The sequence below is a fragment of the Rhizobium sp. 11_C7_N12_5 genome (assembly GCF_051811145.1).
Lineage (GTDB): Bacteria > Pseudomonadota > Alphaproteobacteria > Rhizobiales > Rhizobiaceae > Rhizobium > Rhizobium lusitanum.
This window is the reverse complement of the sequence record NZ_JBPWPY010000002.1, coordinates 1,666,518-1,722,878: the sequence shown is the minus strand read 5'-3', so window position 1 is coordinate 1,722,878 and position 56,361 is coordinate 1,666,518. Positions and strand designations below refer to the sequence as shown.

Genomic DNA, 56,361 nt, shown 5'->3' with positions numbered 1-56,361 from the left:
CCCGAATATCATCTGCGATCGGATGCAGGGATTTCGCATCAGTCGCACCCATGAGACTAAAACCCATCCCGCCATTAGCCCAAGTCCAACCGCTGACCTTTCCATCGGCATGCTCGACCATCGGTCGGTTCTGATCAACGATCATGTGCCTGGCCAACATTACCAGCCGGTCCCCCTTGTCGTCGTTATACATCAACATGAACCCAGGCCCGTGAACGGTGGAAACGATGCGTCCGCCCATGAGACGATAGCCTGACCGGGACAGATCCGGCAGCACCGTCTTGGTGCCCAGCGTTCTCGAAGCGATGTCCGCTAAGCCGGAAAGATCGTCTGCCTTGAATTCGACGGGCTGGACAGCGCTGCCGGCAAATGTCGTATAACTCGCAGACGCTTCCTGAGCGAGCGCTGCCACGCCTTCCGAGGGCGGCAGCGAATAGCCGCGAACCGCCCAGCCACCGGTTGCGCCGACAACGATGAGAACCATGGCCGCGGCGGCCATTCTCCAGGCAGGCAGCTTTTCGGACTGCCGTCGCGCAGCGATCTGCGCCAGGTTCAAACGCATTGGAATGGGCTCCTGGGCGACTGGATCCAGCGCGGCCCGCAGAGTTGCGGCATCTGCCTTGAGGGCGGCGGCTCGCGAAGCTTCATCCGGGTTTGCGGCCAGGTAGGCCTCGACTTCGTCGTGTCGCTCCGGCTGGAGCGCGCAGTCGACGTAACCCTGGATATCCTCTTCTGTAATTGGTCGTTTCATCACTTTACAATCCTGAGCTGGGGTTGCCCTGCTATGACATTTGCGCGTGGCGACTCAAGTATGGCCCGCAATTGTTCTCTTGCTCTCGAAAGCCTGGACATCACGGTTCCCGCCGGAATCCCAAGAACCTTTGCTGCCTCTGCGTAAGACAAGTCCTCAACGGAGATCAACAGGATAACGCTTCGATGATCGGGCGGCAGTCGCTCTATGGCCAGGAGAACCTCCTTGCCGTAGATGGTCTCTTCCTGTGTGGCCGCAGTTGCATTTGTTGCTTCAGGCATGTCCTCGATCGGTACGGCGTATCCGCGTCGTGTCTTCTGCCGCAACCTATTGATGGCAAGGTTATGAAGAATGGCGAACATCCATGTTCGGGGATCATCGTTGCGGCGACGGTGCCAGTTGGCGACAACTTTCTCCAGGCAATCCTGGACCGTATCATCTGCCGCTTCAACGTCACGCAGAAGGCCGCGTGCATAACGCCGCAGTGTCGGGATGAGCGGTTCCACAAGAGAAAGCATGTCGTCCACTGGTCACCTTTGTCGTTGAGGGGCCCGCCTCGACGAGGCGGACCTGCACGTTCAATCGGCTTGCACCTGGACAACACTATCCGGCTTACCATCCAGCGCGGTGGCGACGACCAGATAACGACGTTCATCCTTGTGCTTGGCCTCGACGATCTGTCGGATCGGGCCCACGGTGTTGACGATAGCGGAACCCGCCGGGTTCGTCATAAAAGATGCAAGGCCTTCGAGCGGGCCGCTGCCATTGGCGTTGTCAGACAGGGCGAGTACATACGGTTTTTTGGGATCCAGGCCGGTGACGGACGCCTGCAGAACCTGTGTCAGCCCCTGATTGAACAGCGTAACGCTCGTCGACTGCTTCTTGTCCTTGTCACCCTTGGTTGCAAGCTTCAGATGGGCAGCATCACCCGCAGCACCGAGCGGCACGAGATTCTGCATGCCATCCCCTTCGGGCACGGCGTTCGGAACATAGGCGACAGCCTGCGGCGCCTGGCCAATCGGGATGTTGGCGATAACCTTGTTAGTCAGGGTATCGATGACAGCGAACTGGTCGGCATTTTCAAGCCCGACATAGACCCGCGTGCCGTCTCCTGATGGCCAGATACCGTGCGGCAGGTTGCCCACTGGGATGGTGGCGACCTGCTCGAAGTTGTCGGTCCGGAACACCTTCACTTCGTTTAAGCCACCGACCGTCACATAAGCGAAACTGCCGTTCTTGTTAACGACGAGGTTGACGTGGTTGGTGATTGGTCCGGTGTCGAGCGTTTTGATGAGATCAAAGGGTGCCTCGGCATTGAAGACCTGCGTCTTGCCGACATCCTTCAGCGTGAACCAAACCTGCTTGCCATCGGCGGAAGCGGCAATGTTCGGGCAGAATGGGCTTGCCTGCTTCACATGACCGACAATCTGATGGTCTGCGACGGTGACGACGGCGACATCCGGGTTGAAGGATGAGCAGATATAGCCGTACTTGCCATCCGGCGAGAAGATCTGCATGCCGGGGCCAGGAGCAACCTTGATGCGGGTCTTTTCTTCGAAAGTGCTCGCATCGATGACGGAGATATAGTCTTCGCCCCGCACAGTCACCCAGACTTCCTTGCCGTCGGGCGTAAAGAAGGCCTCATGCGGGGAGCGGCCGACATAGGTCGTGTGCTTCACGGCATTGGTTGCTGTATCGATAAAGGTCACCGAATTAGAGCCGATCGAGACGACGGCGAGCGTCTTGTGATCCGGGGAAAACCCCATGCTGTGGACGAGGACCTGGCCCTTATAAAGGGGGCTCAGGTTGCCGGGCTGCGGATCGCCGAGCTTGATGACGCCAAGCAGTTTGTTGTCAACCGGATCGGAGACCGACACCGTATTGGAGAACTGCTCGGCCGCATAGACGCGGTCCTTGTGGCTGATCGGAATGTCCGGCGCGGATGCGGCGAATGGTGCCTGGCCCGCGAGGGCGGCAAGCGGAGATAACATGCTGCCGGCAAGCAGGATGGCGGCAAATGATGTGCGTAGCATTGGAAGACCTTTCATTACATTTTCATGCCCGGTGCCATGCCTTGCATAGTCCCGGAGGGGGCAGTCTCTGGCGCAGCCTGGGTGGGTGCGGAAGTCGGAGGCGGCAGGGGATCGCCGATCGCGAGCTTCATCGCGATGATTTCCTGCTGCTGTTCGACGATGATTTCCTGGGCGATCCTGCGGAGCTGCTCGTTTTTGCCGTATTTCAAAGCCGCGACCGCCATGTCGATTGCGCCTTGGTGGTGGGGCGTCATCATGGCTACGAAGTCGCGGTCGACGTCGCCGCTGGGCTTGACGGACATACCGTCCATCATTTTTGTCATAGCGGCGTCGTTTTCAGTGAGATAGGCGGCTTCAGCCGCATTTTGCGCTGACGCTACGACGGCGAAGTTGCTGCCGTTGTCCTGCGCCATCGCCTTGTAAGCTGAGAATGCCGCAGCAGAAGCAAGGCATAGGGTCATCAGGTATCGGGAAGAACCGTGCATGTTCATCTTCTTCTCTGTTGTTACGTTGGGGTAGACAGCGTGGCGCGGGATTTATTCCATCAGGCACGAAATTAATGTCAGGCGGGTTCCTGCAGGCCAAATGAAGCGACCAAACCGAGGGCTGCGGCCCCAAGCACGAGTTCGGCCGCGCAGCCGCACGCGAGCAGCGATCGGGCAAACGATCCGTCTCTCCGGATCATCGGCACGAAGGCATAACGGTTCACGATCGCAATCGCCGTCATAAGGCCGACGGCCAGAATTTTCAGATAAAGCTTTTGATCGTAGGGGGAAGAGAAATGAATCGGAAGTCGTCCAACCGTGAGCCAGAGGTTGACGATCCCGCTGGTCAGGACGAGAGCGACCGCCACATGTCCGGCCGTTGAAAAGCGCCGCATGGCCTTGATCGAAACCGATCGGAGCTCCGATATAGCTGCCATGCGCAAGATCAACATGAATGGGATGAGACCTCCCAACCAAGCGCAGCCCGACAGGACATGGACAGCGTCAACTGCCTGATGAGCAACACCGCCAAGGCCGCCGTCTTCGGCAGCATGTCCGCTCAGGGCAAGTTCGCACAGCATCAATCCTGCGATCAAGACGGATGTTCGATACGCGCGCAGAAGATTTGCCAAAAGCAGGATGATGGCAGTCGCAACCTGAAGTGCCAACGCCTCGCCCACGGCTGTTTCTGCAACGAGATGCAACGTGCTGACATCGTACACCGAGGCCCAATGTCCGGCGATGTCGGCAGTTTGCACAGGGAGTGCAGACACGCTCGTTGCGACCACAACACCGACAGCGACGCTAACCGCTGTCTCCAGAAGCCGCACGAGCGGCGTCACCAAAGTCCGACCGGCAAGGAAACAGGCAAAACCCAGACCGCCCCACAGCAGACAAAGGGCGCCGTCGTGTAAGAAACGAAGGCACGTCACAGCGCTTTCCGGCGTCATGGTGCGACAGAAAAGTCATATTTTCCCTCGGTCTTATGACCATCTTTCGAAAGCGCGTGCCATGCAACACTATAGCGGCCCGGCATGAGGGGTTTAATGAACGCGGCGGAGAGCTCGGTATCGTCTGGAGCGCCAAGCACTGGATCACTGAGCGAAACCGGTGCGCCCCTGTTGTCGGTGATGGAGATACCGGAAAATGCAAGCTCCAATCCCTCGGTGAAATCCATCGATATCCTGGTGGGAGATGCCTGGACTGTCGAGCCGGTCATCGGCATCGACGTTTTCAGATGGGCATGGGCCCAGGCGGGCGCGGCAAGACCGACGATGCAGGTGCCGGCCACGAGAATGCGTGCGAAGTAGGTTTTCATTTCGGAGCTGATTGCAATATTCATCGGAGCACCCTTCGAGTGGCTTTGATCTCGTTACGAATGGGTAGACATCCCGAAAGCCGACTTATTCCGTCGTGCCGCGAAATTCCTAAACCTGCGGGAAACACCGGAAAAGGTCGGGTTTTCACCGATAACGGCAGCTCCAGTCGTAAGAATGGAATCGCGGTTCCACCGGACCTTGCGAAGCGGCAACCTACGAAGAATCGGAGGGAGCCGACGCGTTACATCCGTCACGAAGAGGGCGATTTTGACACCGCCGCGAAACCAAACCGGTCTCTAATGACGATGGCGCCGGTGGTTGGGCGGACGACGACAGTCTGTCCGCCTGAGAATGCCAATGCCGCAAAGGACCTCATCATGACCAATATGGCCATTTCGACCACGTCCTCCACAGCCAAATGGATGGAGGCGCGCCCAGGAGAACACTCGTTTATCCGGGTTCCGGCAGGCGACATGGCGATCGTGCAACGACCGACAGATATCATCCTTGGTTCAAGTGCCGGCGATGCCCGAGCGACTGTCGTCACCGGCCTTTCGTTGCGTGCTGCCGTAGGACCAGTTGCAACTCAAGTGGGACTTCGAGCGCATTTGATGAGTGACGAAGCAAAGGCATTCGTTGCCGCAGGCGAAAGCTTTGTGGCACACGAGACACTCAACCACTCCAGCCGCGAATATGTCCGAGATGCCGTCCAAGTCAATTCAGCCGAGGGGTTCAATGCACGGGTCCGGCGGTCGGAATTATACCTAAGTATCCATAAATATTAGTCTTCAGTAAAAATTAAGCTTTATGCCCTATTAATAGGGTGTCCGGACATTAAGTCGAGACCGACATGAGGTCGGTACTTCCAGGAACTTCGACGTTGCTTTAGCGAGAGGTTTCTGGCATCGGGGCATCTGTTCAACTCTCCAAACTTTTTACAGCCCCTTGCCGGATTACATCCTGCCACGGAAGTCTGGAGAAATCGCCATGCTTGCAGATAGCGCGAGCAGAAGTGATTGCAGTTGCTGCTATCAGCTGGCTATCCCGCTCAATCGGTCCGGCTTGAATTAGACTACAAATACGATGAGGGGCAGTGCGCTTGCCTCTTTTACAGGGTCGCCAGAGGAGAGATCTGAAGATGTTCGGCAGTTCCAAAGTGTATCGCATGCAGACAAAGTCGTTGGATTCTATTACTGCCAACATCATGATCGCCGACGCCGATCTGAACATTCGATATATGAACCAGGCCGTCGCCGGGCTGCTCAAGGAAGCCGAAACGGAACTGAAGAAGGAACTCCCGCGGTTCGATTTCGACAGACTTGTCGGAAGCAACATCGACATCTTCCACAAAAACCCGTCGCATCAGCGAAACATGCTCGCGGCGCTAAAGACCCAGCACCGGGCCACGATCTGGGTCGGACATCGCGCCTTTGACTTGATTGTTACCCCGCTGCTCGAAGGAAACAAGACGACGGGCTTTGTCGTGGAGTGGGCAAACGCGAAAGAGCGACTGCAAAATGTCGACTTCCAGGGCCAGATGGTGGCGATCAGCCGTGTTCAGGGGATCATCGAGTTCACGACCGAAGGCGAGATTGTCACGGCAAACGACAACTTCCTGAAGGCGATCGGTTATCGCCTGGACGAGATCAAGGGTCGCAGCCACAGTATGCTTGTCGATCCGGAATACGCCAAGACACCGGCTTACAAGGAATTTTGGGAGGCGCTGCGCCGGGGCGAGTTTCAAGCGGCTGAGTTTACCCGCTATGGCAAGAACGGCAAAGTCGTTGTCATTAACGCATCCTATAACCCAATCTTGGATTCCAAGGGCAAAGTCACCAAGGTCGTGAAATTTGCAACCGACGTGACCGAGCGAGTTCATGCGGTTACGACCATCGGTGCGGCGCTGACCAAGCTTGCAAAGGGAGATCTCTCCTTCAGTCTCGACGAGCCCTTCGCACCGGATTTCGAAGGACTGCGAAACACAATGAACGAGGCGCTGAGCCAGATGCGCAACGCGCTCGGTGATGTCGCGCATTCAACCGATCGGATTGATACGGGCACGCGCGAGATCAGTCAAAGTGCCGAAGATTTGTCCAGGCGCACCGAACAGCAGGCAGCGTCACTCGAAGAGACCGCCGCAGCCCTTGATCAGATCACGGTCAACGTCAACAACGCAGCAAAGCGCGCCGAAGAGGCCCGTCATGCCGCAGCCACGGCAAGTGAAAATGCCGAGCGCTCCGGCAAGGTGGTCGCCGATGCGGTTGGAGCGATGTCGCGGATCGAGAGTTCGTCCAACCAGATCTCCAATATCATTGGCGTCATCGATGAGATCGCCTTCCAGACCAATCTCTTGGCTCTCAATGCCGGAGTTGAAGCAGCGCGCGCCGGCGAAGCAGGTAAGGGTTTTGCGGTGGTGGCCCAAGAAGTGCGAGAACTTGCGCAACGCTCCGCGCAAGCTGCCAAAGAAATCAAAGAACTGATACGCAATTCGTCCGAGGAAGTCAGCACCGGCGTGAAACTGGTCAGCGAAACCGGAGAGGCCCTGCAGACCATCCAGCACAACATTGTGGCAGTCAATAACCACATGGAGGCGATCACCAGTTCGGCAAAAGAGCAGGCGACCGGTCTATCGGAAGTCAATACTGCTGTTAACCAAATGGATCAGGTCACGCAGCAAAACGCCGCCATGGTTGAAGAAACCAATGCCGCTAGCGCCACGCTCGCCCAGGAGACGACGCGACTGCGTGAACTGATAGGAGAGTTCCAACTGGGTGGGCTAGGGCGGCCGAATTCAGCGGGCATCAGACAATCGGCAGATCATACATCAAACCGAAGGCTCGAGCTTGCGAAGCCAGGCCACCGACCGGTGCCCTCGCCGGCCAGGCACATGCTCACCAAAATAGCCGGTAAAGTCGATGGTGGAGCTGCTGCCGAAAGTTGGGAAGAGTTCTAAGACCGGCCTGATAGGCAGTTTGTTGTTCACCCTCAAAGCTGAAAGCACGCCTCATCACAAACGTTTTGTCTTTTCCAGTCGAATTAAGCAGCAAGGTCGCTCTGGCCGGGAGTCTCCACAAAACGATCATCGCTTTTGCTTGCTGAGGTCAATTGTTAATTCACAGGTCAATTGTTAATTCACGGTTAACCATTCGGCTACACAAATGGGGTACCTAATTCAACAATCGAGTCGAAGATGCCCGTTAGCGCTTTTTCCGTGCTCGCACCTGATGCGCTGGATCCTTACGTAGACCTTCGCTCGGTACCAAAATATCGGTATTTCGGTAAAAACAATCTCATTGATAGATTTCGCGAAGGTGTACCGTTCGACCACATCTCTATATCCGGGCTAGACGTCGATCACTATCGTTTTGGGGACGGGTTTTCGATCGACACAGACCTTCCTCCAGGATTTGTGGAGGCGTACATGGAAGACAAGCTTTTCAAGGTCGATCCGTTTATAGCAGCCACCAAGGCGTCGAAAACCGTAATGGTCGAAAGTGAAGTCTACCAGGACGTAGAAGTCCCGCAGCGGTTGCTGTATTTGCAGCGCATATTCGGGGTTCACAACAGAACCATGGTCCCGATCTTGCGTGAAAATACGGTTTACGGCGCGGTCGGCTTCACCCGCATGTCAGCGTTCACGGAAAGCGAGCTTACCTTTCTCACGCTCATCGCAGAACCCATCCATACCGCCGTAACCAAACCACTGATGGACCGCTTCGCCGTGCAACACCTACGTTTGTCAAAAGGCGAGATGGCGTGTCTTTCTCAGGCGAGCCTTGGGCTGACGAGTGAAGGCATTGGCAAAGCGATTGGTTACCAGGTTGACACCGTCAACAGCTACATCAAGTCTGCAGTGAAGAAGCTTGGGGCGTCGAACAGAACGCAAGCGATCGCAGAGGCAATACGCCGCCGACTGATTTCGTGACGGGGCGTTTTCATCCAAGTCATCAAATTGGGAACCTCAGGGACGATCGTTGATTACGGTCAAGCTCGCAATGTCGGATGCTAACGGCCCTTTTTGCCTCTTGCAAAGAACTGACTAGAGCGTTTTGTTTCTTTACGCATTCCAGATGGAAAACCGCTTCGCACTTTTCCTGGAAATGCTCTAATGATCAGCATCTTCAGGCGAGAGCTTAGCGACGAGCTCTTCCTTCTTCTTGAAAGCATCGGGTAATCTCGAGGTCTCGTCCCGTGCGAACTTCCGTTCTTGGCGCATTTTTGTCGCGCTAGAGCTTCGGATCTAAGGGCATGATTTTAAGATATTACCTTTAGAAGTTTGGCCGTCATGCCGCTGCATTGCTCCCAACCTTTTAGGATTCTGACATGAAGAAAATTATCGCTTTGGCCTTGCTTGTCTTAGCATCTCCCCTGGCCGCACACGCTGCGACCCTGAAGTTCCCCAGCGAAAAGCCCGTCGCAAGTATTACCATTCCGGATAGCTGGAAGCCGGAGGAAACAGAGAGCGGCGTCCAAGGAACATCGGCGGATTCGGCCATCTATCTTTCCGCCGACGTTGCCAGCAGCAAGTCAATGGACAAGGTCGTTACCGACGCCGTCGATTTTCTCGCGAAGAACAAAATCACGGTTGATCCCTCGACCCGGAAGGAGACACCCGTCACCGACGTCAACGGCATGCAGATGACGACCCTCGAGTGGGACGGCAACGATGAAGACGGCCCGGTCAGCGTTGGTCTGCTCTTCGTGCAGACATCCGGTGACAACGCTCTCGTCGTAACCTACTGGGGAACCAAGGGAGAGGAAGACAAGCACGGCGCCGAAGTTCAGGCAATCATCGCGTCGATCAAGCCGATTGAGTGATCGGTGAGGATGCTGTCGGTCCGGTCGCCACCGCCGCTGGCTGGAGGCCCGGATCGGCCGCAGGCTTGTCTCCAAGTTAGTTACCGTCGGAGCTCGAAGTCGCAGGCCTTGGAAAACTGGCTCGGCATCTCGGGATAAGTTCCGGACCTGCACATCGACACACTAAAGGTGAAATCCAGGAATTTTCATTGATCCGACTGCAATGTACGCAACGATTCAACCTGGGAAAATAGCGTATCTATAGGCGGATCCGCACAGCAATGCCGGCTACGTCAAATCGTTGGATACAGTTCTCATGATTAACCACAAGGCGACGGTCCCTCTAAAAGGTCCGTGTCGAAAGTGATGATACTGTCTTCGTCTCGGTCACGACTCTATGTTGCTATTCGCAAATCACCTTTTCCATCTGGATCGCTCCTTGGCCAAGACCCACTAATTCTGTTGGGTCCCAAAGCTTCTCAGACCACCCAGCCTTCAGATAAAAGCCTACCGCGTCAGGGGCAGCATTAACGCGGAGAATGCGGACCCCGCGTCTTTTGGCCTCTGCCTCAATGAAATTGTTTAGCCTGAGACCGTATCCCTTTCGCTGTTTGTGCTGAACGATAGCAACAAGTCTCACTATGCCAGTTTCGCCCCGTTCATCCAGCCGCGCCACCCCGAGCGGCTCTTCGTTCTCAAACAGAAGGAAGGGTGTATTTCCATCGGCGCGATCATCTGGGTGGTTCTCATTGTAAGAGATCGAATGCCGACCCGGCGCGAACAGCACCTTTTGCCGAATGTCGTGCATGGCGCGCCAGTCGTCCGGTGTCATAACGGCCCTCAATTCGTATGACATCGATCGTGCATCTCCTTCTTATATTTCTCAGAATATGGTGGTGCTTTGTTTCAAAAGGGCGCGCTATCTATGGCGTTCATGTTGACTCCCTATTGCGCTCAGCCCAAAAGAATTTTTGGCTACAGAAGGAGATAGTGATGGCTGACGAGAATAGCATGGCGCCTGTTACGGAGGCTGCGGATACGGTTGCGATAGTAGAAGCGGCGGCTGAGAAGAAGCAGCGCGCACCGCGGCGTCAAAAGGCAGCCGTCGAGGCGACGGTAGCAGCATCGACTGCGGAGGCTGTTAAGTCGGCGAAGGGTCGCAAGAAGCGTGACGAACAAGCCGGTGAACCGAAGCTGACGCCCGTCGAAACGCCAGTCGCCAAGCAGCGCAAGACAAGGGGCCCCAACAAGGCGGCTACAAAAATCGGGACGGCAAAGCAAACCCGGCAAGCGGCTGGCACGTCTGCTCCGGCAATCGACGAGATCGCGGATCTCATTCAGCTCGAAGAAGAGAATAAGAGGCTTCGCAAGACCCTGGCAGATAAGCTGCGCGCGGAAAATGCCGACCTGCGCAAGCGGCTCGGGCTCGCTTGATCACCCGGAACAGTAGAGCGGTTGCGGGATCGACCGTGGCCGCTACTGTCTCATTAGAAAAGAAATTCCGGGGCTCGCGTCGCTGTTCCGGATCTAAAGCTGCGGCAACGTCGTGGTGCGGTCTGCTCGAGGTTGAAGCGCTATGAAATCACCATGGAAATTTCTTGTTCAATTGACATCGCGGGCACGACCGGCGGAAACGCCAGCGGCTTCGATTGAGCATGATGCTAAAGCCGCGGCAATCGAAAGCGAAGCGCAACGGACGTCGGTGCTTCCGTCGAGCTCAACGGAAGCACCCGATGGGCCTCACCACCATGAGGCCCCAGCTATTGGTCCCGTGGCGACAACGACATCAATCGAAACTGGACGCGATCTCGATGCTACGCCGGCAGCCTCGCCGCCAGTCGATATTGACGAGGGCCAGGCAGAGACGCCAGCTGAGGCCAACCAGTCGAGTGCCGAAGCGCCTGCATTGGTACGGCAAAATGCGACAAGCAAAAAATCTCCACGAGCACCGCAGGCGAAGCGGGCGGCACGCGCCGGGAGAACCCGCATCGATAGTGATGCCGAGCGCACTGATCCTGCGAATGAGGATCAAACTGCACAATCCCCGTCGCCGCCGCCAACCTTCCTCGATGAAGTGGGGAGCTTGGACGACGAAGTCAGGCAGCTGAGACGTCAATTGGCGCATAAGCTGCATTTGCAGAATATTCAGCTCAAGAAGATGCTTGAGCGCTTCGACATCTCGTGAGCGAGCCTCACCTTCTCAAGGATTGGACACATATGAAGACACAGCAACGAACCTTCGTTGTCGAATTCAAATCGGCGCGCCGACGGTCATCGATGCGGCAAGACTCCATTTGGAGCGGCACCGATCTCAAGACCCTTGCGCGTGAGGCAGAAGCTGAAGCGCCGCATCTATTCGACCCCAACACGGTGGCAACGACTGCGAGCCAAGATGGCGTGATGCCAGCGGAGTCAGAACCGGCAGTTCATCTCGACAACAAGATCGAGACCGTCGACGACAAGCAGATTTCGGCGTCATTGGCCGAGGCGGAGCAAAGCACTCCATCGCAGCAAGACAATGCTCCAACGTTCAGCGCGGTTCCAGACGTGAAAGAAGTCCGTCCCGGACGAGCATCTCCAAGAGTGTCGCGGCGCCAACGCCAAGCGAGTGTGGTTCATCATGCCCAGAATGCGAAAGGCGCGGCCACCGCGCGGCTAACCACTGCTCAGGGCGAAATGACTTCCGATGAGTTGGTCCTGCTTGATGAGGAGAATCGACGGCTGAAGGGATTGCTGGCAAACCATCTTCGTCAACAGAACAAGCAACTGCGAGAGATGCTTGCGCGACTTGTCGGCATCTAAGGCATCTTGTGGATCGATCGCCCGGTTTGCAACGCTCCGCCACCATGGGATTTGGGACAAAGGCCTGTAGATTGGCGTGAAAAGAGTTGGCTACTTCCGTGGACTGCTTCAAGGCGCAGTGCGATCAGCTCGGATGCGTTGTGCGCAAACGGTCGCGCCATGGCAGCTGTTCGTTTTAACCGGAAAGATCCCACGCCACTCGCCGATCGCACCGACTGGACGAATAGCCGCAAAAAAGCGAACCCCGCAACAGAGCGTCCATTCCGTTTAGGCCTTTCCGTCGGCATTCTTGCCTACGCCTTTGTTTCGGGCAGTCAGCATCGCTCGCGCGCGCCAAATTGCCTCCAACGCAATCACCATCAACACCACCGCCGCGAGAATGAGAAGGTAGCCGCCGACGGCGCGATAAACGATGACGCCCAGGACGCCGCCGATCAAAAAGGCGGCGATCGTGTAAAAATGCAAACGGAGCTTGATCAGATTGTGGCGCGCCTCCGCCAGCGACTCGCGGCCGCACAAAATATCGAAGGCAATGCCGAGTTCGATTCCAAGGTCGGTGGCCATACCGGACACATGCGTGGTGCGCACTCGAGCATCGGAGATGCGGGTAACAACGGCATTCTGTAGGCCCATCAGGAAAGCGAGGCCGAGAATGAGAACTGGCACACGCCACTCCGTCAGCAACCAAAGATCGGCGCAGCCGAGAATGGCAAGCAACAACGCTTCAGTCAGAATGCTATAGGCGTAAATGGCATGGACGTTGCGCCGCCGCCCTTCGTTGACAATCAGCGTCGACACTGCCGCGCCAAACACGAAAGCCACCACGATCCCGCCATAGAACAGCGCAGACAGCCATTGGCCCACGGCGAGATGATCGGAGAGCGTGGAGACGTTGCCTGTCATGTTGGCAGAGAAGAAGCCTACAGCATAGAAGGCTGATGCGTTCAATGCGCCGGCGATCGCGGCAAGCGAAGCCGCCAAGCCACGGTCGATCTTTTCATTGCGGTGAGAACCCTGTCTTACGAGCATGTGCTGTGAGCTATTGGTGAGATGACATTAGGATTGGTGGGAAGGCTGGGCTGCAGGTACTTTAGGGCTTCTTCTTATCTTGGGGGAATATCTCATTGTTCGACTAGGCGCCTTCGGTTCTCCTGCCTGGGTTCTTGGGCATGCCAGCTCGCCATCCAGAGCGGTAACCGCTGACTATACATATCGGCGCTCGCCTGCCATGGCCGGCTCCTTTTGGTACCTGAAACAAGATCAACTTACTCCGAGGCATCGTGTCGTAACAAGCAGCTGTTCATGTCAAAAAGATGCTGACGCATCAGAATATTGATTCTAGACATCAATAGGCATATTGTAGACATCAATTATCAGAGCCTGCGCAAGTTAACCCGATGGTGAATCGTGATTACTGCCGCTCAGATGCGGGCCGCCCGGGCCCTTCTCGGTATCGACCAGCGCGCGCTGGCCGAACTGGCGGGAATTTCGGTTCCGACAATCCAGCGAATGGAGGCGAGTGCCGATGTGGTGCGCGGCAATGTCGACACCCTGATGCGTCTTTTGGCCGCGCTAGATGCTGCAGGCATCGAGGTGATCAATCAGGGGGCCGCTAGCACCGATGGCGGGCGCGGGGTCAGGCTCAAGTCGAATGTCCAGCCTTCAGAGAGTGGGACGGCGGAACCATCCGCGACCTTACCTTCAGCGAGGACGCCGCCATGACCCCGCTTGCCGGCTTGGTCGCATGCGTGGCCGCATTGCTTGGGACGGCGATTTTGGCGGTACTGACCGCCCGTTCGGGCCGATCCACGCCGGTCGTCTACTGCGCAAGCCTGGTTTTTTCCGGCATTGCCTTGATAACCGCGCTTGCATCTCTTGCCGCTGGTCTTCCTTCCACAGGCGCGTCGGCGCTTGTCCTTCCTGTTGGTCTGCCGTGGTTGGGAAGCCATTTCCGGCTCGATCCGCTCGCCGCCTTTTTCCTGACGGTTATCAATCTTGGCGGTGTCCTTTCGTCTCTCTATGCGCTTGGTTACGGCCGTCACGAACGCGCACCACATCGGGTTCTGCCGTTCTTTCCGGCATTCCTCGGCGGTATGAACCTGGTGATCCTGGCGGACGATGCCTTCACCTTCCTGATTTCCTGGGAGTTCATGTCGCTTGCTTCCTGGGCACTGGTGATGGCCCACCATCACGACGCCAGCAACCGAAAGGCCGGCTATATCTATATCGTCATGGCAAGTTTTGGCACGTTGGCTTTGTTTATCGCATTCGGCCTGCTTGCCGGTCCTGCTGGCGATTACGGCTTTGCGGCTATCCGGATATCAGAACATCCACCGCTGACAGCCGGTCTTGTGCTTGTCTTGCTACTGCTCGGCGCTGGGTCCAAGGCTGGTCTCGCACCGCTGCATGTCTGGTTGCCGTTGGCGCATCCGGCTGCCCCAAGTCACGTCTCCGCCTTGATGAGCGGTGTCATGACCAAGGTCGCGGTTTACGCTTTCATCCGCGTGGTCTTCGACCTGCTCGGCATGCAGGTATGGTGGTCTGGCATCATCATCCTGATCGTCGGCAGCGGCACCGCGGTTCTCGGCATATTGCAGGCGCTGATGGAGAGCGATCTCAAACGGCTCCTCGCCTATAGTACTATCGAAAATATCGGCCTTATCTTCGTCAGCCTCGGACTGGCACTTGCCTTCAAGGCGAACGGCATGGGGCTGGCGGCGGCGCTGGCAATGACGGCCGCGCTGTTTCATGTCCTCAACCATTCCTTCTTCAAGAGCCTGCTCTTCTTCGGCGCCGGCGCGGTGCTGACGGCGACAGGCGAGCGGGACATGGACAAGCTCGGCGGCCTCATCCATCGCATGCCTGTCACCAGTATCGTCTTCCTTGTCGGCAGCGTCGCGATCTCGGCCCTACCGCCGTTTAACGGCTTCGTGTCCGAGTGGCTGGCATTCCAGGCTATCCTGCAAAGCCCTGATTTGCCGCAATGGGGCTTGAAGATACTGGTGCCGGCCGTGGGCGGTTTACTCGCCTTGTCGGCGGCACTAGCGGCCGCCTGTTTCGTCAAGGCATTCGGCGTGACCTTCCTCGGTCGTCCTCGTACCATCGCAGCCGGACAAGCGCTGGAAGTCGACCGCCTCTCCCTCGCGGCAATGTCTATACTCGCGGCGCTGTGCCTTCTCGCCGGCATCCTGCCGGGAATCGTCATCGACGGGCTTGCGCCCGTAACGCTGTCGGTGATCGGGGACCGGATGCCGGTGCAGACGGATATTGCATGGCTGTCCATCGTGCCGATTGCCGAAAGCCGCAGTTCCTACAATGGCCTTCTGGTCTTCCTATTCACCCTGTTCTCAGCGTCGCTGACGGCCTATCTCATCCGCCGCTTTGCGTCACGGGCGCTGCGCCGGGCACCCGCCTGGGATTGCGGCTTTCCGGAGATGAGCCCGGCGACGCAATATACGGCGGGCAGTTTCGCCCAGCCCATCCGACGCGTTTTTGGAACGCTGGTTTTCCGCGTCCGAGAGAGCGTCGACATGCCCGCGCCCGGTGATCTCAGGCCAGCGCGTTTTGCCGTCGAGGCACATGATTTGATCTGGGAATGGCTCTATCTTCCGATCGCCGGCGCCGTCGGCTTTGCCGCCGAAAAGCTCAATTACCTGCAGTTTCTCACGATCCGACGCTATCTGAGCCTGGTTTTCCTGGCGCTCGTCTTCCTGCTGTTGGTGCTGGCGCTATGGTCGTAATCTCGGCTCTCCTTGTTCAGTCCTTGCAGATGGCACTCGTCGTGCTGCTCGCGCCGCTGCTGACCGGCTTCATTCGTCTGATCAAGGCGCGATTGCTGCGCCGGCGAGGGCCTTCCATGATCCAGCCCTACCGGGACATCTTGCGGCTTTTGCGCAAGGAAGTGGTGCTGGCTGAAAGTGCATCATGGCTGTTCAGGGTGACGCCCTATCTGATCTTCGCCATAACCTGGGTCGCGGCGGCGATCATTCCGACCTTCGCCACTGGCCTGATCTTCAGCTGGACGGCGGATCTGATTGCCATTACCGCGCTGCTCGGCAGTACGCGCTTCTTTCTGGCGCTTGCCGGTATGGACGTTGGTACCAGTTTCGGTGGTATCGGGTCGAGTAGAGAGGCGATGATCGCAACGCTCGCGGAACCGTCGATGCTGCTGGTCATCTTCACGCTTGCCCTGATCGCAGGCTCGACCCAGCTTTCGACCATCGCCGCCTTCATGACCTCTCCGCAGGTAGGACTGCGCGTTTCGCTGGCAATCGCCTTGATCGCCCTTATCATGGTCGCGGTCGCGGAAAATGGCCGTATCCCCATTGACAACCCCGCAACTCATCTGGAGTTGACGATGGTGCATGAAGCGATGGTGCTCGAATATTCCGGGCGGCATCTCGCGATGATTGAACTTGCGGCATCCCTCAAGCTCCTGCTCTACATTTCCCTGATCGCCTGCATCTTCGTTCCGTGGAAACTCGCCGCACTGGGGGAAGGGCCGTCGGCCTATCTGGTGGGTCTGCTCGCCTATCTCATCAAGCTCGCGGCGGGCGGGGCCCTCCTTGCCCTGTTCGAGACCGCGACCGCCAAGATGCGGGTCTTCCGGGTGCCCGAATTCCTGGGCGCGGCCCTTATGCTCGGTCTGCTCGCCACTCTACTACGGTTCGTCTCGAGGAGCTTGTGATGAGCGGGCCGGTCTTGGATATAGCCCATATGTTCGCCGGCGGCCTCGTGCTGGTCAGCATGATGATGCTCTATCAAGACCGCCTCTATGCACTGCTCAACGTGTTCGCGCTACACTCACTGATATTGACCCTGTCGGTGGCCTGGCAAGCTTTCGTCCAGGACGCCCCACATCTTTATGTCACGGCGGCGATCGCACTGCTCTTCAAGGTGATCGTCATTCCCGTGGTGCTGCATCGCATGATCCGCCAGCTCGGCATCCATCGCGAGATCGAGACCGTCGTCGGTATTGGCCTCACAATGCTCGCTGGCATCGGTCTCGTCGCTCTCGCGACCGCGGTGATGTTGCGGGTGACGCCGCAGGCGGATCCTCTGGCGCGGGAGGATCTCGCCTTCGCATTGTCGGTGCTGCTGCTCGGCCTGTTGATCATGGTCACGCGGCGTAACGCCGTCAGCCAGGTTGTCGGATTCATGTCGCTCGAGAACGGACTGGTGCTTGCCGCGACCGGCGCCAAGGGTATGCCGTTGGTCGTTGAGATCAGCGTCGCCTTCTCGATCCTGATCGCCTTCATCGTTATCGGTGTTTTTCTGTTTCGTATCCGCGAGAGGTTCGACACGGTCGACGTTCGGGCGCTCGATGATTTCAAAGGGAGGAGACGGAAATGAGCGTGTTCTCCTCTGTATTTACCTCGGATGCGGTGACAGCCGTTCTTGTGATACCGATCGTGGCCGCCGCCCTCCTAGCGCTTTTGCCTGGCTATCGAATGCCGGCACGGCTGAACGTGTTCGCAAGCCTGCTGACCTTCCTCGCCGCTCTGTCCCTGTTCGTCACCGGGCAGCCGGCACCCGGGCAATATCTGCTCGTCGACGATCTCAATATCGCCTTCATCGTCCTCAATGCCTTCGTGGGCTTCACCACCAGCATATTCAGCGCCAGCTACATCGCCCATGAATTGGAGATCGGCCGGCTGACCCCTGCAAACCTCCGTTTCTACCACGCCATGTATCAGATCATGATGTTCGGCATGAATCTCGCATTTGTGTCCAACAACATTGGTCTGATGTGGGTCGCAGTCGAGCTCGCGACGCTCACCACCGTGCTGATGGTCGGCCTCTACCGCACCCACGAGGCGCTCGAAGCCGCCTGGAAATACTTCATTCTGGGAAGCGTCGGCATAGCCTTTGCGCTCTTTGGCACCATCCTCGTCTATCTGGCGGCGCAGCCGGTCGTCGGCGAAGGTTACGATGCCATGGTTTGGACCATCCTGATCGAGCACGCCGCCGCCTTCGATCCGGCGCTTCTGAACGTCGCTTTCGTCTTCCTGTTGCTTGGCTATGGCACCAAGGTCGGACTTGCGCCACTGCATGCCTGGCTACCGGACGCGCATGCCGAGGGACCGACGCCGATCTCGGCAGTTCTATCCGGGCTGCTCCTGAATGTTGCACTCTATGCGGTCTTGCGTTTCAAGATGCTGCTGTCGGCCAATCCCGACGCACTTGCTCCTGGACCGCTGATGATGACAATGGGGCTAGTCTCGCTGATTTTCGCAGCTTTCATGCTCTATCGCCGCCGCGACATCAAGCGCCTGTTCGCCTATTCCTCGATCGAGCATATGGGCATCATCGTCTTTGCCTTCGGCCTGGGCGGCCCCATCGCCAATTTCGCCGGACTATTGCATATGGCCATGCACTCGCTGACCAAATCGGCGATTTTCTTCGCGGTCGGCCACATCGCCCAGATCAAAGGAACGCAAAGACTTTCTGCCATTCGCGGCTTGACCGAAACACATCCGGGGCTTGGCTGGGGCTTGGTCACCGGTGTCGTCGCCATCGCCGGCCTGCCACCGGCGGGGATATTCATGAGCGAGTTCCTGATCGTCAGCTCGGCTTTTGCGAAGCAGCCGCTGCTCGCCATTCCGCTCGTCTTTGGATTGCTGATCGCTTTCGGCGCGCTGCTGCTACGACTGACAGGGGCCGCCTTCGGACAGCCGCGCGGCAGCATGATGCCAGCAGACGCTTCCTATATACCGATGTATGCCCATCTCGCGCTGGTGCTCATCGCTGGCGTCTATCTACCGTCGCCGCTGGTCGCCTGGTTCCAGCATATTGCCAACCTTCTTCGATGATGGGGAGGGAAGATGTCGACGCTCAACGATATGATCGAGAAGGGGCGCCTCGTACCTCATCACGCACCCCGGCCGCGCGCGATCGTTGATCCGATTGTATGGACATCGGCGGCTCAAGCGTTGTCCGAGGGGCATCTGATCCTGCTTGGTCTGTGGGGCGAGGGGAATGCGGTTCACATGGCTCTGCTCGATGAACTGGCCGGCACGATCGGCGTTCTCAGTCTGGAAGGGCTGGAGGGCGGAGGGTATCCTTCCGTCGGGCGATCGCATCCACCTGCGCTCCGTCCGGAGCGGGCGCTTCGTGATTTGACCGGGCTCGAACCGTGGGATCTGCCGGACAACCGGTCGTGGCTCGATCACAACCGCTGGGATTTGCGCTATCCTCTCGGAAAGCGGGGCGTTTCATTTGAGGAGACCACGCCCTATACCTTTCTGCGTACCGAGGGCGAAAGCCTGCATCAGATCCCTGTCGGCCCGGTACATGCCGGCATCATCGAGCCGGGGCATTTCCGCTTCACGGCTAACGGCGAAACGGTGGTGCGGCTCGAAGAGCGGCTGGGCTATACCCATAAAGGCATCGAGGCGTTGATGGCCGGCGCGGACTTGATCCGCGGAGCGCAACTGGCCGGGCGAACATCCGGTGACAGCACCGTTGCTTATTCCTATGCTTTTTCGCGGGCCGTGGAAGCCGCACTGAGGCTCGTCGTTCCGCCCCGGGCGGTTTGGCTGCGCGCGCTGATGGCCGAACTGGAACGGCTCGCCAACCACCTCGGCGATATCGGCGCCATCTGCAACGACGCCGCCTTTTCGTTGATGCTGGCCCATTGCGGCGTGTTGCGTGAGCACGTGTTGCGCGCCGCCAATACCGCTTTCGGTCACCGCCTGATGCGCGACCGTATCATACCCGGCGGCGTCACCACCGATCTGAATAGTGACGGGGCAGCGGGCGTGCGAAGCCTGCTTGCCGAAATCCGCCGCCGATTTCCAGCCCTGGTGGAACTCTACGACAACACCGCCTCGTTGCAGGACCGCACGGTCGGCACAGGTAAGCTGCGCATCGATCTGGCGCGCGAATATGGAGCTGGCGGTTATATCGGGCGGGCGTCTGGGCGCGGTTTCGACGCCCGGAAGGTCTTGCGCTATGCGCCCTATGACAGCCTGGTCTTCGACGTTCCGGTGCTCAACGACGGTGATGTCAACGCCCGCGTCTGGATCCGCATTCGCGAGGTCGAACAGAGCCTACTACTCATCGAAGGTATCCTTGACGGCCTTCCGGAGGGTCCGGTCCTCGATGTGATTTCTCCGGTCAACGAAAGTCGGGAAGGTCTGGCGCTCGTTGAGGGCTTTCGCGGTGACGTGTTGGTCTGGCTGCGTCTCACACCGGAGGGCATGATCGAACGCTGCCATCTGCGCGACCCGTCCTGGTTTCAGTGGCCGCTGCTGGAAGCGGCAATCGAAGGCAATATCGTCGCCGACTTTCCGCTCTGCAACAAGTCGTTCAACTGTTCCTATTCTGGCCACGATCTCTGAAGGCAAGGATCCATGCGAAAGCTGCTCTTCGAAAACCTGATCCACCTGCCGCTGACGGAACCGGCGCCAAGTCCCTCCGATGCGGCGATGGAGGAGCTCGCCACGTCTGTTGACGAAGCCGCTCGCCAGCGCCTCGGGCGCAGTTTGTCGATCCGCGCCGTCGATGCGGGATCCTGTAACGGTTGCGAGTTGGAGATGCATGCGCTGAGCAACCCTTTCTACGATATTGAGCGTTTCGGCATTCGTTTTGTCGCCTCGCCGCGCCATGCCGACGTGCTGCTCGTAACCGGCCCCGTAACCAAGAACATGCGCGAGGCTCTGGAGCGGACATACAACGCCATGCCGGCCCCGAAATGGGTGATCGCGCTCGGCGACTGCGCCCGCGACGGCGGGTGTTTTGCCGGTAGCTATGCCATTATCGGCGGGGTTTCGAAGGTCGTACCTGTCGATCTCCATATTCCGGGCTGCCCGCCGTCGCCGACGGACATTCTCCGCGGTCTTCTTGCTTTACTGGAACATGTGAGCACGGGAGGCCGCGCTTCTTGACGGCGAGCTTCAATGGAACCAAGATCGCTTCTCGCTCTGTGGCGAGGTCGCAGCGAAGTCTTCGCTCGAAAACTTCGGCGACAGCCATGCCATCAGCGGAACCGCTGGCCTCCAGGTCAAATGGTAGAGTCGGCTAGGGCACGAGCGATCCTTACGCAGCACTGCCCAGGCCAGCCGCCGCGGGAGGGATCAGGCGACCAGCATGGGATCTTGCAGGCTCTGGGCGCCAGCAAATTCGGCGCTCTCCAGGGTCGCATCCATCAGTTCCTTCACGTAGGCGAGAGCAGATTTTGAGTCGTCTGCGCTGAGATGAACGTCGTTGCATTTGGCACGCATCGCTTTGCGGATCGATGAGAGCGCATGTTTGGCGGCAATCTTGTCACCCTCCTTTAACAACAGTCGGAGAGATGTCGCAGCAAGGACTTCAAGAACCGTTATTCGGCCTTCTATAGCTCCCATGGATGGAATGGCATGTGAGGCTCCCCCACCTTCACTATCACGCTTCGCATTGTACATTCCGCATTCCTTTTCAAAGGCTTTGGCAGCGCCTGTCCGGCCAAGCTCGCACGCGACGATCACGGATCCGAAAGGTTCGAAGCGAAACGATGGCACGCAGCAAATTTCGGGTATCCCGGGTGTCCATCGAAAGGACCGTTGCAACAACTCCGGATCAGTCGATAAGTTCCATAGTAAGGCGTGGTGCTGGATGAGGATCGCGGGGTTCACGGTTCAATACTCTCGAGACCATCAATATAGCCGATTTTTTGTTCGGGACAGCGGCTATCCAGTCTCTTTCAATTGGACCTATCTCGGCTCAGAGGCCGGCAAGCCCGATATGAGCACGGTTCGCGTCCAGCAACACACTCTCCGGCGCGACCGCCGATGACCTGGTGCGGCGGGCTACGCCTGTCGTTTCCATCATCGAGAGGCTGCTCTGGCTCTTCCTTCTGCCATGCCTGCCCGGGATATTAGTCGTTTAATGAATGCGAGCAGGCTTAGCCGCGAGCTCGATCACGTATTCCTCCGCCGCATCCGCGAGTGCTAGCGCAACCGCCGCCTGGCTGAATCCTTTGGAGTGAAGTTGCTCAATCAGGTTGCGCATGGCCGCCTCGACGAGCTTACGGCAGTCAGCCTTTCGAGCCTCACGGCGGAGTTCTAATTCGCTCATAGTTATGTGCCCCTCGGTAGAGAAGGTAGCATGACACCGCTGATAAATTAGAAAATACGGCAAATGACTAGGGTCCTGTAGGAAAACGGCGATGGCAAACGCTCTCTACACGCGATTGCAGGCCACGGCGAAGCGCCAGATTGAGATTTCTGGCCAAAGCGGCACGTAAAAAGCATCGAGGAACAACCCCGTCGAGAGGCGCTTAAGCTTTGAAATAGAATTATTTTTACAAACTAACGGGGGATGACCGACGCCGGTCATCCCCCCGCGGATGATCTGATCTTGCTATTAATTTCAAATCCTTGTCGAGCCTTTCAGCGGGGTGAGCGTTCCGAGCCAGTTTACAGCGTCGGATCTGCTACCGAGGATTTTTCCGCTCTCCGTTATCTCCGACAAAAGCTCAGCGGGCTCCCGCTTTACGAGAAGCTTGATCTGGTTGCTGATCCCGATGAGCCGCGCGACCTCTTCGGAATGCTGCTCCGGGCAGGGTTGCAGGCCGCCTAAACCGGCTTCCGAGCCGACTACCATCACTGGAAATCACATAGAACGATCTTCCCAAACAGCCCGCCGGCTTCCATTCGGCGGTGGGCCTCGGCGGCTTCCTTGAGGGGGTAGACGGCGCCAATAACCGGCTTGAGCTCACGTCCCATCATCGGCAGCACCTGCTCCGTGAAGCGCCGGACCATTGCTCTCTTTTCCGTCCTCGACCTTGACTTCATGACCGTTCCGATTAACCGCAAATGGTTGTGAAGCACGAGATCAAGCGGAATGATGGCGTTGTCGTCGCGTCCTAGAAGGCCAACCTGGACGAGCCGTCCGCCGGGCGCCAGGCTGCGAATGTTGCGCGCGAGATAGGATCCGCCGACGAAGTCGATGATCAGATCGACCCCATGCGACGCCGTAGCATCGACGACCTCCGCCTCGAAGTCCGAACGCCGATAATCAAAGACGGCTTCGGCACCCAGCGAGAGCACATTCTCGATGTTCCCTGCCGAAGCGGTCGCCAGCACATGTGCTCCGGCCGCTTTTCCGAGCTGAACCGCAGCCGATCCGATGCCTCCGGCGGCAGCATGGACAAGGGCGGTTTCTCCTTTAGCAACCTGTCCGAGATGGGCGAGCGCTTCCCAGCCGGTGACGAAACTCTCCATGACCGCCGCCGCCTCGATGAAAGACATGCCGTCCGGAATGATCGCTGCCATTTCGCTATCGAGACGGGCGTACTGAGCATAAGCACCACCGCCAACGATACCCATGACACGGTCCCCAATCGCAAAACCGATGACTGCGGAGCCGGTCGCCACGACTTCGCCGGCGATTTCGAGGCCGAGGATCGGGCTGTCCCCGTAAGTTTGCGTGCCATAGACGCCTTCGCGCTGAAGAAGATCAGCGCGATTGACGCCTGCCGCCATGACCTTGACGAGAATATCGTCGGGCCGGATCTCAGGGGGCGGAGCTTCAGCGAGGTGCAGGACATCCGCGCTGCCGAAATCGGCGAACATGATCGCTTTCATCAGAGCTACCCTTACTTGGAGAGTGCGCGGCGAGCGATGCTTGCCGCAAAGAGCGGTGTCTCGCGGCTGTTGTGATCGCCACCTGCGGCCTGCCGGGCAGCGGCGGCATCCTCGAACCTGGTGCCATGCTCTTCGAGAAATGTCATGAAGACATCAGTTGGATGCGCAGTGACCCGGTTCGTGTAGCGGGTCCTGTTTTCGTCGATCTTTTCGGCGATCAGCTCCCAGACGACATTGACCTTGGTACGACCGCTGGACGTGAACACGTCGGAGATTGAGTTCATGCGGCAATAGGCGGCCTCTGCAACTTCGGCAATATAGTGTTGGACAACGAGACCGGAGCCGATCTGCTCGACATTGATTGACATCCGACGACCGTCGTCGGTCCACGTGACGCCGGCAGCGATGTGCTCCGGTGGGCAGCAGCGCAGGTATTCGGCTTCAGGCAGGTTGAAGAGCCAGTCGGCGATATCGATCTTTTCGAACGGGACGTCTACCTCCGCCGAATATGCTGACTGCGAGAGAATTGTGTCGAGGACCTTGACCATCATAGTATTCCTTCTGTTTGTTGGGCGATTGCCCGTTGACGAGAAGGAATGTGCGCCGGATGCCTGCTGATGATAACGAACTGATTGGTCGAAACGGTTTTGCGTCGTAGGCAAAGATGAAGGATCCACGGTTTGCCGAACATCTCGCGGTCTATGTCGATGTCGTCCGCGCGGGAAGCTTCTCCGCGGCGTCACGGCGTCGTGCCGTAACCCCATCCGCCGTCGTCCGGCAGATCGATGCGCTCGAACAGGACCTTTGCGTTCCGCTTCTGGTCCGATCGACGCGTGCTCTGTCGCTGACGGACGCGGGTCGCCATCTCTTCGATAGGGCCCAGCGGCTGCTGGATGACCTGGCCGACACCCATGCGGAAGTCGCGGCCTTCGACAGTGCGATCAGCGGCACCCTTCGCATCGCTTGCTTCCCGACCTTCGGAAAACGCTATGTCATCCCTGTTCTTGCATCTCTTGCGCAGCAGCACCCGAGCTTGCATGTCGAATTGGATCTCACCGAACGGCTGGCCGACCCCGTCGCCGAACGGCTCGACCTCGTGGTCAGAATGGGTGACCTGGCGGACAGCTCCTTGATCGCCACGAAGCTCGCCCCGCTTGACCGCGTTCTCGTGGCAAGCTGTGCCTATGTCGAGCAGTACGGCGAGCCGAAAGACGAAGAGGCGCTCCGCCATCATCGCCTTCTCGACAAGCTTCATGGCAACGATCTGCTCGGCTGGTCCGATATTCTCGGATGCCCGGCCGGTGAGGCATGCAAACAGGTCTCTTTCCGCTCCGATGATTTTGAAGCGTTGAACAGCGCCGCGATCTCAGGCATGGGCGTGGCCTTCCTGCCAAGTTGGGTTTCGGGCGCCTCCATCCAAGCGGGCGATCTGCTGCGCCTAAAGCTTGACGGGGAGCGATGGAACGAGCGATCGTCCGGCATTTACCTACTGCGCGCCCTGCAGGTGCCACCCGCCAAGGTCAGGGCGTTTACAGAAGCGCTCAGGGCACATATCGGCACGCCGCCGCGCTGGAGTTGAGGCGCGGTATCAACGACAGTGATTATATCAACGGCTTAAGCCACCTGCTGTTCAATAAATGCCAAGTTCTCCGTAAGATCCCATCAAGAGCAGAGATCTCCGTTTCGCGGTCAGAACGCATGGATTCCCATCACCGCTAGGCCTCCGCAAAACTCTTGTCCCATGGTGTGGGCGAGGGAAAGACCTCGCCGAGGAACGATACCAGCGCCTTGACGTTCCGATTGCCGCCGACTTTCCGGCCAGTGTGCGGTCATGTTGCTGCGGTCGATGAAGAATGCCTTCAAGACGGGCACCAGCGCGCGGCGACGCAGATAGGGAGCTGCGACATAGACCGTGCGGGCAGTAATCGCCTCGATCGAATTCACCTAAAAATCCTTCTCTGCGAGCCCAAACAGATCACCAGGCCAGTAAAACGCGACGACCTGCCGATCACCATGGTTCAGCATATGGCTCGCCACCAGGACCCCGCCGGACAAGAGATACAGAAACCTCGCTGGCTCTCCTTGGGTGACGACATGTGATCCCTTCGTTTCAAAGGTAATGACGTCCGCAAGGCGCGCGAGCTCGGATTGATCGGAAGACGATAGAACAATGTGGTCGGGCTCTACTCCATGTTCACCTGGCCAGGGATTTGCTGCAAGCGATGTTTGATCAGGATCAATGCATCTCCAAAGCTGGCACCTCTATTAGGGGGTAGATTTCACGGAATTGATTGCTTTCGGAGTGTTTGAATCGATGGTTATTCACGTTGCTGTTTTGAAAGAGAAAGCTTTAGGCGAAAAGCGTGTAGCAATCGTGCCAGCCCTTACTACCCGTCTCGAGCGGTTGGGTGCAGCCCTGACTCTGGAGGCGAACGCTGGACTGGCGGCCACGTTTGCCGATACCGCCTATCGAGACGCCAGGATCGAAAACGACCCGAAAACCGTCGTATCCGATGCCGATATCGTACTCGCAGTTCAGCCGCCGCCAGCAGATCTAGTCAAGGCAATGAAGTCAGGAAGCGTGCTGATCTCACTCCTTTACGGCAACAGCAATCTCGACACTGTGGCAGCCCTCAAGGACCGAAAGGTGACAGCCTTTGCGATGGAGCAGATCCCGCGCATCAGCAGGGCCCAGTCGATGGATGTCCTTTCCAGCCAGGCGGCTCTTGCTGGCTATTATGCGCCTCTGCTCGGTGCGGTTCACATGCCGCGCATCCTGCCGATGATGACAACTGCGGTAGGTTCGCTACGGGCCGCGAAGGTTCTGGTGATGGGACTTGGCGTCGCCGGGCTTTCGGCCCTCGCCACCGCCCACCGGCTGGGCGCAATCACGGAAGGCTATGATGTCCGTCCCGAGACACGCGAGCAGGCCGAGTCGCTGGGTGCCAAATTCGTCGATACCGGTGTCGACGCACGCGGCGAAGGCGGTTATGCGCGCGAACTGACGGCCGACGAAAAAGCCAAGGTCGAGCAGACACTCACCCGGCATATCGCCGAAGCGGACATGATCATTACGACTGCCTCCGTACCTGGCCGCCCAGCCCCGAAGCTGATCTCTTCAGCCCAAGTCGCGGCCATGAAACCCGGCGCCGTGATTGTGGATCTCGGGGCCGAAAGCGGCGGCAATTGTGAGATGACCAAGCCCGGTGACACGGTGAATGTCGGAGCGGTTACCATCCTTGGCCCGCTCAATGTACCTTCGGCACTCGCCCAGCACGCCAGCGACCTCTATGCAAAAAACATCCTCAATCTTCTTGACCTCCTCATCAAGGATGGCGCGATCCATCTCGATTTCGAGGACGAAGTCGTCGCCGGTACGGTGGCTACGCACGACGGAAAGATCCGAAACGAAGCGCTTCGCCAGATCATCGAGACCGCATTTCACTCAAACCATGAGGCCGCATGATGACGCTCGACACATCCATGACGTGGCTTATCGCCCTGTATATTTTCATGCTGGCAGCCTTCACCGGCTATGAGGTCATCAGTCGGGTGCCCTCGATCCTGCACACGCCACTGATGTCAGGCTCGAACTTCATCCACGGCATCGTGGTCGTCGGCGCTCTCCACACGCTGCTGAACGCCACCACACTGTTCGCCCAGATCGTCGGCTTCGTCGCCGTGGCGCTCGGGGCCGCAAACGCCTCCGGGGGCTACGTGGTGACCGACCGGATGCTCGCAATGTTCAAGTCGAGCGGCGGTAAGGAGAAGTAGGATGATCGCACAGCATTTCGTCGGCCTGAGCGGTCTTTTCGCCGCCGCGCTCTTCATCTTCGGGTTGAAGCGGATGGCCTCGCCGGTTACGGCTCTGTCGGGCATCATGACTGCCGGTGCCGGTATGATCGTTGCCGTCATCGCGAGCTTCCTGGTGCTCTTCGAGCTTGATGGAACTGTCCGGTCTCACCTGACGACCAATCTCGGTCTTGCGATCGTCGCGCTGCTTGCCGGTGGCGGATGGGCTTGGTGGCGCGGCGCGAGAGTCGAGATGACTGCCATGCCGCAGATGGTCGCATTGTATAACGGTATGGGTGGCGGGGCTGCAGCCGCGATCGCTGCTGTCGAACTTTCTGGTGGAAGAGGCTCAGGCACGTTGCTACTTGCCGTCACTATCATCGGTGCGCTGATCGGTTCGATTTCCCTGACGGGCTCCTTCATCGCGTGGGCGAAGCTCGACAGCAGGATCAAAAAACCGTGGCGTTTTTCCGGTCAGCGGCTCGTAAACGGTCTGATCTTTCTCGCAACGCTTTTCGTCGGATTGGGCGTCATTCTTCTCTATGGCTCTCCAGCGGACACCGTGCTGGCGGTTCTGTTCTTTGTCGGAGCCCTGGCCTTTGGCGTGTTGATGACGCTCCCGATCGGCGGGGCCGACATGCCCGTCGTCATCTCGCTCTACAATGCCTTCACCGGTCTTGCCGTCGGCTTGGAAGGGTTCGCGCTGCAAAACCCCGCCCTGATGATCGCGGGCATGGTCGTCGGCTCGGCGGGCACGCTTTTGACGTTGCTTATGGCGAAGGCGATGAACCGATCGCTGGCAAACGTGTTGTTTTCCAACTTTGGGGACACAACTGCTTCTGGCGGGGTCGAAGTCCACGGACAGATGAAATCCGCCGACGCGGCCGACGCGGCGATCAACATGCGCTACGCCTCAAGCGTCATCATTATCCCTGGCTACGGTCTCGCCGTCGCTCAAGCGCAACAGAAGCTCTACGAGTTCGTCAAAATCCTGCTGGCCGCCGGCGTCGAGGTCAAATTCGCCATCCATCCGGTGGCGGGCCGCATGCCAGGTCACATGAACGTGCTGCTCGCAGAAGCAGGCGTTCCCTACGACATCATCTTCGATATGGATGACATCAACGCAGACTTCCCAAACACCGATGTCGCCCTGGTAATCGGCGCCAATGACGTGGTGAACCCGGCGGCGCGCACCGATAAATCCTCGCCGATCTATGGCATGCCGATCCTGGACGCCGACAAAGCCCATCAAGTTTATGTGGTCAAGCGCGGACAGGGCAAAGGCTATTCCGGCGTCGAGAACCTGCTCTTCTTCGAAGACAACTGCTCGATGGTCTACGGCGACGCCCAAGCCGTGCTCAGCCAAATGGTTCAATCCGTGAAAGATCTGGCCGCCGCAGCCTGAAGTGGCCCAAGGCAATCTACATTCAAAGGAGAATGACAAATGGCTTACCAGACGATCAATCCCTATAGCAGCGAGACGCTCGCCAATTTTCCAGACGCAACCGACGCCGAAGTTCGTACGGCCATCGTCGGCGCACATGAGGCGTTTCTCGGGTGGCGCAACACTTCTTTCGCCGAACGTGGACAGATCCTACAGAAGGCGGCGGACATCCTGCGCCGTGATAGCGATGCCTATGCTAAGCTGCTGACGCTTGAAATGGGCAAGCTGTTCTCCGAGGCTAAGGCGGAAGTCGAGCTGTCGGCAAAAATCTTCGAATATTATGTCCGCCATGCCGAGGCGTTGCTCAAGCCCGAGAAGCTGCCGGTTCTGGATCCTGCCGAGGGCGACGCCGTGCTCGTTCACGAACCGCTCGGTGTCCTCCTGGCCATCGAACCTTGGAACTTCCCATACTACCAGATCGCACGTATCTTGGCGCCGCAGCTCGCTGCAGGCAATACGCTCCTCCTCAAACACGCATCGAACGTTCCGCAATGCGCCGCTGCGTTCGAGAAGCTGATGGCCGAATCTGGCCTGCCCAAAGGGGCGTTCAAGAACCTCTACGCAACGCGTTCGCAAATCGAGCTGATCCTCAACGACGACCGGGTCCATGGTGTCGCCCTGACTGGCTCGGAAAGCGCTGGCGCAGTTGTTGCGGCTCAGGCTGGCAAAGCGCTTAAAAAGTCCACAATGGAGCTCGGCGGTGCGGATGCCTTCGTTGTGCTGGCTGATGCAGACCTTGAAAAGACCACCAAATGGGCCGTGTTCGGGCGCCATTGGAACGGCGGTCAGGTCTGTGTTTCGTCAAAGCGGATGATCATCGTCGACCCTGTCTATGACGCATTTCTTGATGGCTATCGCAAGGGCGTGGCTGGTCTAGTCGCGGGCGATCCCTTTGATCCGAAGACCACGCTGGCGCCATTGTCTTCGAAGGGTGCGGCCGACGAGGTGAAGGACAAGATTCGCGAAGCGGTCAAGCTTGGAGCCAAAGCCGAGGAAGTCGGGCCGCCGGTGCCCAATCGCGGCGCCTTCGTCCAGCCGACGATCCTGACTGACGTCGGAGAAGACAATCCGGCGCGCTATTGGGAATTCTTCGGTCCGGTTTCGATGCTCTTTAGAGCAAAGGACGAGGAAGATGCTGTGCGCATCGCTAATGATTCCCCCTTCGGCCTGGGAGGCTCTGTCTTCACGTCGGATCCGACGCATGGCGCGGAAGTCGCGAAGCGCATCTCCACTGGGATGGTCTTTGTCAATCATCCGACCAAAGTCGAGGCAGACTTGCCGTTCGGCGGTATCCGCCGTTCAGGCTACGGTCGCGAGCTTCTTGGTCTAGGTCTCAAGGAATTCGTCAATCACAAACTCATCGATGTCGTCGACATCGATGCGCATTTCTGAACGCACAAGGGGACGCTTTGTCGAGCGTCCCCTCATGAACGAACGCCAAGCCAAGGAGCTTCACAATGGCCAAGACTATGAAAGCCGCAGTCGTCCGCGAATTCGGAAAGCCGCTAATTATCGAGGAGGCCGCCGTCCCGACACCTGGCGCCGGTCAGATCCTCGTCAAGATCGCCGCGACCGGCGTCTGCCACACCGATCTCCACGCCGCAGAAGGCGATTGGCCCGTGAAGCCCAAGCCGCCCTTCATTCCGGGCCATGAAGGCGTCGGCCACGTCGTGGCTGTCGGCTCTGGCGTGAAACATGTCAAGGAAGGCGACCGCGTCGGCGTGCCATGGCTTTATACCGCCTGCGGACATTGCAAGCATTGCTTGGGCGGGTGGGAAACACTGTGCGAGGAGCAGCAGAATACCGGCTATTCGGTCAACGGCAGCTTTGCGGAATATGTCGTTGCCGATCCGAACTATGTCGGTCATTTGCCCGATAACGTGTCGTTTATCGATATTGCTCCTATCCTATGCGCGGGTGTCACCGTCTATAAGGGTTTGAAAGTCACCGACACGAAGCCCGACGACTGGGTGGTAATTTCCGGTATTGGCGGTTTGGGGCATTTGGCAGTCCAATATGCCAAGGCGATGGGGCTCAACGTTATCGCCGTCGATATCGATGATGAAAAACTCGATCTTGCGAAATCTCTCGGTGCTTCGCTTGCCGTGAATGCCCGCAAGGACGACCCGATCGCCTTTGTGAAGAAGGAAGTTGGCGGCGCCCAGGGCGTGCTGGTTACGGCTGTCTCACCCAAAGCCTTTGAACAGGCCCTCGGCATGGTCGGCCGCGGCGGCACAGTGTCCCTCAATGGGCTTCCTCCAGGCGATTTCCCCCTGTCGATCTTCGACACAGTCCTGAACGGGGTTACCGTGCGCGGCTCGATCGTCGGCACGCGCCTCGACCTTCAGGAGGCGCTGAACTTCGCTGGCGAAGGCAAGGTCAAGGCGACGATTGCGACCGACAAGCTCGAAAATATCAACGATATCTTTGCTCGTATGCACAAGGGAGATATCCAGGGCCGGATCGTCATCGACTTTGCAAAATAAAACCAAATCAATGCCGTGATGCACGCGATGGTGCTTCACCAAATCGGCGAACCGCTTGTCTGGACCGAGCCGCCGCATCGAGAGCCAGATCCAGGCGAGCCGCGTCTGGGTTCCCGCCTTCTGCATCTGCCGGATGGATTTGCATCCGGTGGAGAGGGCGCCGACGCCGCGGCGACGCTACCTGATGCAGTCGCGGCCGCCAAAATGGTCGTCTAGGTTGAATGCGATTCGTCCCGGATGCATGCGTTTGCTGCAAGCGCATTCTGTCTGCCTGTTCCGCTTTCGCTCGTGGGTGATGTCTTCGTGTTCAAGACAAGCCTGACGATGAGCGGCTTGACGTGATATCCTTTTCGAAATAGCGACCAGTTAGCTGGTCGTCTGATTAGGTAATTGAAAGTTCTAAGTAATTTTCGTACGCGGCCCGATAGTACGCGGGTCGCCGGCTATGGAGAGACCGATTGGTTGTTTCACGAAAGACTTTGCTTGCGGGCGCAATCATTCTCGTTGTTGCAGCGGCTGGCTACTACGCATGGATCAAGATCCATGCTCCTAGCCTTCCCGACGGCTTTGCTGCAAGCAATGGTCGCATCGAGGCCGTTGAAATCGACATTTCGACCAAGACTGCCGGGCGACTACAGGACTTGCTGGTCCGCGAAGGCGATTTCGTCACCGCCGGCCAGACGCTCGCCCAAATGGATACGGTTCAGCTCGAGGCCCGCAAGCGACAGGCGGAAGCGCAGCTGCGTCGCGCCCAGATCTCGATCGACACGGCGCATAGCCTTGTTGCCCAACGCCAGGCCGAAAAGACTTCGGCGATGGCTGTGATCGAACAGCGCAAGGCCCAGCTCGATTCCGCAAGCAAGACCAATGCTCGCAACAGGCAGCTGCTGAGCAGCAACACGGTCTCACAGCAAATCGTCGATGACAGCGAAGCGAACGAGCAGGCAGCCAAGGCAACGCTTGCCTCGGCGCAGGCAGCTCTTGCAGCGTCGGATGCCGCCATCAATGCTGCCAAGGCGCAAGTGGTGGATGCGGAAGCGGCGGTCGATGCAGCAAAGGCCGAGATTGAGAGCATAGAAGCGGATATATCCGACAGCACGCTCAAGGCTCCGAGGGATGGCCGGATCCAGTATCGCATTGCCCAGCCTGGCGAAGTGTTGGCAGCCGGCGGCCGGGTATTGAATCTCGTCGACCTCGGCGATGTCTACATGACCTTTTTCCTTCCGACGGAACAGGCGGGCCGGACCTCGATGGGGTCGGACGTCCGTCTCGTGCTCGATGCGGCGCCGCAATACACCATCCCCGCCAAGGTCTCATTCGTTGCAGACGTTGCGCAATTCACGCCGAAAACAGTCGAAACCGAGGAAGAGCGGCAGAAGCTCACCTTCCGCGTTCGCGCCCAGATCCCTCAGGAGCTTCTGAAGAAATACATCCAATATGTCAAAACGGGCCTGCCAGGCATGGCCTATGTCCGCCTCGACCCGCAGGCGCAATGGCCTGACAATCTCGAACGCAACCTCGTCAAGTAGCGGCTGACAACATGGTGGAAACCATCGAAGGCACACCGAAAGACGACGAGAGCGGCGCCGCAGTTGCCAGGCTGAATGATGTCCGGCTCGTCTACAAGAATGCGATCGGGCTGGACAACGTCACGCTTGAGATTCTATCGGGGCGAATGACCGGCTTGATCGGCCCCGACGGTGTCGGCAAGTCAAGCCTCCTATCGCTGATTTCCGGTGCCCACGCGGTGCAGACGGGACGCGTGGAGGTGTTCGGCGGAGACATGCGTGATGCCCGGCATCGCGAGCGAACCTGCCCAAGGATTGCCTATATGCCGCAGGGGCTCGGCAAGAACCTTTATCCAACCCTGTCCGTCTTCGAGAATGTCGACTTCTTCGGGCGCCTCTTTGGGCAGGACAAACATGAACGGACGGCCAGGATCGCCGAATTGCTCGACAGCACCGGCCTCGGTCCTTTTGCAGACCGCCCCGCGGCGAAACTGTCGGGTGGCATGAAGCAGAAACTCGGATTGTGCTGCGCCCTCATTCATGATCCCGACCTGCTCATTCTCGACGAGCCGACCACAGGCGTCGATCCGCTGTCGCGCCGGCAATTCTGGGAACTGATTGGCAGCATTCGGGCAAGCCGGCCCGGTATGAGCGTCATCGTCGCGACCGCTTACATGGAAGAGGCGGCCGGCTTCGACTGGCTGATCGCGATGAATGCCGGCAAAGTCCTTGATACCGGCACTCCCAAGCAACTTCTCGAGCGCACGCAGACCAGCGATCTCGACGCTGCCTTCATCGCTCTGCTTCCCGAAGCCGATCGGCGCGATCATCACGAGATCATCATTCCGCCACGTCCGCAGACGGCTGATGGTGTCTACGCCATCGAGGCCAGTCATCTCAGCATGCGCTTTGGCGATTTCACCGCGGTCGACAATGTCAGCTTTCAGATCCCCAAGGGCGAGATATTTGGCTTTCTCGGTTCGAATGGATGCGGCAAGACCACGACGATGAAGATGCTGACGGGCCTGCTTGCCGCCAGCGAAGGCGAAGCCAAGCTTTTCGGCCGCAAGGTCGACGCCAGCGACATGGCGGTCAGGCGCCGCGTCGGCTACATGAGCCAGGCCTTCTCGCTCTATGGCGAGCTGACGGTCCGGCAAAACCTTGATCTCCATGCCCGTCTTTTCAAGCTGAAGGAAGACCGGATTCCCGCGCGCATCGCCGAAATGACCGATCGCTTCGGCCTGGGCGATGTGATGGATGCACTGCCGGACACACTGCCGCTCGGTATCCGCCAGCGGCTATCGCTTGCGGTCGCGATGATCCATGCGCCGGACATTCTCATTCTCGACGAGCCGACCTCGGGGGTCGATCCCGTTGCTCGCGATGCTTTCTGGCAGATCCTTGCCGACCTGTCGCGCAAAGACGATGTGACGATTTTCGTCTCGACCCATTTCATGAACGAGGCCGAGCGCTGCGATCGCATTTCGCTGATGCACGCAGGCAAGGTGTTGATAAGCGACACCCCTGCCGCCATTGCCAAAAGTCGCAATACGGAAACACTCGAGGACGCCTTTATCGCCTATCTCGAGGAGGCGTCCGGCATTGTCCGTGGCCAGGAGGCAAAGCCTGTCGTCATGGCAAACGCCCTTGAGGCAGCCGCAGCGCCGATACGCCGCCGCTTCTTCGATTTTCGCCGCATGTTCAGCTACACGCGCCGCGAAGCCTTGGAGTTGCAACGCGATCCCGTTCGCGGCACGCTTGCCGTTCTCGGGAGCGTTATCCTGATGTTCGTGATCGGTTATGGCATCAACCTCGATGTCGAGGATCTGACCTTTGCCGTGCTCGACCGCGATAGCTCGACCATCAGCCGCGATTACGTACTCGATATTGCCGGATCGAGGTACTTTATCGAGAAGGCGCCAATCAAGGATTATGCCGATATGGATCGGCGCATGCGGGACGGCGAACTTAGCCTCGCCATCGAGATACCGCCTGGCTTCGGCCGAAACGTGCTGCGCGGCGATGTCGTCGAAATCGGCGCATGGATCGACGGGGCGATGCCGCAACGGGCCGAAACGGTCAGGAGTTACGTTCAGGGCATGCATGCCAATTGGCTGGCACGCAAGGCAAAGGAACTCTATGGGGCGGCGGCCACGCAAGGCTCGTTCACCATTGAAACGCGCTTTCGCTATAATCCCGACGTCAAAAGCCTGGTGGCGATGGTCCCTGCCGTCATCCCGCTGCTGCTGATGCTCATCCCGGCAATGCTCGCAGCCCTAAGTGTCGTGCGCGAGAAAGAGCTCGGCTCGATCATCAACCTTTACGTCACGCCGGTCAGCAAGCTGGAGTTCCTGATCGGCAAACAATTGCCCTATGTCGCGCTCGGGCTATTGAACTTTGTTCTGCTGACGGCCTTTGCCACGCTGGTCTTCCGCGTGCCGTTCACCGGCAGCTATGTGACCTATCTGACGGCGGCGCTGCTCTATGTTATCATCGCAACCTCGATCGGTATCGTCATCTCGTCCTTCATGAAAAGCCAGATCGCGGCCATCTTCGGCACCGCGCTCCTGACCTTGATACCGGCGACACAATATTCCGGCATGATCGACCCGGTCTCATCGCTACGGGGCGCCGGCGCTCTCATCGGCGAGCTCTATCCGGCCACCTATTTCATGACGATTTCTCGCGGCACCTTCTCCAAGGCGCTCGACTTCGCAGGCCTCTACGGCTCCTTTATTCCGCTATTGATCGCGATCCCGATCCTTTCGATCCTGGGGACGCTGCTAATCAAGAAGCAGGAGGGATGACATGGCGTTGTCCAATATCCTGCAACTGGGGATCAAGGAGTTGCGTGGGCTTGCCCGCGATCCGATGCTCGTCCTGCTAGTCGTCTATGCATTCACGCTGCAGATCTATACTGGCTCCAGTGCCTTGCCGGAAACCTTGAACAACGCGGCTGTCGCCATCGTCGACGAGGATCAGTCGCCGCTGTCGGGGCGGATCAGCACTGCCTTCTATCCCCCTTACTTCGTGCCACCCAAGCAGATTTCCATCGCCGAGATGGATCAGCGGATGGATGCGGGCCTCGACACATTTGCGCTCAACATCCCCCCGGACTTTCAACGCAAGGTCATGGCGGGGCAACATCCGGCGATTCAGCTCAATGTCGACGCCACGCGGATGAGCCAGGCCTTCTCCGGGAGCGGCTATATCCAGACCATCGTCACAAGCGAGGTCGATGAATTCATGAAGCGCTATCGCGCTGAAAGCAACGTGCCGGTGAATCTGACCTTGCGGGCCAGATTCAATCCGCAGCTTAACAAATCCTGGTTCGGCTCGATCAATAACATCATCACCTCGATCACCATGCTTTCGATCGTGCTGACGGGTGCCGCCTTGATCCGCGAAAAGGAGCACGGCACGATCGAGCATTTGCTCGTCATGCCCGTGACCCCACTGGAGATCATGCTGAGCAAGATCTGGTCGATGGGGCTCGTGGTCCTGGTCGCCACGGCCGTCTCTGTCTTCATGGTGGTCAAAGGTCTGCTTGGCATACCGATCGAAGGCTCGATGGCGCTGTTTCTGCTTGGAACTGCGCTCCAGCTTTTTGCAACGACGGCAATGGGAATATTTTTGGCCACCGTCGCAGGCTCGATGCCGCAATTCGGCTTGCTCCTCATTCTTGTGCTTTTGCCGCTGCAGGTCCTGTCCGGCGCCATGACGCCACGCGAAAGCATGCCCGAAATCATTCAGAACATCATGCTTCTTGCGCCCAACACCCACTTCGTCATTCTGGCGCAAGCCGTGCTCTTTCGAGGCGCCGGCATAGATGTCGTCTGGCCGCAGCTTTTATCCTTGCTTGCTATCGGAATGGTCCTGTTTTTCTTTGCTCTCGGGCGGTTTCGGAAGTTCTTGAGATGACGGCGCTCGATTATCGCGCCGGTTCCGCGCCGCTCCCCACCATCGAAGAAAGGAAATCAGCGAAGGAAGGACTTTCGCCTGGTTCATCACGGCACAACTTCGCAGCCGCGCGCCATGCACCCTCTAATTGTAAATTGGGGTATGGGTAGATACGTTAATGGGCAACGAAGCAGCCGGAAACCGATCCTCATGGGCGCGAACGATGCTGCTGTCGATCATCAGATACTGGTTGTTGCGGTCTGCCGTCAGCGCCTCGAACACCCGCTCCCAGACGCCGGCATGGCACCAGCGGCTGAAACGCTTATACACGGTCTCGCTCACCTGCTTTACACATCGCGCGGTCGAACACCGGAAAGCCGCTTCTCCGTTTTTTGTTTGCGGCCGGATCCCAGCTCTCGCACATAGATCGTGAGGGGTCTTTCGACAACCCTGAAGAGCGCTAGCGCGAATATGATGGAACCGATGGTCGCATAGATGACGAACAGGCCAAGAGAGAGGTGGTCACCGATAGCCTTCGCCCAAATGGCCCGCATAGGGCGCACGATGAAGGGATGGGCGAGATAGAGGCTATAGGAAGCATCTCCAACGGCGACGCCCCACAGCACGATCCGTTTGAGAGGAAGGGCAGGACCGATTGCGGCGGCTAGGACAAACACGGCAGCGGGCACACCTCTGCGCAGGAATTGCGGAAGAGCCGCATCGTCCCAGGGAGTGAAGAAACGAGCGAATCCGATGAGCCCGATCGCCATCAGAGCAAGTGCCACCCCAGGACCGATCCGCAGGCCGCTGCGGAAAATCAACGCTACATATACACCCAACAGAAATTCCAGGATGATGGGGTTCGTCCAGAAAGCAATCTGGACATTCCGGGGTTCAATCGTGGTGCCAACGAGGGCCAGCGCAGCCATCAGTACCGACAGCCCAAAAATGCCCGGCCGGATCGGCATCATTAGCGCCAGCGCGAAGAGCACATAGAACAGCATCTCATAGTTCAAGGTCCAGCCAAGAGCGAGCACCGGCCGGATCTCGTTCGCGCCACGCATGTCAGGGATGAAGAGATAGGATGCGACGACATGAGAAATATCGCCAACTGGAACGTTGAGCAGTGAAGGCGCCACGGCCGCGCCGAGCAGCATGACGCTCGTTAGCAACCAGTAGAGCGGAACGACGCGTGCGCAGCGTCGCAGGAAGAAGCGCAAGGAAGCACCGCTTTTGCCGAACTCCGCCGCGGCGGTATGCATCATGATGAAGCCCGACAGGACGAAGAAGATATCGACACCGTAGCCGAGGTACCATGCCTTGGCGTCGACGGCTTGGCGTGCTGTCACGACAGCCAGATTTTCAGTTTCATGGATGGTATGTGCCACCACCACAGACAAGGCAGCGAGCGCTCGAAGCACTTGAAGATTTATGAGTTTGGCAGCGACATCCGCTTTCGTGGATTGCGGAATTCCAATCGATTGCCTCTGTTCTGCTCCGATCCGGTTCCAAGTCATGTCAGATTGTGCCTCAGTGGGCCTTGTTCATGCCGACGCCGATGGAGCCAACGGTCGCCTGGGTTGAGTTGCCATAATCCGTGTTAGCTCCGCCGCCCCGGGGCATCATGCTGGTAGCTGTTCCGTTAATCCGATCATCAAGTATCTTTTGATAAAAAGTCACCAGAAGCTCCAATCCGAAACTCGATTAATTTCTAACTGCCGCATTGGTCGATACAACAACGTATCACTGCGTAAGTTAATGAATTAATTCGCTGAACAGTTGATCCGCCGATACTTCCACTCAAGGGCGCCGCAGCCCCAGACGATGCCGATCAACATGTAAAGATGGCGCCAGTCGCGAGCGGCCGCTCCATGGACATCATGAAGCCGATGCCATGGCGTTCGAAACGGCCGAGCTTGTCGTCGCTGTCGATTTCGCCCCGGCAAACATTGTCCTCCCATCGGAAAGCGCCGCGGTCATGGCAGGCCATGAGGATGCCGAAGACAGCATATTTCATGCGACCCGTTGGATCTCTGGACGACCGAGTTCAGTCATCCGGTTGAGAATATGGACGCCGATCTTGGCCTCTGCTTTCTGGTTGTCAAAGTTCCTCGCTTTGAGATTCGGTCCATCTGAGTCTCCACCAGGCTGCGCTGAACAGCCGGAAGCCGTGTTGTCGTGTCAAGCTGCCGACTGGCCGCGGCGACGAGTTCGCCCATGGTGCGCCCGGCAGTCCGGATTCGAGAGAGCGAGTGGCGATGGAGATCCGTGAGATCGATGTGCCTGATTTGCACATCGATACGCTCAAGGTGAGGAGCCGGAATTTTCACTGAGTTTGCCCGCATTCGGTCCGACGCCGCAATATAGTTTGTGACATGCAGCGGACGATAGGGCGGCGAGGATGGGGATAATGTGAGGCCGGAGCACCGGTCACTGCTCATCACCCGGAAAACCGAATAGCCTCCAGTTTCCACCCGATGCGAAATCGAATAGCATCTCCCTTTATTTCAGATGGTCAAAGAGAGCATTGGGGATGTCTATGCAGCCGATCGACTACGGCCTCACGAGGGCGGTTGCCTTGGGTATTCTGATTATTTTTCCCGCCGTGTTCTTTGTCTCCTGCTCGACGATCGGCGGAACTCGCGGTCAACCTGGTCCCGTGACCGCGAGTTCCGCCAACGCCAAAGAAAAAGCGGCCGAGCGTCGGCGATGGTCTGAGCGAGTCGAACGAGATAATCAGCTAGATCCAAGCGGGTCGACACCGGGTTCCTATGGCTCTTTCGGTCCCCGTTTCACTTGGTGAGCGCTAGACTGCGTGGGTGATGATTTCGGCTGGAAAGCGATGACGGCGGTAGAGATGACGGCGGTAGATAGGCTCACGATCGGTCATGCCCCATCATCGCTCATCAAGTTCCAAACTCCGTTAAGTTGATGCCCTTTGAAGTCAGAACCAAAGGCCGATGCGACATTTCTCGCGGTGCGTAGCCTATTTCGGATCTTCAAAAGTGTAGAGTGCACACATCTCATTGCTGCTTCTCGGTGCCCTTTTGCCATTGAAGACGGCAATTGCCGTTGACTCCGATCCGTCGGCCCAAGACGCAACAAAGGTGACGTCGCCGGCACCGCAGAGTTGGTTGCCATTTTGCAGTTCGGGATCGCCAGGCTCTTTGACACGATAGACCGACGCCGGCACATTCCGACCATCTACGCTGAAGTGATCGGCAACGAGATCAGAGAATTCGAGCGACTCTCCGTTTTCAAACTTGATACTGAAATCGTCCAGCCAGACATCGCCGGTGACGCTCATGGCTGTATTGCTCATCGCTATATAGTGATCTGCCTGTTGGGCGAGCGCTCCAGACGTGGAGAGGATCGTCAGGAGGCTGGAAAGGATAAGGCTGCGCAATTTTAAATCTCGCGAAAATGACATGAGCGGGTTGGCCGACCCCATACATCGCATCTTTTCTCCGGAACGCACAGGCTCATTTTGAGGTGCTTTTAGCCATCGGTGCGCCATGTTCATGGCCCTGCGGCGGGTGTCTGAAGCGACTGTAGTATGAGGAGGCTGTGAGAGATTTCCAGATCGGATCGACTAAGATGCTATGTTTGTAGCGTCGAGAGTGAATTGACGCTTCCCCCTCCAGGCTACCTGCAATGGCTCTGATGGGGTGGACGCCCCCCGACGGCATCGATGTACCAGAATGGAGACGTTGATCACCATTTAAAGGAGGCGTCCACCCCATCAGAGCCTAGTCAAAGAGCAAAATCCATTCACGCCGGGAGCCATGTACCGAAGCCACTATGCTGGCTGGTCTCAGTACAGACAGTGCAATAGTAGCGGTATCGACTTTCGACCTGATTGAAACCGGTTTCCGGTTATTGCTCGGCAGCGCCATCTAGGATGCGAAATTCCGCCATCGCCGGTGATCGAGTAGAGCGGGCCAGTTTGATGCGGCCCTCGGTCAGATGCCCAGCTTCTTTTCACATCTTTGACTTGCATCAAGGATAGAGGCGAAGGGCCGGTTCAACATTGATCCGTCATCCCGGCTGTATCGACAGCCCGGCAGAGGATCGTTCAATGGCGAATATAACCCTGCAAGCCCTTTCCGCGAGATGTTCGGCGGCGCCGACGCGCGTCTCCTTCCCGGTGCTCGGCGTGACCCTCACCGCCCTCGTCTTCGGCGGCTATGCGGGAGCGTTGACCGCTGCTATCTTCAACGTCGTCAGCCCACGTTTCGGCTGATCAGGGGACGGAGCCGCGCACATGGCCGCCGACCGCCGCAGGTTCGCATGGACGAACGCAGTGCTGACCACGCTGGTCGCGCTCGCGCTTCTCATTGCGCCCGCCGCAGGCGTGCAGGCGATGCAGTGCCATGAACACGAGGCCCACGGTCACTCCGGCTCGGCGCAGTCCTCTGTACTCGCGAAGGACGTCCGCGTCCCGCTCCAAGGCGGTCTTCACACTTCTGATCACAAAGCCTGCTGCGCGGTGCAGTGCGGCTTCTGTATCGTGCTCGCCAGCGCGGACAGGATAGAGGCTCCCGCAGCCATAGGCTCCTTCCTTTGTTTTGCATGGGGCGACCAGACTGGTAGCGGTCTGGCCCTGCCACCCACGCTCGGTCCTCCTCGTCTTCCGGTCTGAGGATTTCGGAGGCCGCCTTATTGCTGCGTCCGGTCGATTCCACGGGCTTCTATCCAGATGCCCAAGATCAATGATCGGCTGAGCCGATCCGGAAACAGGACCAATACTATGAAACGCCGTGACTTTCTCAACGGCCTGATGGTGGGCGCAGCAGCGCTCGGCACATCGGCCGCCCTTCGTCCCATGCGCAGCTTGGCGCAGGATTCCGCTGTCAAAACATCTCCTGCGCCGCGCCGCTTATCTGTCGGCTACCGGACCATCGACATCAAGGGCAGATCCGCCCGCGTCTTCGGTCTCGTCCAACCCGACGGAACGTCGGGGCTGGCGTTGGATGCCGGCACCGAATTCGACGTCGCGCTGTCGAGCAGCATCGATGAACCGACTCTGATCCACTGGCACGGGCTGACGCCCCCCTGGGCGGCCGACGGCGTGCCGGACAATCCCGCAGCGCTCCTGCGACCGTCGGAAACCCGGCGCTACACCTTTCCGGTCGGCGCGGGCGGTACGCACTGGATGCATGCCCACACATTGCAGGAGCAGAACCTGCTTGCCGCCCCGCTGATCGTGCGAACCGCGGACGACCTGAAGCTGGACGAGCAGGAGGTCGTCGTCCTGCTGCACGACTTCTCCTTCCTGCCGGCCGAGGAACTGCTCGGGAAGCTGAAGAGGAATGCCGCACCCGGAGCCATGCCGATGGACCACGGCGCTATGCGGGGCATGGGCGGCATGCAGCACATGATGTCCGGCAACGACATGGCGGGCATGGCCATGCCGGGAGTGGCCGCCATGGACCTCAACGACATTGACTACGACGCCTATCTCGCCAACGACCGTACGCTCGACGACCCCGAAGTCGTCAAGGTCGAAAAGGGTGGTCGCGTCCGCCTTCGGATCATCAACGGAGCGACGGCGACCGCCTTCACCATCGACATCGGCGGCCTTTCCGGCGAGTTGATCGCCGTCGACGGGCAGGGCATCGAACGCATTGTAGGGACGTCGTTTCCGGTCGCCATGGGCCAGCGTCTCGACATCCGTGTGAGCCTACCTAGGGAAGGTGGCGCCTTTCCCATCCTCGCTCTTCGCGAAGGCGCCGTCGATCGTACGGGAATCGTCCTGGCCACGGCAGGTGCTGATGTCCGCAGGATTCCAGCCGCGGGTGATGCGAAGGGACCGGTCCTCGGTCTCGACGTTGAGCAGCGCCTGCGACCTATCGGCCCGTTTGCCTCCCGTGCGGCGGACCGCCGCTTCGAGCTTTCGCTGACGGGCGACATGGCCGCCTATACCTGGGGTATCGATGGAGCGGATGGTCTCGTCGTCAAGCGCGGCGAGCGGATCGAGGTGACGATCGCCAACGCCTCGATGATGGCGCATCCGATGCACCTGCACGGGCATCATTTCCAGGTGGTCGCCATCAATGGGACGCCTATAGCCGGCGCGGTCAGGGACACGGTCCTGCTGCCGCCGATGGCGAGCGTCGTCCTGGCCTTCGATGCCGACAATCCCGGCCGCTGGCCGCTTCACTGCCACCACCTCTATCATATGGCGACGGGCATGATGGCCTACGTCACCTACGACGGCATCGGCTGACGCGGTCCATCGGTTCGCGAAGCCTTTCCCCGAACTCCTTTGAACGAGACACCGTCATGAACGACAATCATTCCTCATCGGCCTGGAGCACCTATAGCAGGACCGTCTTCATCGCCTTCGCCTTGATCGCCCTCGGGCTCATCGCATACGAGCATCGCGTGCACGTCCTCGGCATCCTGCCCTGGCTCCTCATCCTCGCCTGCCCGCTGATGCATCTGTTCATGCATCACGGTCACGGCGGTCATTCCGGCCACGACCATGCCAGCCATTGGGCCGGCCCCGTCCAGCCGAAGAAGGAGGCAGACGATGTCTGACACCCCGGCCTACGGGCTCTGGAGCCTCGTGATCATCAATTCGGTGGTGTTCATCGTCTTCGCGGCGAGCTTCATCAAGCTCGAAACGAAGCAGGACTGGCGTTCGCTCGGCGCCTTCTCCGCCTTCATCGTCGCGCTCTTCACGGAGATGTATGGCTTCCCGCTGACCATATACCTGCTGTCCGGCTGGCTCGGGCGGGAGTTCCCCGGCGTCGACTTCTGGTCGCATGACGCCGGCCACCTGCTTGAGACAATGTTCGGCTGGAGGCTCGAGCCGCATTTCGGGCCGTTCCACCTCGCGAGCAACATCCTGATCATCGCCGGCTTCTGGCTGCTCGCCTCGAGCTGGCACGTGCTTTACGCCGCCCAGCGTGACCACCGTCTGGCGACCATCGGCCCCTATGCTCGCGTCCGCCATCCGCAATACGACGCCTTCGTCGTCATCATGTTCGGATTCCTGCTGCAATGGCCGACCTTGGTGACGCTCGCCATGTTCCCGGTTCTCGTCTGGATTTATGTGCGCCTTGCGAAGCGGGAGGAGGAGGCCTCGCGCGTCGAGTTCGGAACTGCGTGGGACGCCTATGCCAGGGCCGTTCCCCGCTTCATACCGCGGCTCGGCCGCGGAACAAAGGCCGCCGGAAGCCATCGTGGAGGAACTGTCCGTGACTGATCATCACATGCACGAAGGCCATGACCACGGTCACCGCCACCACAATGAGAAGAAACCCGACGCCCAGGTGAGCGTCAGGCCGGCGGCTCAGGAGGGCGTGATCTATACCTGCCCGATGCATCCCCAGATTAGGCAGCTCGGTCCCGGTACCTGCCCGATCTGCGGCATGACGCTGGAGCCGGAGGTCGCGACTGCGGCGACGGGGCCGAGCGCCGAGCTCGTCGACATGACCCGACGGTTCTGGATCGGCCTGGTCCTGACGATGCCCGTCCTTGCGTTGGAGATGGGTGGGCATCTCACCAATCTGCACATGCTGCTCGGCGCACAGGTCTCCAACTGGGTCCAGCTCGTGCTGGCGACGCCGGTGGTGCTGTGGGCGGGATGGCCGTTCTTCGAGCGGGCCTGGGCTTCGCTCGTCAACCGAAGCCTCAACATGTTCACTCTAATCGCGATGGGAACGGGCGTCGCCTGGGTCTACAGTGTCGTCGCCACGGCGGCGCCTGACACCTTTCGGGCCGCCGACGGTTCCGTCGCCATCTACTTCGAGGCGGCCTCCGTCATCGCCGTCCTCGTGCTGCTGGGACAGATTCTGGAACTAAGGGCGCGGGAGCAGACGGGCGGCGCTATCCGGGCGTTGCTCGACCTCGCGCCGAAGACGGCGCGCCGCATCCGGGAGGACGGTTCGGACGAAGACGTCGGGCTGGACGTCGTCGTTGTCGGGGACCGCCTGCGCGTCCGGCCGGGTGAGAAGGTGCCCGTCGACGGCGAACTGGTCGAGGGACGCAGCTCCATCGATGAATCCATGATTACCGGCGAATCCATGCCGGTCACCAAGGAAGTCGGCGCCAAGCTGATCGGCGGCACGCTCAACCAGAGCGGCGGCTTCGTCATGATGGCCGGCAAGGTCGGGCGCGATACCATGCTGGCGCAGATCGTGCGCATGGTCGCGGACGCCCAGCGTTCCCGGGCGCCGATCCAGCGTCTGGCCGATCGGGTCTCCGGCTGGTTCGTTCCCGTGGTGATCCTCATCGCGATCGTCGCCTTCGTCGTCTGGGGAATCTGGGGACCCGAGCCCCGCTTCGCCCATGGCCTCGTCGCCGCCGTCGCCGTGCTGATCATCGCCTGCCCCTGCGCCCTCGGGCTGGCGACGCCGATGTCGATCATGGTCGGCGTCGGACGGGGCGCCCGGATGGGCGTCCTCATCAAGAACGCCGAGGCGCTGGAACGCTTCGAGAAGATCGACACACTGGTCATCGACAAGACCGGCACGCTGACGGAAGGCCGGCCGAAGGTCACCGCACTGAAGGCCGTCGGCGGATTCGACGAGGCCGAACTTCTCAGGCTGGCAGCCACGCTCGAAAGGGCCAGCGAACATCCTCTGGCTGCCGCCATCGTCGCAGCAGCTCAGGAGAGGGGAATTGTCCTCGGCGAGGCCCGCGAGTTCGACAGTCCTGTCGGCAAGGGCGTCACCGGAACGGTCAACGACAGGAAGCTCGTGATCGGCAGCCATCGGATCATGGCGGAAGCAGGCGTCGACCTCTCGGCTCTCGTGGCCGAGTCCGAGGCGCTTCGCGGCGAGGGTGCGACGGTGATCTACGTCGCCGTCGACGGCAAGGTGGGCGGTCTTGTCGCCATCGCGGATCCGATCAAGGCGACGACGGCCGCGGCGCTGCGCTCGCTGAAGGAGGAGAAAATCCGCGTCGTGATGCTGACCGGCGACAACAGGACGACGGCTGAGGCCGTGGCGCGCAGGCTCGGCATTGACGAGGTGGAAGCGGAGATCCTGCCGGAGGACAAGGGCAAGGTGGTCGCCAGGCTTCGGAGCGAAGGTCGCGTCGTCGCCATGGCCGGAGACGGGGTCAACGATGCTCCGGCGCTTGCCGCCGCCGACGTCGGCATCGCCATGGGCACGGGAACGGACGTAGCGATCGAAAGCGCCGGCGTCACGCTGCTGAAGGGCGACCTGCAGGGCATCGCGAGAGCCCGCAAGCTCAGCCATGCGACGATGAGCAACATCCGCCAGAACCTGTTCCTCGCCTTCGTCTACAACGCCGCAGGCATCCCCATTGCGGCGGGCGTGCTCTATCCGGCCTTCGGGCTGCTGCTCTCGCCGATCATCGCGGCCGCCGCAATGGCGCTGTCCTCTGTGAGCGTCATCGGCAACTCGCTGCGGCTGCGGCGCGCGGCGGTCGACTAGGGGTCCGGCGGCGCGGTCGCCGGACACGACAATCGGGTACCGGCCCGTGCGGAACGCACGGGGCGGAGGAACGGACACCAACCGAAAGGAGAAACGACATGATTACGAGAAGATTGCCATACGCGACAGGTCTGGCCGCCTTGATCGCCATCGGCAGCGCAGGCCTGGCTCTCGCACAGGAGACCGGAACCGATCCGCATCATCCCGCGAACGCGGAGGCGGCCCCGCCGGCCGGGACCGACGACATGACGGGGCAAGGCCAGAATGGCAGGCCCGGCGCCGACGTGATGCAGGGTGGGATGATGGAAAGGGGCATGATGCAGCCCGGCATGCCGATGATGGGCATGCGCGGACACATGATGAAGATCATGTTCGCGATCGCCGACACGGACGGGGACGGCGCGCTGTCCTTCGAGGAGGTGACGGCCATCCACAAGCGTATCTTCGACGCTGTGGACGCGAACAAGGACGGCAAGGTCACGCCTGACGAGATGCAGGCGTTCATGCAGCAGTAGGTTCCGGAGATGACAAGGACCGATAGCAATTCCCTTCGTCCGCTGCCACCACGGTCGCTGGCCGCCTTGCTGCTGGCTATGTTCGCCATCGCCATCGCCCTCGGCTACGGATTCCTGCTGCCGATCCTTCCGTCCACGATTGCCAGGATTGCCGGGACGTCGGATCCGGCAATCCTGGCGCAGCATACCGGCGTCCTGACTGGAACCTACACCCTCGCGCTGTTCCTGTTTGCACCGCTGTGGGGGCGCTTCTCGGACCGATACGGGCGGCGTCCCGCGATCGTCGTTCTCGCCGCAGGCATCGGCCTCCCGCGCCTCCTGAAGCAGCCCGAGCGGGAGGGGCCGGACGCTCCGGCATCCACAGGAACGTCCAGAACAGCCGCCGAAGAAGGACGCCGCTCGTGAGAGGCGTCCTTCCAAGAAAGTTTCCCCTCTTCTCCGCCTGCCAGGAATCGATGCCAGCATTTCCGGATCTCAAATCGAGGCGCCATGTCACAGGACCAATCCTTTTTCTCTTCGGCTGCGAGCACAGCCGGAACGGCTCGACAGCTCCGCACCTATGGGGACGCCGTTAGCGGATCGCCGGGCCGTTACAAGCTCCTTCTGCTCGTGGTTGGCCTAGCCGTCGTCATCGCCGCGACGACGATCGGCCAGCTTCGGCTGAACGCCTGGTACGAACCGTTCTTCGATGCTGTGAAGAACAAGGATCTGGCCTCGTTCCTCCGGCAGCTCGTCGTGTTCACCATCGTCGCCATCGTCCTCATCTTCCTGAACATCGCGCAGACATGGCTCGACCAATGGACGAAGATCGCCTTGCGCGACTGCGTCACCCGCGATCTCCTTGTCCAGTGGTTCGCACCCCGGAGGGCATTTCTTCTCGCCGGCGCAGGGCCGGTCGGCAGCAATCCCGACCAGCGTGTCCAGGAGGACGCGAGACGGCTGACCGAGCTTACCGTGTCGCTGGCGATCGGATTCTTCCAGTCCACACTGCTGCTATTTAGCTTTGTCGGAGTGCTGTGGCTGCTCTCCCGCGGCTTCGTGTTCGAATTCGACGGCCGCAGCTTTCAGATCCCAGGATTCATGGTCTGGGTCGCGTTGATCTACGCGGCGTCCGGCTCGTCGCTGAGCTGGCGTCTGGGCCGTCCTCTGATCGAGCTCAACGCGGCACGGTACGCTCGAGAGGCCGAATTCCGCTTCGGCCTCATGCAAGCGAACGAAGCCAGTGACGGCATCGCACTCTCTGGAGGCGAGGAGGGCGAGCAGGCGCGGCTCGAACGCGAATTCGACGGCGTGATCGGGCTCATGCGGCGGATTGCCAACGTTGCCACGAGGCTGACGGGCGTCACAGCAGGATACGGGTGGTTCGCGACCGTGGCCCCGATCGTCGCCGCAGCTCCGGGATATTTTGGCGGGCAGCTCACATTCGGCGAGTTGATGGTTGTCGTCGGTGCCTTCAACCAGGTCCAGCAGGCACTGCGATGGTATGTCGACAACGCCGGCAACATTGCCGACTGGCGGGCCACGCTCCAACGCGTCATGGACCTGCGCCAGGCGCTTCTCGCCATGGACCAGGCCGCGCCGTCGCAAAGCCGCATCGCCATTCTCGAGGGCGAGCCGGTGCTGGCCCTCGACGACCTGACTGTGCACGTTGCGGACCGGGCAGTCTCCATCGACGAGCCGCACGTCGCCGTTCTGCCGGGCGAACATGTCCTCGTCATCGGCAAGCCGGGCACAGGCAAGAGCATGCTGTTTCGCGCGTTGGCCGGGCTCTGGCCCTGGGGAACCGGGCGGCTGCGCCTGCCGCCGAAAGCGGATACCATCTTCCTTCCGCAGCGGCCGTATGTCCCGAACGGTTCATTGCGCGAGGTGCTGTCCTACCCCTGCAAACCTTCCACCTTCCAGGAGGCGGCCTTCTCGCGCGCGTTGGAGCGCACGGACCTCCGCCACCTGATCCCGTCGCTCGACCGCGTGGCCCGCTGGGACAAGGAATTGACGGTTGACGAGCAGCAGCATCTGGCCTTCGCCCGGCTCCTGGTCCACAGGCCCGCTTGGGTCGTCAGCGACGAGGCCCTGTGCCATCTGAACGACGACGATCGCAAGATGCTGTTCTCGATCTTCGACGACGAACTGTCGAAGACCGCCGTCGTCAGCATCTCCAGCAACGACGCCCAGTACGGCTTCTATTCCAGAATACTTCATCTGAATGCACAGCCGCGTGCCGAAGCAAGCCCGACGCCGTCGTGATCGGGGGATCTTGAACGAAAGCTTCGACAGGAAAACCCTCCATGTCGAACGACTCTCTCCATGCTCTCGGTAGGTTCGGGAATACGACCACGAGATCAATGTCGGAGTAGTCATTGCCTTCGCTAAGGATAATTGATCCTGACGCAAAGGCGAAACTTGCCTCCGTAAAGCGGTTTGCTAGGCGGTCGCTCGCGACGTCAAGTGCCCATTCAGCCCGATGTCGTTGATTCACGTCTCACTCCAAAGTTAACGATCAGAGCGAGTGCAAAAGAAAACCCCGCTCGCGCCCGGCGGGGTTGATCCACTTTATCAAATGAACAGACTTAGTTCACGACAGGACCATCCACCGCACTCGGGCGGTCATGGTGGTCAATGAAATGAGATGCATCTTGCTCATGTTTCCAGGCTACGCGCACCATATTCTCCGCTCAAGCCGCCACTATGAACGTGATCACCTCTCCAACGCAGGTTTAGCACGAGGTTCATTGTGACAGTGATTCCGATCGGTTTCGGAGTTCGCCAGAACTGCGCACAACCGGAAAACCCGATGCGGTGGTCGCGCCAGCTTAACCCGGCTTGCTCACAGCCTCTCACGGCGTGCGATGCGCGTTGATCAATGCTAAGTGCCTCGTCGGGGCGGATATCGGCCGCCCTCCGATCAGATCATTGACACGCATCAATGATCTGACAGCCCTTGCATGATCTTTAAGATCCAAATCGGGAGCAAGGTGATGAAAAGGAATATGCGAAGCCTATCCCAGGGGGTGTCGTGCCGCCCTTCTAGCGTAGCCTCGGGCAATTTGATCTATTGGACGCGAGATTTCAGATTTACAACATAGTCCCAACTTGAGGTCTCTGATCTGTTCGCGAAAGGCCGTTTTTCCGGTCAATCTCAAAAGTGGTCCAGCAACTGTCATCGAGCGTGGTTTACGGACAAGGAGATGGCCGGGCTTTGTCGCGAGCTTTTGTCGAGGTCGCAGAAACGGCTATTGCTGGACACGATTCTGCAGCGAGGCCGCGAATTCCTGGAGTGAGGACCGCCTCAGACAAGCGAAAGACGGTATTGCCAGAAATTGCGGTTTTGAATAGCAGACTTTTCTTTTATGGAGGCTTCCACGAAACAGAGGTCAGTTGCAACTGCGGCTTGCAACCTGCAGCGGCGGGTAGTGCTTGCTGAAGAAGTGGCACGACGCCTCGTGTGATACAAGCGCCCGGCGATGCTAGGCTTTTGACTAGAGAGTATGAAAATGGATCAAGGTGTTGATGGTACCGAACTCGCCGGGGGCGCGGTGACCAACTCAAGTAACCAACCCGGAACAAAGGCTCGTTTCGGAAGCACTGATACGCTTGTAAAAATCCACCCTGATCTCAGAACGATCGCACGCTCTCAGATTCTGACGGGTGCCGACTTTTCCCAGGAAGGACGGCCCGATGAGCGGCTCGATATCGTCTTCGAGCAGCTTGCCGAGAGGTTTGGTTCGTTACCGGCCGTGATCGCCAATGGACGCGCCTGGACATATCAAGAGATAAACAAACGCGCGAATCAGTTTGCCCGCCTCCTCATGGACAAGGGCGTGCGGCCGGGCCAGCGGGTAGGTTTGCTTGTCGATCGATCCGCCGAGACCTACATTGCGCTGCTCGGTGTCATGAGGGCAGGGGCGGCGTTCGTTCCTCTCGCTGCCGCTTTTCCCGAAGAGCGGATGGCGCTCATCATCGAAGACGCCGATGTGGAGCTGGTCGTCACCATCGACGCCTATTCCTCTCGCGCCAAACAACTCTCCGTTCCCTTCGTCCTGATCGATGCCGCCGACGCCGAAATCAGGGCTAGGTCCGATGCATCGCTGCAACCGAACGCTGTGCCTTCTGCATCCGACGACACCTGCTACATTCTCTATACATCCGGTACGACAGGCAAGCCTAAGGGCGTGGTCATAAAGCACCAAAGCATTTGCAACTTTGTGCGGGTCGCTGCCGCAGCCTATGGGTACCGGCCGGGTGATCGCGTCTATCAGGGCATGACCATCGCCTTTGACTTTTCTGCCGAAGAGATTTGGGTGCCATTTGCCGCTGGCGCCACAATCGTGCCAGCGCCGGGTCAGCTTACTCTGGTGGGCGAGGAGCTCGCTGATTTCCTGCGGATGAATGACGTTACTTGCATGGCCTGTAGCCCGACATTATTATCCTCCATAGAAAGTGACGTGCCTGGCCTCCGATTGCTGCTGGTCGGCGGCGAGGCTTGTCCTCATAATCTCGTCATGCGCTGGACGAAGCGGGGGCGGCAAATTCTCAACACATATGGCCCGACCGAGGCCACGGTGACCGCAACGATGGGTGTGCTGGTGCCTGAGAGGTCGGTGACCATCGGTGCACCACTGCCCACTTACTCCATCGTCATTCTCGATCCTTTGGTATCGGAACTTGCCGAGCCAGGTGAGTCGGGTGAAATCGGCATTGCCGGCATCGGACTGGCGGCAGGCTACCTCAATAGGCCGGATCTAACCGAACAGAAGTTTATTGCAGATTTCATCGGCCTGCCGAACAATCCGTCGAAGCGCATTTACCGGACGGGGGATCTCGGCCGGATCAACGACGACGGCGAGATCGAATATCAGGGTCGCATCGACACCCAGGTTAAAATCCGCGGATACCGCATCGAGCTCGGAGAGATCGAGGCGGTGCTTCTGGACCAGCCCGCGATCGCGCAGGCTGTTGTCACGACCTGGGAGATCGAGCCCGGCCGTATGGAACTCGTTGCCTATTACGCATCGAAGACCGGCCTGCCACCGATCTCGCGTGCCGATATTGCGCGCGCGCTGAAACAACGCCTGCCGGACTACATGGTGCCTTCTTATCTGGAGGAATTGCCCGCGATCCCGATGACGGTCTCGAACAAGGCGGATCTTCGTCAGCTCCCGAAGCCGACAGGCGTTCGGCTCGCGGCAGAACGAACGGTGGTGCCGCCCCGCAATGACGATGAACGCTTCCTGGCGGAGACGCTTTCGAACGTTCTGAAGTTTGATGATGTCTCTGTGGAAGACCATTTTTTCGACGATCTCGGTGCCAACTCCCTGCTCATGGCTCGCTTTTGCGCCCGCGTGCGCACCCGAAAGGAATGGGCGACGGCGTCCATTCGGGACATCTACCTGCACCCGACTGTGGCGCTTCTCGCACAGCACCTCCGTATCCCGGAGGAGAGGACGACGGCCATCAATGAGCCATGTCTAACCCACCGGGCATCCAATCTTGCCTACTGGACCTGTGGAGCAGCACAACTCCTATTTTATGGCCTCTACAGCTATTTTGGACTGCTGCTTTTCAACTACGGTCTTAACTGGGTATATGACAAGCTCGATGAGCCGCTGTCGCTCTATCTGCGCTGCGCGCTACTGTCTGGCGGTGTTTTCTTCGGTATGTCGGGGGCCGCGATCATCGCGAAGTGGCTGCTGGTCGGCCGCTGGAAGCCAGAAGCGTTCCCCATCTGGGGCCTGCGCTACTATCGTTTCTGGGTAGTTCAGACCATGATCCGGACCGCACCCGTGGTGCTCTTCCGCGGCAGCCCGCTCTACAGTCTCTATCTGCGGCTTCTGGGTGCCAAGCTCGGACGGAATACCGTTATCGAATGCCGATCCGTGCCGGTCTGCACCGATCTTATATCGATCGGCGACAACACGATTCTGCGCAAAGAATCGATGATACTCGGCTATCGGGCGCAGTCCGGCTATATTCACACGGGTCGGCTGACCATTGGCCGCGATGCCTTCGTGGGTGTCGGTAGCACACTCGATATCGATACCCGGATCGGCGATGGCGCCCAGCTCGGCCACTCTTCGTCGCTCCAGCGCGGACAGAGCATTCCGGATGGTGAGCACTGGCATGGATCGCCGGCGGTGCCGACAACGGCGGACTACTGCAAGGTTCGCAATGTCAGCCTTTCCAAGGCCCGGCGCATCCTTTACGAAGCGGCTCAGCTCGTTGCCCTATTTACGGTCGTGACGCCTCTGCCACTTCTCTTCCACAGCTATTGGGAAAATGTGAGCGATGACTATCAGGAGACCATCGGCATTGTCGCGATCGGCACCACGGTCACGCTGTTCGGTTACATCGCTGTGTCCCTGCTTGCTGCGACATTGCTGCCACGTCTCTTCAGGTTCTTCTTAAAGCCGGGTCGTACTTATTCTCTCTACGGCTTTCACCACTGGCTGCAAGCCACGATCGAGCTTTCCAGCAACTCTCGTATCCTCAACCTGATATTCGGCGATAGCTCGGCGATTGTGCATTATATGCGCAGCATCGGCTGGAAGCTTAACAAGGTGACCCAGACAGGTTCCAATTTCGGAACGAATCAGCAGCACGACAACCCGCTTCTGTGCGAGATCGGCACCGACACCATGGTGTCGGACGGGCTTTTCATGATCAACATGCACAAGTCCGCCACCGCATTCAGGCTGGATCACACCAGGATCGGCGAGCGCAACTATCTGGGCAACAACATCTACTATCCGCCGGATGGGCGGACAGGTGAAAACTGCCTGCTCGGCACCAAGGTGATGGTTCCCATCGACGGGCCGATCCGGGAGAATGTTGGCCTGCTGGGCTCGCCGTCCTTCGAAATTCCGCGCATGGTGAACCGCGACAAGGAGCTTATCGCCGGCGTCGACGAAGATGCCCGACGCAGCCGCCTGAAGCGCAAGAATCTCTATAACACCATGACGGCGGTCCTCTTCCTGGCAACGCAGTGGGTCATGTTGTTCGCCACGCTGGCGATCTGGGATCGGGCGCTCAACTACTACACAGAATGGGCCGAGATCGCGCTCTTCGCCGCTGTGGTCCTGACATCGGCGATCACCATACCATTTTACATTTTTGTGGAGCGCGCCAGCCTGGGCTTCGGCAAGCTGAAGCCGCAGATGACGACGATCTATGATGTCACATTCTGGCACCATGAACTTCATTGGAAGCTGTCGGACTCGCCGATCACCGGCCTGTTCAGCGGCACGCCGTTCCGACCCATGATCCTGCGCATGCTCGGCGTGAAGGTTGGACGGCGCGTCTATGACGGCGGCAGCAATCTGACTGAGCGTTCCCTGGTGGAGATCGGCGACGATGCCACCCTGAACGAAGGATGCGTCATTCAGGCCCATTCGCTGGAAGAGGGCGTGTTCAAGTCCGATTTCATCCGGGTTGGCAAGGGCGTCACACTTGGACCTGCTGCCTTTGTCCACTATGGCGTTGTGATGGGGGACGGGTCGGTGGTCGACGTCGACTCGTTCGTGATGAAGGGGGAGGTGCTGGAGCCTAACTCCATCTGGCGCGGCAACCCGGCGAAGCTGAGTCGCTTCGTGACGCCGGTTCTAAGGGACGGCGCCAGGAAATCCGCCTGAATATCCCGCTGCCATCCGGTGTGTCGAGCCCGAGGACGCAGTGGAGGCAGCTGCATCTTGAAGATTGCCCAGGAGGTAACGCCTTGACTGATCGATCCCCGCAGACGGTGGAAATCCGTCTCGCTCCGATGACCGAGGCAAACCGGGCGTTGGTGATGTCCTTGGAGCTTGCTCAAGAGCAGGTGGATTTCGTCGCGAGCAATTCGGACTCTCTGGAAGAAGCCGATGACGATGTGGACGCGCAGCCGCGCGCTATCATGTTGGGGGATCGTATTGTCGGGTTTCTGATGTACGAGGCGCCGGCGGACGATTACGAGGCGCGAATCTACCGCTTCATGATCGACCGCGTCTACCAGGGTAGAGGTTACGGCAAGGCCGCGTTGCGCGAAGTGCTGGCGGAAATCGGGAGGCTCGGCCACATCAGGCACGTTTCGATCTGCTATGACCCTGAGAATAAAGGCGCGCGACACCTCTATCGCGCTGCCGGCTTCGTTGAAGAGGGACTCGACGAGGACGGGGAAATGATCGCCGACCTGGTCCTACCTGCACGGGCGGACAATCCATGACACGCCCGCCCTACGCTCCGCCAACCTTGCCCGAGGAAATAGCACTTTTGGAGGCGATGGCTGCCATTGCACCGAAAGGCGTTCGGATTGGATGCCGGAAGATACGCGATGAGGATGAGGCCCACTTGCTGCCGGAGGAAGCACGTGCCATCCCGGCACGCCACCCGGCCATCCGGCGGGCCAGCGGCGCGGCCCGGTGGATCGCACACGGTCTGCTGTGGGACATTGGCTTAAACGACTTCGCTGTCCTGCGTACGTCATCGGGCGCGCCGGTCTGGCCCGACGGGATGACGGGTTCGTTGGCTCACGACAACGAAATGGCCGTAGCGGCGGTGGCGCCTGTTTCCCACATCGGCTCTCTCGGTATCGATGTCGAGCCCGCCCAACCCCTCCCACACGACATTTTCGCGTTAGTTACAACCCCTGCAGATACGACAGAAGCACTAAATCAAGACCTTACCGGTCGTATTCTCTTTTCAGCCAAGGAAGCAGTCTATAAGGCGGTGTATCCGCTTGATCGCGAGATATTGGGCTATGAGGATATCGCGGTGGACCTCAACGCAGGTCTTGCAGTGACGACGACGGGCCATCGGGTCAAGCTCTTATACTGTGTTGCTCCACGCGTGGTCGTTGTGGCGTTTGTTCGCGGCAATTAGTTCCGGCATTCTGCGGGCACAAGTATCAGGAGCGCAACGATGCCGACCACTGCGAAAACTGCTCCATAGATGAACACGGCCTGACGGCCAAGGTGATCCCAAAGCAGACCGGCGATGACCTGGCAATGAGTTGAGTGAGCCCAACCAGGGAATTGTACCAACCGATGCCGCCGGCGCGCAGTTCCCGGGGCACGAGGCTAGAAGCGAGCGCCTTTCCAGCGGCACGGAAGGTACCCCGATAGGCGCCATAGCAGACGAACACTACGGCCACGATGACGACATTGACCGTGAGCGCAAACCCCGCATAAGCGACAAAGAACACGGCGAACGCCGCGAGCAGAACATCACGGCGGCTGATCCGATCAGACAAAAAGCCCATGGGATAGGAGACTAGGGCAGCGACGAGATCGAACTGTCCTCGATCGAGGCACCTGCGGCTCGCGTTTCGAGGATCAGAAATGCGAGATTATGGTAATGGAGTTGGGGAGTGTCTGCCGAGCAACACCCATGCCGCAAGTATGATAAGCAGCAGGCCGGAGATAAGAGCATTCCATGTAAAGAGGGGATTCTCAGTATATCGAAGAGCCCAGGGGGAGACGATAAGCCAGCCGCCAAGCAGGATATCGGCTCGATCCTCCCAAAGATGGTATGACGCGTAGGCCGCTCCTCCCAGAGCTGCGACGACGAGGCCGCAGACAAGAAAAT

General features: G+C 59.0%; 54 protein-coding genes and 3 pseudogenes (2 of these 57 running past the window's edge). 37 read left to right on the top strand and 20 right to left on the bottom strand.

Translation table 11 applies throughout. The features are described 5' to 3' along the window. The 6 genes from AB8B29_RS27110 to copC form a co-directional block, all read right to left on the bottom strand. On the bottom strand, positions 1 to 751 hold the 5' portion of the coding sequence (locus tag AB8B29_RS27110; RefSeq protein WP_037191322.1) for an anti-sigma factor family protein. It extends 20 nt beyond the left edge of the window; 751 of the gene's 771 nt are visible here — the first part of the coding sequence; the start codon lies at positions 749 to 751; its stop codon lies beyond the left edge, outside the window. Further along, positions 751 to 1,278 (bottom strand): RNA polymerase sigma factor, encoded by a 528-nt coding sequence (locus AB8B29_RS27105; RefSeq protein ID WP_037191320.1) that lies wholly within the window; start codon positions 1,276 to 1,278, stop codon positions 751 to 753. Before AB8B29_RS27105 ends, AB8B29_RS27110 begins: the two co-directional genes overlap by 1 nt. 51 nt (positions 1,279 to 1,329) lie before the next feature. Beyond that, positions 1,330 to 2,799, bottom strand: a complete 1,470-nt coding sequence (locus AB8B29_RS27100; RefSeq protein ID WP_439006882.1) for a YncE family protein — start codon at positions 2,797 to 2,799, stop codon at positions 1,330 to 1,332. Continuing rightward, the gene (locus AB8B29_RS27095) at positions 2,799 to 3,197 is read right to left on the bottom strand and encodes a DUF305 domain-containing protein (protein ID WP_234903875.1); all 399 of its coding nucleotides are present in this window, start codon (positions 3,195 to 3,197) and stop codon (positions 2,799 to 2,801) included. Before AB8B29_RS27095 ends, AB8B29_RS27100 begins: the two co-directional genes overlap by 1 nt. A gap of 149 nt (positions 3,198 to 3,346) precedes the next feature. Beyond that, positions 3,347 to 4,201 (bottom strand): copper homeostasis membrane protein CopD, encoded by an 855-nt coding sequence (copD, locus tag AB8B29_RS27090; protein ID WP_439006880.1) that lies wholly within the window; start codon positions 4,199 to 4,201, stop codon positions 3,347 to 3,349. A gap of 14 nt (positions 4,202 to 4,215) precedes the next feature. Beyond that, positions 4,216 to 4,611: a copper homeostasis periplasmic binding protein CopC gene (copC, locus tag AB8B29_RS27085; protein WP_051963227.1), complete on the bottom strand. Its 396-nt coding sequence runs from the start codon at positions 4,609 to 4,611 to the stop codon at positions 4,216 to 4,218. A gap of 450 nt (positions 4,612 to 5,061) precedes the next feature. Here copC and AB8B29_RS27080 point away from each other — a divergent pair. The 4 genes and pseudogenes from AB8B29_RS27080 to AB8B29_RS27065 form a co-directional block, all read left to right on the top strand. Then, positions 5,062 to 5,343: pseudogene (locus tag AB8B29_RS27080) on the top strand (transposase); the annotation flags it as partial. A gap of 383 nt (positions 5,344 to 5,726) precedes the next feature. Further along, a complete protein-coding gene (locus tag AB8B29_RS27075; RefSeq protein ID WP_439006879.1) occupies positions 5,727 to 7,541 on the top strand; it encodes a methyl-accepting chemotaxis protein in 1,815 nt (604 codons plus the stop codon). Positions 7,542 to 7,778: 237 nt separating this feature from the next. Beyond that, entirely contained in the window at positions 7,779 to 8,513 is a 735-nt protein-coding gene (locus tag AB8B29_RS27070; protein WP_037191306.1) for a helix-turn-helix transcriptional regulator, read from the top strand. Between the two features lie 398 nt (positions 8,514 to 8,911). Next, positions 8,912 to 9,406, top strand: a complete 495-nt coding sequence (locus AB8B29_RS27065; RefSeq protein ID WP_037191304.1) for a hypothetical protein — start codon at positions 8,912 to 8,914, stop codon at positions 9,404 to 9,406. A gap of 382 nt (positions 9,407 to 9,788) precedes the next feature. Here the strand turns inward: AB8B29_RS27065 and AB8B29_RS27060 are convergent, their stop codons facing one another. After that, on the bottom strand, positions 9,789 to 10,241 hold the full coding sequence (locus AB8B29_RS27060; protein WP_244655294.1) for a GNAT family N-acetyltransferase: 453 nt from the start codon (positions 10,239 to 10,241) through the stop codon (positions 9,789 to 9,791). A gap of 137 nt (positions 10,242 to 10,378) precedes the next feature. Here AB8B29_RS27060 and AB8B29_RS27055 point away from each other — a divergent pair, with 137 nt between their 5' ends. The 3 genes from AB8B29_RS27055 (at position 10,379) to AB8B29_RS27045 (ending at position 12,187) form a co-directional block, all read left to right on the top strand. Further along, positions 10,379 to 10,819 carry a SyrB-like regulator gene (locus AB8B29_RS27055; RefSeq protein WP_037191301.1) on the top strand — a complete coding sequence of 147 codons (441 nt, stop codon included), beginning with the start codon at positions 10,379 to 10,381 and terminating at the stop codon, positions 10,817 to 10,819. A 142-nt stretch (positions 10,820 to 10,961) separates the two neighbouring features. Further along, positions 10,962 to 11,570: a hypothetical protein gene (locus tag AB8B29_RS27050; protein ID WP_037191298.1), complete on the top strand. Its 609-nt coding sequence runs from the start codon at positions 10,962 to 10,964 to the stop codon at positions 11,568 to 11,570. A 32-nt stretch (positions 11,571 to 11,602) separates the two neighbouring features. Beyond that, positions 11,603 to 12,187 carry a hypothetical protein gene (locus AB8B29_RS27045; RefSeq protein WP_037191296.1) on the top strand — a complete coding sequence of 195 codons (585 nt, stop codon included), beginning with the start codon at positions 11,603 to 11,605 and terminating at the stop codon, positions 12,185 to 12,187. A gap of 267 nt (positions 12,188 to 12,454) precedes the next feature. On the opposite strand, the gene AB8B29_RS27040 is transcribed toward AB8B29_RS27045, so the two are convergent. Continuing rightward, the gene (locus AB8B29_RS27040; RefSeq protein WP_051963223.1) at positions 12,455 to 13,216 is read right to left on the bottom strand and encodes a YoaK family protein; all 762 of its coding nucleotides are present in this window, start codon (positions 13,214 to 13,216) and stop codon (positions 12,455 to 12,457) included. A 396-nt stretch (positions 13,217 to 13,612) separates the two neighbouring features. Between AB8B29_RS27040 and AB8B29_RS27035 the strand changes: the two genes are divergently transcribed. From AB8B29_RS27035 to AB8B29_RS27005, 7 genes are read left to right on the top strand one after another with little or no spacing between them, the layout of a single operon-like run. Continuing rightward, positions 13,613 to 13,909 (top strand): helix-turn-helix domain-containing protein, encoded by a 297-nt coding sequence (locus AB8B29_RS27035; RefSeq protein WP_037191292.1) that lies wholly within the window; start codon positions 13,613 to 13,615, stop codon positions 13,907 to 13,909. After that, the gene (gene hyfB, locus AB8B29_RS27030) at positions 13,906 to 15,927 is read left to right on the top strand and encodes a hydrogenase 4 subunit B (RefSeq protein ID WP_037191289.1); all 2,022 of its coding nucleotides are present in this window, start codon (positions 13,906 to 13,908) and stop codon (positions 15,925 to 15,927) included. Before AB8B29_RS27035 ends, hyfB begins: the two co-directional genes overlap by 4 nt. After that, complete coding sequence (locus tag AB8B29_RS27025; RefSeq protein WP_037191287.1) at positions 15,918 to 16,874, top strand: respiratory chain complex I subunit 1 family protein; 957 nt, start codon at positions 15,918 to 15,920, stop codon at positions 16,872 to 16,874. The genes hyfB and AB8B29_RS27025 overlap by 10 nt, the downstream gene beginning before the upstream one ends. Further along, entirely contained in the window at positions 16,874 to 17,539 is a 666-nt protein-coding gene (locus AB8B29_RS27020) for a hydrogenase-4 component E (protein ID WP_439006874.1), read from the top strand. Before AB8B29_RS27025 ends, AB8B29_RS27020 begins: the two co-directional genes overlap by 1 nt. After that, a complete protein-coding gene (locus AB8B29_RS27015) occupies positions 17,536 to 18,999 on the top strand; it encodes a hydrogenase 4 subunit F (RefSeq protein WP_439006872.1) in 1,464 nt (487 codons plus the stop codon). The genes AB8B29_RS27020 and AB8B29_RS27015 overlap by 4 nt, the downstream gene beginning before the upstream one ends. A gap of 12 nt (positions 19,000 to 19,011) precedes the next feature. Next, entirely contained in the window at positions 19,012 to 20,529 is a 1,518-nt protein-coding gene (locus tag AB8B29_RS27010) for a hydrogenase expression protein HypE (protein WP_112441906.1), read from the top strand. 12 nt (positions 20,530 to 20,541) lie between these two features. Next, the gene (locus AB8B29_RS27005; RefSeq protein ID WP_037191276.1) at positions 20,542 to 21,075 is read left to right on the top strand and encodes an NADH-quinone oxidoreductase subunit B family protein; all 534 of its coding nucleotides are present in this window, start codon (positions 20,542 to 20,544) and stop codon (positions 21,073 to 21,075) included. A 189-nt stretch (positions 21,076 to 21,264) separates the two neighbouring features. Here the strand turns inward: AB8B29_RS27005 and AB8B29_RS27000 are convergent, their stop codons facing one another. After that, positions 21,265 to 21,591, bottom strand: a complete 327-nt coding sequence (locus tag AB8B29_RS27000) for a hypothetical protein (RefSeq protein ID WP_037191274.1) — start codon at positions 21,589 to 21,591, stop codon at positions 21,265 to 21,267. Positions 21,592 to 22,051: 460 nt separating this feature from the next. Further along, positions 22,052 to 22,243 carry a hypothetical protein gene (locus AB8B29_RS26995; protein ID WP_037191273.1) on the bottom strand — a complete coding sequence of 64 codons (192 nt, stop codon included), beginning with the start codon at positions 22,241 to 22,243 and terminating at the stop codon, positions 22,052 to 22,054. A 345-nt stretch (positions 22,244 to 22,588) separates the two neighbouring features. Here AB8B29_RS26995 and AB8B29_RS26990 point away from each other — a divergent pair. Next, positions 22,589 to 22,747, top strand: a pseudogene (locus AB8B29_RS26990) (ornithine cyclodeaminase); the annotation flags it as partial. A gap of 23 nt (positions 22,748 to 22,770) precedes the next feature. On the opposite strand, the gene AB8B29_RS26985 reads toward AB8B29_RS26990, so the two are convergent. Together AB8B29_RS26985 and AB8B29_RS26980 are read right to left on the bottom strand one after the other, a co-directional pair. Next, entirely contained in the window at positions 22,771 to 23,754 is a 984-nt protein-coding gene (locus tag AB8B29_RS26985; protein WP_112441908.1) for an NAD(P)H-quinone oxidoreductase, read from the bottom strand. Positions 23,755 to 23,765: 11 nt separating this feature from the next. Beyond that, positions 23,766 to 24,302: a hypothetical protein gene (locus tag AB8B29_RS26980; RefSeq protein ID WP_439006931.1), complete on the bottom strand. Its 537-nt coding sequence runs from the start codon at positions 24,300 to 24,302 to the stop codon at positions 23,766 to 23,768. 116 nt (positions 24,303 to 24,418) lie between these two features. Between AB8B29_RS26980 and AB8B29_RS26975 the strand changes: the two genes are divergently transcribed. Beyond that, positions 24,419 to 25,333, top strand: coding sequence for a LysR family transcriptional regulator (locus AB8B29_RS26975; protein WP_037191265.1), 915 nt, complete (start codon positions 24,419 to 24,421; stop codon positions 25,331 to 25,333). Positions 25,334 to 25,443: 110 nt separating this feature from the next. Here AB8B29_RS26975 and AB8B29_RS26970 read toward each other — a convergent pair whose 3' ends face one another. Beyond that, entirely contained in the window at positions 25,444 to 25,698 is a 255-nt protein-coding gene (locus AB8B29_RS26970) for a hypothetical protein (protein WP_156143619.1), read from the bottom strand. Further along, positions 25,699 to 25,875: a cyclic nucleotide-binding domain-containing protein gene (locus tag AB8B29_RS26965; RefSeq protein ID WP_439006930.1), complete on the bottom strand. Its 177-nt coding sequence runs from the start codon at positions 25,873 to 25,875 to the stop codon at positions 25,699 to 25,701. Positions 25,876 to 26,068: 193 nt separating this feature from the next. On the opposite strand from AB8B29_RS26965, the gene AB8B29_RS26960 reads away from it, so the two are divergent. From AB8B29_RS26960 to AB8B29_RS26920, 9 genes are all read left to right on the top strand, one after another. Next, a complete protein-coding gene (locus AB8B29_RS26960) occupies positions 26,069 to 27,220 on the top strand; it encodes an NAD(P) transhydrogenase subunit alpha (RefSeq protein WP_439006870.1) in 1,152 nt (383 codons plus the stop codon). A gap of 17 nt (positions 27,221 to 27,237) precedes the next feature. After that, positions 27,238 to 27,528, top strand: coding sequence for an NAD(P) transhydrogenase subunit alpha (locus tag AB8B29_RS26955; protein ID WP_439006868.1), 291 nt, complete (start codon positions 27,238 to 27,240; stop codon positions 27,526 to 27,528). A 1-nt stretch (position 27,529) separates the two neighbouring features. Next, complete coding sequence (locus AB8B29_RS26950) at positions 27,530 to 28,951, top strand: NAD(P)(+) transhydrogenase (Re/Si-specific) subunit beta (RefSeq protein ID WP_047555585.1); 1,422 nt, start codon at positions 27,530 to 27,532, stop codon at positions 28,949 to 28,951. A gap of 39 nt (positions 28,952 to 28,990) precedes the next feature. Then, complete coding sequence (locus tag AB8B29_RS26945; protein ID WP_047555587.1) at positions 28,991 to 30,382, top strand: NAD-dependent succinate-semialdehyde dehydrogenase; 1,392 nt, start codon at positions 28,991 to 28,993, stop codon at positions 30,380 to 30,382. A gap of 65 nt (positions 30,383 to 30,447) precedes the next feature. Then, positions 30,448 to 31,476 carry an alcohol dehydrogenase AdhP gene (gene adhP, locus AB8B29_RS26940; RefSeq protein WP_037191253.1) on the top strand — a complete coding sequence of 343 codons (1,029 nt, stop codon included), beginning with the start codon at positions 30,448 to 30,450 and terminating at the stop codon, positions 31,474 to 31,476. 27 nt (positions 31,477 to 31,503) lie between these two features. Beyond that, positions 31,504 to 31,692, top strand: a complete 189-nt coding sequence (locus AB8B29_RS26935) for a hypothetical protein (protein WP_112441916.1) — start codon at positions 31,504 to 31,506, stop codon at positions 31,690 to 31,692. Positions 31,693 to 31,934: 242 nt separating this feature from the next. Then, positions 31,935 to 33,005, top strand: coding sequence for an HlyD family efflux transporter periplasmic adaptor subunit (locus tag AB8B29_RS26930; protein ID WP_112441918.1), 1,071 nt, complete (start codon positions 31,935 to 31,937; stop codon positions 33,003 to 33,005). Between the two features lie 11 nt (positions 33,006 to 33,016). Then, positions 33,017 to 35,791, top strand: a complete 2,775-nt coding sequence (rbbA, locus tag AB8B29_RS26925) for a ribosome-associated ATPase/putative transporter RbbA (protein WP_112441920.1) — start codon at positions 33,017 to 33,019, stop codon at positions 35,789 to 35,791. Between the two features lies 1 nt (position 35,792). Beyond that, complete coding sequence (locus tag AB8B29_RS26920) at positions 35,793 to 36,905, top strand: ABC transporter permease (RefSeq protein WP_047555596.1); 1,113 nt, start codon at positions 35,793 to 35,795, stop codon at positions 36,903 to 36,905. Between the two features lie 186 nt (positions 36,906 to 37,091). Here the strand turns inward: AB8B29_RS26920 and AB8B29_RS26915 are convergent. From AB8B29_RS26915 to AB8B29_RS26900, 4 genes and pseudogenes are all read right to left on the bottom strand, one after another. After that, a pseudogene (locus tag AB8B29_RS26915) lies at positions 37,092 to 37,220 on the bottom strand (IS5-like element ISNeu3 family transposase); the annotation flags it as partial. A gap of 11 nt (positions 37,221 to 37,231) precedes the next feature. Continuing rightward, complete coding sequence (locus AB8B29_RS26910) at positions 37,232 to 38,305, bottom strand: acyltransferase family protein (RefSeq protein WP_439006929.1); 1,074 nt, start codon at positions 38,303 to 38,305, stop codon at positions 37,232 to 37,234. Positions 38,306 to 38,715: 410 nt separating this feature from the next. Next, the gene (locus tag AB8B29_RS26905; RefSeq protein WP_162693729.1) at positions 38,716 to 38,901 is read right to left on the bottom strand and encodes a hypothetical protein; all 186 of its coding nucleotides are present in this window, start codon (positions 38,899 to 38,901) and stop codon (positions 38,716 to 38,718) included. A 969-nt stretch (positions 38,902 to 39,870) separates the two neighbouring features. Further along, positions 39,871 to 40,335 carry a hypothetical protein gene (locus AB8B29_RS26900; protein WP_234903831.1) on the bottom strand — a complete coding sequence of 155 codons (465 nt, stop codon included), beginning with the start codon at positions 40,333 to 40,335 and terminating at the stop codon, positions 39,871 to 39,873. 627 nt (positions 40,336 to 40,962) lie between these two features. Between AB8B29_RS26900 and AB8B29_RS26895 the strand changes: the two genes are divergently transcribed. The 12 genes from AB8B29_RS26895 (at position 40,963) to AB8B29_RS26840 (ending at position 55,656) form a co-directional block, all read left to right on the top strand. Then, positions 40,963 to 41,127, top strand: coding sequence for a hypothetical protein (locus AB8B29_RS26895; RefSeq protein WP_167669632.1), 165 nt, complete (start codon positions 40,963 to 40,965; stop codon positions 41,125 to 41,127). A gap of 21 nt (positions 41,128 to 41,148) precedes the next feature. Continuing rightward, positions 41,149 to 41,526 (top strand): hypothetical protein, encoded by a 378-nt coding sequence (locus tag AB8B29_RS26890; protein WP_112441922.1) that lies wholly within the window; start codon positions 41,149 to 41,151, stop codon positions 41,524 to 41,526. 108 nt (positions 41,527 to 41,634) lie between these two features. Further along, positions 41,635 to 43,113, top strand: coding sequence for a multicopper oxidase family protein (locus AB8B29_RS26885; protein ID WP_113084750.1), 1,479 nt, complete (start codon positions 41,635 to 41,637; stop codon positions 43,111 to 43,113). A gap of 56 nt (positions 43,114 to 43,169) precedes the next feature. Further along, entirely contained in the window at positions 43,170 to 43,427 is a 258-nt protein-coding gene (locus AB8B29_RS26880) for a DUF2933 domain-containing protein (protein ID WP_112441926.1), read from the top strand. Further along, a complete protein-coding gene (locus AB8B29_RS26875; RefSeq protein WP_112441928.1) occupies positions 43,420 to 44,097 on the top strand; it encodes a methyltransferase family protein in 678 nt (225 codons plus the stop codon). Before AB8B29_RS26880 ends, AB8B29_RS26875 begins: the two co-directional genes overlap by 8 nt. A gap of 7 nt (positions 44,098 to 44,104) precedes the next feature. Continuing rightward, positions 44,105 to 46,294, top strand: coding sequence for a copper-transporting P-type ATPase (locus AB8B29_RS26870; RefSeq protein ID WP_439006928.1), 2,190 nt, complete (start codon positions 44,105 to 44,107; stop codon positions 46,292 to 46,294). A gap of 98 nt (positions 46,295 to 46,392) precedes the next feature. After that, positions 46,393 to 46,809: an EF-hand domain-containing protein gene (locus AB8B29_RS26865; RefSeq protein ID WP_112441930.1), complete on the top strand. Its 417-nt coding sequence runs from the start codon at positions 46,393 to 46,395 to the stop codon at positions 46,807 to 46,809. Positions 46,810 to 46,818: 9 nt separating this feature from the next. Continuing rightward, positions 46,819 to 47,214, top strand: a complete 396-nt coding sequence (locus tag AB8B29_RS26860; RefSeq protein WP_210250224.1) for an MFS transporter — start codon at positions 46,819 to 46,821, stop codon at positions 47,212 to 47,214. 84 nt (positions 47,215 to 47,298) lie between these two features. Continuing rightward, positions 47,299 to 49,053: an ABC transporter ATP-binding protein/permease gene (locus tag AB8B29_RS26855; RefSeq protein ID WP_112441932.1), complete on the top strand. Its 1,755-nt coding sequence runs from the start codon at positions 47,299 to 47,301 to the stop codon at positions 49,051 to 49,053. Positions 49,054 to 50,300: 1,247 nt separating this feature from the next. Continuing rightward, positions 50,301 to 54,434, top strand: a complete 4,134-nt coding sequence (locus tag AB8B29_RS26850; RefSeq protein ID WP_439006866.1) for a Pls/PosA family non-ribosomal peptide synthetase — start codon at positions 50,301 to 50,303, stop codon at positions 54,432 to 54,434. A 128-nt stretch (positions 54,435 to 54,562) separates the two neighbouring features. Beyond that, entirely contained in the window at positions 54,563 to 55,000 is a 438-nt protein-coding gene (locus tag AB8B29_RS26845) for a GNAT family N-acetyltransferase (protein ID WP_037191226.1), read from the top strand. After that, positions 54,997 to 55,656: a 4'-phosphopantetheinyl transferase family protein gene (locus tag AB8B29_RS26840; protein ID WP_092575248.1), complete on the top strand. Its 660-nt coding sequence runs from the start codon at positions 54,997 to 54,999 to the stop codon at positions 55,654 to 55,656. The genes AB8B29_RS26845 and AB8B29_RS26840 overlap by 4 nt, the downstream gene beginning before the upstream one ends. Before the next feature lie 25 nt (positions 55,657 to 55,681). On the opposite strand, the gene AB8B29_RS26835 is transcribed toward AB8B29_RS26840, so the two are convergent. Both AB8B29_RS26835 and AB8B29_RS26830 read right to left on the bottom strand, forming a co-directional pair. Continuing rightward, positions 55,682 to 56,116: an MFS transporter gene (locus tag AB8B29_RS26835; RefSeq protein ID WP_439006927.1), complete on the bottom strand. Its 435-nt coding sequence runs from the start codon at positions 56,114 to 56,116 to the stop codon at positions 55,682 to 55,684. 6 nt (positions 56,117 to 56,122) lie between these two features. Continuing rightward, positions 56,123 to 56,361: the 3' portion of an SPW repeat protein gene (locus AB8B29_RS26830; protein ID WP_081999604.1), read on the bottom strand. 121 nt of this gene lie beyond the right edge of the window; the window shows 239 of its 360 coding nt (coding positions 122-360); the start codon falls outside the window, past its right edge; the stop codon is at positions 56,123 to 56,125.

What these genes read in the sequence shown, in the direction of transcription:
- AB8B29_RS26895 (WP_167669632.1), top strand. Translation starts at nt 40,963, where the DNA reads ATGGCGAATATAACCCTGCAAGCCCTTTCCGCGAGATGTTCGGCGGCG.
- AB8B29_RS26875 (WP_112441928.1), top strand. Translation starts at nt 43,420, where the DNA reads ATGTCTGACACCCCGGCCTACGGGCTCTGGAGCCTCGTGATCATCAAT.
- AB8B29_RS27010 (WP_112441906.1), top strand. Translation starts at nt 19,012, where the DNA reads ATGTCGACGCTCAACGATATGATCGAGAAGGGGCGCCTCGTACCTCAT.
- AB8B29_RS27025 (WP_037191287.1), top strand. Translation starts at nt 15,918, where the DNA reads ATGGTCGTAATCTCGGCTCTCCTTGTTCAGTCCTTGCAGATGGCACTC.
- AB8B29_RS27100 (WP_439006882.1), bottom strand. Translation starts at nt 2,799, where the DNA reads ATGAAAGGTCTTCCAATGCTACGCACATCATTTGCCGCCATCCTGCTT.
- AB8B29_RS26855 (WP_112441932.1), top strand. Translation starts at nt 47,299, where the DNA reads ATGTCACAGGACCAATCCTTTTTCTCTTCGGCTGCGAGCACAGCCGGA.
- AB8B29_RS26885 (WP_113084750.1), top strand. Translation starts at nt 41,635, where the DNA reads ATGAAACGCCGTGACTTTCTCAACGGCCTGATGGTGGGCGCAGCAGCG.
- AB8B29_RS26945 (WP_047555587.1), top strand. Translation starts at nt 28,991, where the DNA reads ATGGCTTACCAGACGATCAATCCCTATAGCAGCGAGACGCTCGCCAAT.
- AB8B29_RS26955 (WP_439006868.1), top strand. Translation starts at nt 27,238, where the DNA reads ATGACGTGGCTTATCGCCCTGTATATTTTCATGCTGGCAGCCTTCACC.
- AB8B29_RS26920 (WP_047555596.1), top strand. Translation starts at nt 35,793, where the DNA reads ATGGCGTTGTCCAATATCCTGCAACTGGGGATCAAGGAGTTGCGTGGG.
- AB8B29_RS26840 (WP_092575248.1), top strand. Translation starts at nt 54,997, where the DNA reads ATGACACGCCCGCCCTACGCTCCGCCAACCTTGCCCGAGGAAATAGCA.
- AB8B29_RS26985 (WP_112441908.1), bottom strand. Translation starts at nt 23,754, where the DNA reads ATGAAAGCGATCATGTTCGCCGATTTCGGCAGCGCGGATGTCCTGCAC.
- AB8B29_RS26980 (WP_439006931.1), bottom strand. Translation starts at nt 24,302, where the DNA reads ATGGTCAAGGTCCTCGACACAATTCTCTCGCAGTCAGCATATTCGGCG.
- AB8B29_RS27050 (WP_037191298.1), top strand. Translation starts at nt 10,962, where the DNA reads ATGAAATCACCATGGAAATTTCTTGTTCAATTGACATCGCGGGCACGA.
- AB8B29_RS26950 (WP_047555585.1), top strand. Translation starts at nt 27,530, where the DNA reads ATGATCGCACAGCATTTCGTCGGCCTGAGCGGTCTTTTCGCCGCCGCG.
- AB8B29_RS26900 (WP_234903831.1), bottom strand. Translation starts at nt 40,335, where the DNA reads ATGGGGTCGGCCAACCCGCTCATGTCATTTTCGCGAGATTTAAAATTG.
- rbbA (WP_112441920.1), top strand. Translation starts at nt 33,017, where the DNA reads ATGGTGGAAACCATCGAAGGCACACCGAAAGACGACGAGAGCGGCGCC.
- AB8B29_RS27005 (WP_037191276.1), top strand. Translation starts at nt 20,542, where the DNA reads ATGCGAAAGCTGCTCTTCGAAAACCTGATCCACCTGCCGCTGACGGAA.
- AB8B29_RS26890 (WP_112441922.1), top strand. Translation starts at nt 41,149, where the DNA reads ATGGCCGCCGACCGCCGCAGGTTCGCATGGACGAACGCAGTGCTGACC.
- AB8B29_RS27045 (WP_037191296.1), top strand. Translation starts at nt 11,603, where the DNA reads ATGAAGACACAGCAACGAACCTTCGTTGTCGAATTCAAATCGGCGCGC.
- AB8B29_RS26880 (WP_112441926.1), top strand. Translation starts at nt 43,170, where the DNA reads ATGAACGACAATCATTCCTCATCGGCCTGGAGCACCTATAGCAGGACC.
- AB8B29_RS27070 (WP_037191306.1), top strand. Translation starts at nt 7,779, where the DNA reads ATGCCCGTTAGCGCTTTTTCCGTGCTCGCACCTGATGCGCTGGATCCT.
- AB8B29_RS26905 (WP_162693729.1), bottom strand. Translation starts at nt 38,901, where the DNA reads ATGAAATATGCTGTCTTCGGCATCCTCATGGCCTGCCATGACCGCGGC.
- AB8B29_RS26870 (WP_439006928.1), top strand. Translation starts at nt 44,105, where the DNA reads ATGCACGAAGGCCATGACCACGGTCACCGCCACCACAATGAGAAGAAA.
- AB8B29_RS27000 (WP_037191274.1), bottom strand. Translation starts at nt 21,591, where the DNA reads ATGTACAATGCGAAGCGTGATAGTGAAGGTGGGGGAGCCTCACATGCC.
- AB8B29_RS26935 (WP_112441916.1), top strand. Translation starts at nt 31,504, where the DNA reads ATGGTGCTTCACCAAATCGGCGAACCGCTTGTCTGGACCGAGCCGCCG.
- AB8B29_RS26850 (WP_439006866.1), top strand. Translation starts at nt 50,301, where the DNA reads ATGGATCAAGGTGTTGATGGTACCGAACTCGCCGGGGGCGCGGTGACC.
- AB8B29_RS26995 (WP_037191273.1), bottom strand. Translation starts at nt 22,243, where the DNA reads ATGAGCGAATTAGAACTCCGCCGTGAGGCTCGAAAGGCTGACTGCCGT.
- AB8B29_RS27035 (WP_037191292.1), top strand. Translation starts at nt 13,613, where the DNA reads ATGCGGGCCGCCCGGGCCCTTCTCGGTATCGACCAGCGCGCGCTGGCC.
- AB8B29_RS27015 (WP_439006872.1), top strand. Translation starts at nt 17,536, where the DNA reads ATGAGCGTGTTCTCCTCTGTATTTACCTCGGATGCGGTGACAGCCGTT.
- AB8B29_RS27095 (WP_234903875.1), bottom strand. Translation starts at nt 3,197, where the DNA reads ATGGCGCAGGACAACGGCAGCAACTTCGCCGTCGTAGCGTCAGCGCAA.
- AB8B29_RS27065 (WP_037191304.1), top strand. Translation starts at nt 8,912, where the DNA reads ATGAAGAAAATTATCGCTTTGGCCTTGCTTGTCTTAGCATCTCCCCTG.
- AB8B29_RS26975 (WP_037191265.1), top strand. Translation starts at nt 24,419, where the DNA reads ATGAAGGATCCACGGTTTGCCGAACATCTCGCGGTCTATGTCGATGTC.
- AB8B29_RS27020 (WP_439006874.1), top strand. Translation starts at nt 16,874, where the DNA reads ATGAGCGGGCCGGTCTTGGATATAGCCCATATGTTCGCCGGCGGCCTC.
- AB8B29_RS26860 (WP_210250224.1), top strand. Translation starts at nt 46,819, where the DNA reads ATGACAAGGACCGATAGCAATTCCCTTCGTCCGCTGCCACCACGGTCG.
- AB8B29_RS26865 (WP_112441930.1), top strand. Translation starts at nt 46,393, where the DNA reads ATGATTACGAGAAGATTGCCATACGCGACAGGTCTGGCCGCCTTGATC.
- hyfB (WP_037191289.1), top strand. Translation starts at nt 13,906, where the DNA reads ATGACCCCGCTTGCCGGCTTGGTCGCATGCGTGGCCGCATTGCTTGGG.
- AB8B29_RS26845 (WP_037191226.1), top strand. Translation starts at nt 54,563, where the DNA reads ATGACCGAGGCAAACCGGGCGTTGGTGATGTCCTTGGAGCTTGCTCAA.
- AB8B29_RS27075 (WP_439006879.1), top strand. Translation starts at nt 5,727, where the DNA reads ATGTTCGGCAGTTCCAAAGTGTATCGCATGCAGACAAAGTCGTTGGAT.
- AB8B29_RS27055 (WP_037191301.1), top strand. Translation starts at nt 10,379, where the DNA reads ATGGCTGACGAGAATAGCATGGCGCCTGTTACGGAGGCTGCGGATACG.
- copC (WP_051963227.1), bottom strand. Translation starts at nt 4,611, where the DNA reads ATGAATATTGCAATCAGCTCCGAAATGAAAACCTACTTCGCACGCATT.
- adhP (WP_037191253.1), top strand. Translation starts at nt 30,448, where the DNA reads ATGGCCAAGACTATGAAAGCCGCAGTCGTCCGCGAATTCGGAAAGCCG.
- AB8B29_RS26960 (WP_439006870.1), top strand. Translation starts at nt 26,069, where the DNA reads ATGGTTATTCACGTTGCTGTTTTGAAAGAGAAAGCTTTAGGCGAAAAG.
- AB8B29_RS27040 (WP_051963223.1), bottom strand. Translation starts at nt 13,216, where the DNA reads ATGCTCGTAAGACAGGGTTCTCACCGCAATGAAAAGATCGACCGTGGC.
- AB8B29_RS27060 (WP_244655294.1), bottom strand. Translation starts at nt 10,241, where the DNA reads ATGTCATACGAATTGAGGGCCGTTATGACACCGGACGACTGGCGCGCC.